This is a genomic window from Winogradskyella sp. (assembly GCF_016744625.1).
Lineage (GTDB): Bacteria > Bacteroidota > Bacteroidia > Flavobacteriales > Flavobacteriaceae > Winogradskyella.
Map to the genome: position 1 here is coordinate 1 of NZ_JADGDZ010000014.1, position 56,161 is coordinate 56,161.

Below are 56,161 nucleotides of genomic sequence, written 5' to 3' on the forward strand. Positions count from 1 at the left end.
TAATACGTGTACATAAGACACTATTTTTCTTTAAGCAACTTATCAAAATAATTTATAGTATAACCAAGTCCCTCTCTAAGATTAACCTTTGGAGTCCAACCACCTAATTCTTTATTTGCCAAACTTATATCTGGCTGACGTTGCATTGGATCGTCTTGTGGCAATGGCAGAAATGTTATTTTTGATTTAGAATCTGTTAAGTCAATAACTTCTTTAGCTAGTTCTAACATTGTAAATTCTATTGGGTTTCCAATATTTACCGGACCAACAAACCCATCTCTGCTATTCATCATACGATGCGTACCTTCAACTAAATCATCAACATACTGAAAGCTTCTCGTTTGTGTACCTTTTCCAAAAATTGTTATAGGATCTCCTTTTAAAGCTTGAACAATAAAGTTTGACACTACACGACCATCTTGTGGATGCATCTTAGGTCCATAAGTATTAAAAATTCGAATAATCTTTATGTTGACTTGGTTTTGATTATGGTAATCCATAAATAATGTCTCAGCACAACGTTTGCCTTCATCATAACAAGATCGTAAACCGATTGGATTAACATTTCCCCAATAACTCTCAGTCTGAGGGTGTACAGTTGGGTCACCATAAACTTCACTTGTAGAAGCCTGTAATATCTTAGCTCCAACACGTTTAGCCAAGCCTAACATGTTAATAGCTCCCATTACAGATGTTTTCACAGTTTTAATAGGGTTGTATTGATAGTGAACCGGTGAAGCTGGGCAAGCTAAATTATATATTTCATCGACCTCTACCATATAAGGATTGGTAATATCATGACGTACTAACTCAAAATAATGATGATCCATTAAGTGCTCTATATTCCGCTTTGCTCCAGTAAAGTAATTATCTAAACAAATAACTTCATTTCCTTCCTTAAGTAAACGTTCGCACAAATGCGAGCCTACAAATCCGGCGCCACCTGTTATCAATATTCTTTTCATCTATTAATAAATTTTATTAATGCATAAAAATAAGACTATTATTTAATAGTCCTTAGTATCCTGCAAATTTAAAATTCAACATTTGCTTCATGAGTTTGTACAACTCAGGAAACTGAGATTTAAACTCTAAAGGAGTCTCAATAAAATTCTCAAGTAGTACAGCAAAAAATTCAAAATGATTAGTATAAGCATAAGCTCTAAAATATTTAGAGGCAATTAAATCTTTCCTTACTGCTTCATTATTTTGCAAGTAATTGGTTAATCCATCAAATCCATTACTAAATATTAAACTGCTCACATCATCATTAATAAAAGCATTTAAATGAATAGCATGTCCGAATTCATGAATTCCAAGATTAAGATTATCATCCCCTATTTTATAACCATGTTTAAAATCTTCCCATGAGAATACGATAGCTTTTAATTTTGGGTTTGTTTCACCCTTATGATATGTTTCATTGATTTGAGAATAATAGACTTTTGGGTAAATAATTATTGTTTCAACTATATTAAGGTGATAATTTCTAAAACCAAAAGTTAGCATCACTGAAGTTGACGCTATTAAAGTTTTCATTTCGTCAGTCGGAACAATACCTTCTCTACCAACAAACGATTTGGTCTTAATAAACGTTGCGACTCTATGCCGAAACACACTTTGTTCTACATTATTCAGCTTAGAATAAAACGAAAACTCATTTTTTAAAATATGAAACTGTTTTTCAGAAAGTTGATTTGAAAATAAAATAGCATTTAAGAAAAACGGAGTTTTAGACTTTATAACATACTGTCGCTCGAAAAAAATAAAAAGTCGACTTAAAATTATAACTACTAGACCAGTACATATTATGATTACAAAAACCAGTTTTAAAGTAGGATTCATTGCTGGTGCTTCAGTTTCTTGAAGGTAGATTAAGATCATGGCTAAATATAGAAAAGAAATTGAAAATCTGGTTCAAAAAAACTAGATTCAATTTTACGTTTTTTAGTTACTCAAGTATTTTAACCTCTCAAGTCTAATGTTTTGTTACTTTTTTTAATTCCCTTCTAATACCACTAATCAACTCCTCTTTTCTCACTATGTTGTCATTACGTTTTACAGCTGATAAAGCACAATATCGCAATACATTAATAATTGTCTCACCAGTTAGCTCATAATCGCTAGCTATTTTCTTAAGATCAACATCTTCCTCCAGATTACAAACTCCAGAAAAAGCATTGTTCCATAATTGATAGCGCTCATTTGAACTTGGCATTCTAAAATGTATCATAGATTGAAAACGTCTCGTAAAAGCTTCATCTATATTTGCTTTAAAGTTAGAAGCGAGTATTACAACACCTGAAAAACCCTCTATCCGCTGCAACAGATATGACGTTTGTTGATTAGCGTATCTGTCATTTGATGAATTTACAGCTGTTCGTTTTCCAAATAACGCATCGGCTTCATCAAAAAACAAGATCCAGCCTTTATGTTCTGCTATATCAAATACTTTAGCAAGATTTTTTTCTGTTTCCCTTATATATTTCGATACAATCATAGACAAATCTACTCTATAAACATCTCGGTTAGACACTTTACCTAAAAGTGTAGCTGTTAACATTTTACCGGTTCCTGGTGATCCATAAAAAAGTGCACGATATCCTGGCTTAATCATTTTACTCAAACCCCATTCTCCCATAAGAGTTTCATTATACGACAACCATAAGTTAATTTCTTCAATACCACGCATTGTAACTTCATTAAGAACTAGATCTTCCCAACTTAACTTGGTCGTTATTTTTTCTGCAGGAAAGTCCATTGTATACTCTATTTTTATTTCTTCACCTGTTAAAAAATAATGCAACCACGAAGAACTTATACTTAACATACCATTTAGATATGGAATATGAGATTCAGTATCAGATAACTGAAGTACTTGTTTTTTAATTAGCAATCCATATTTACCAATAACATTTTGTAATGCTTCTCTATATTCAGGATTGTTTGCGGTAATCAAAAATGCTAAAGTTTGTCCTGTTGGTAAAAACCCACTATGATTTTTATCGATAACACCTCCGAACTCTGTAAAACCTCTATCATATAATTGATTTTTTCCGAAGAATGCATCTAAAGCTTGAGGCATTAAATGAGGAGCTATAGCAAGTGCCAATGCTAAACGGTCAAATTCATTCAGGTTCCACTCTTTAACAGACTTAGCATATGCATTTTCTACATCTGTTAAATCTGGCATTGGAATATCCTGCCAATGCCTGTCGCTTCCTTCGTGTAAAAGATAACTACTAATGACTTGATTTATGACTTCATTAAGCCAACTAATTTCATCTGTTAATGTCGTTATTGCATATTTAGTTTTCATAGTTTGTTATTTGACAATCCTTTGCTTCATTAAGTGGCTAATATTTTAATAAGGCCAATTAACATGTATTGGCTTTTTCATCCAAGGAAATTTTATTATCGAAAATGCCCAAGGACACTGATTAATTAACATATCATAAGACTTTTTCTCAACTGTTAGTCTCCATTTATCATCCTCTTCTACTAATATACCATCTCTAATAAGCCAATTTCCTCTAAAGCCATCTATGGAACTACTACCCAGAGAAGACCAGTGAGTAATTATCGCCTGAAGCATTTCTGAAACAAGTTTTTCTTCTGACTCTAACATATCTATTCCATCTAGAACAGGATCCTTTGGATCTAAACCACAAAGTATTTTATTTAAGGATAGTTGTGTCTCGTCTGACTGACTATTTTTAGTTGCTACATATTGCAAATAACGTGTTGCCAATTGCTGATTTATAGTATTTGTAAATTGATTTTCATTTGTTAATTGTAACTGTTCAAAAAGAGCTTGAAAGTAGGGACTAATTAATACGAGTCCTGCATTATTAATGAATAAACTATCGGTCACCATTGCATCCATAGGTTTTGTTTTTTGACTATTCGTAGCTATTGAACGTAATATCTGCTTTGTCAATTCATCCTTGACTTTAATTGTTAAATCATTGTCTATCGATTCCATTGAAATAGAACCGATATCAATCTCAATTTTTTCTATATACCATGTCTCTCCTCCAGTATCTATTGTATCTAAAACCTCGCTCAATATTTGCGGCAAGTTTAATTGAGACCAAATACTGATACCTTCTTGAAATTTGGAAACCAAAGATTTCTCATTACAACTGGTATCCCATACGACTTTATAGACACAATGTTTCTCTTCCATAAATACTACTTAATCAAACGACTTAAAAATATATTCTAGGTTTTAAATTTTCATCCACCGATTAATACTGTAGGCGAACCCAAAACTATTTCACCACCATGAGCTGTTTGGTCTCCCATTCTGGCAGCTGGTTTACCACCAATCATTACAGTAGTCGAACCCATCACAATAGTATCTGGTGGACCAACACAAACAAGTTGATCTCCCACTGTCGCTGCAGGTAATTTATCTATCAATACGGTTGGTTCACCTGGTCCTATAATTGGTCCTCCTAAATGGGGAATAGGAACAACTGCTGGAGTCTCCATTGGGCATTCGTGAAAATCGGTTAATCTTGCTGCTGCTGGCATACGTCTTTAGTTTATCATTACCATTGCTCCTTTGAGCGTTAATTCCCCACCTCCTTGAACACTAGCGGAAGCACTTCCTTCTGCTGAAAATTGCACATCTGCAGATTGTTTAATATTCATTCCATTAATGTTCACATCACCTGCACTAGATTCAATAGCAACACCTTGATTACCTTTTATAGTTACACTCTGATCTGCTTCAATAGTAATATCTTTTGAACTCTTCATAACAATACCAGTATCTGACATAACGATACTATTACTGTTTTCATCTTTAATAGTTATGCGTTTCTCTTTATCATTAAATACAGCTGTATTTTTCCCTGGTGTTACTATTGTAAAAATCTTATTTTCATCATCGAAAGTGATTTGAATTCCAGATTTTGACACAATGGCTTTAGTCGTATTGTTTTCATTAGGATCTAGTCCTTCAAAAGGCTTCAATTTTGAATTGCTATAAAGACTTCCTAAAATTATAGGAAATCTTGGGTCTTCATTTAAAAATCCAACAATTACCTCATCACCAACTTCTGGCAAGAAAAAGGCGCCTGCATTATTAGATGCATAAAAACTACCATGCCTTGCCCACAATCCCTCTCCTGTTGTATCAAACAATGGAATATCTACTAAAATACGATATTGACTATCTGGATCTTCATAGCTCTTTTTTACAGTAGCTGTAAATAATCCGTTAACGCCAGGTAAAAGACCTGACGCAGGTGGCGCGATAACATCTGATGTTTCTGTAAACCATTTTGAAGACAACCCGAATTCTATTAGAGTAAGCCAATTACCAGCAGACATCGTATGCGTTACACCAGAAACAAAATGATTACCATTAAAGCGCTTTCCTAATCCATTTAAGGTTATAAATTGTCCTGGATAAACTTTACCAGTGCCTTGGCATGTAACTTCACCACAAAATTTTGAAAGTTCACTTTTTAGGATTTGTGCTTTGCTCCAACCTCTAAGGTTTTCTTCATTAAGTGATGCAGCGGTTTGCAATGTATAATCCTTAAGATCAACAACTCCAGAAAGTTTTTTTGAAGATAGATTACCTGCTCCTGTGTACTCGGTTGTGGCAGAACCAGATACTATATTCTGTGATTTATAATCCCATGAGTTTGCATTTACGTTAGCTAACTGATTAGTAGAATTTAGATTTCCATTAAACTGAATAACATCTTCTCCGTAAGTTAGACTTAACACAGAAGTCTTATCGTCTAAAGGATTTATAATAGCTATTTTGCCATTATTATTTGTAATTAATAATCCATTAGCTTCAGAACGCGACAAAATAAAGTCCCAATCAGTGGCATAATATTGCACCATTTGCGGCCATATATCTGTTGTTGCTTTAACACTTTTGTTTATTTTAGAATAACTACCTAGAATAGAATTGATAATCTCACTATCTTTTTTTTGAGAGAAGGTTGAACTTTTTCTACCAATAGTTGTTTTAATGGCCTCATCTCTACAAAGAATTTCTAGCATAGAGCCTTCACCTGGGTTTATACTTATGTTTTGACTGATGATAATACCTTTAAAAACTTCTTTATTATTTGAGTCATAACCTGCGTCTATCGAAATTTCGTTTCCAGGGACAAAAGTATCTGATGAACTTACTTCAAAGTCACTTTTACTCGCGTCACCATCCAATATCTCTATACAAGCTGAAGAAATTCTATTAGTAGCAAAAGTCACTTCAAAAGACTTTATTTGAGTAGTGTCAGAAATAGCTTTTCCATTTACCTTAACTGTGAATGTCGTTAATGAACTAAGAGGTGTTTTCATATATGTTAATGTATTATAATTGATTTATTTGAATAAAGACATGCATATTAATCTTTAATATTACCTTCTATATTTCTTTTGAATTTCTTTCTTAATTATTTTTCGACATTCCTCCATAATTTGATTTCTCATTTGATTTAAGTCTTCATGATTAACTATTTTTGAATCCTCATTATTTTGACTTTCTAATTCTGTTTTAATAACTACTTCTCTAATTTCTACTGGCATATTATACTATTTTAAAATAATCATAAGTTAATTCTAATGTTTCAATGAGAATTTCATTATCTGCTGTGTTTAAAGGTGAAATCTCCCATTTTACTGGCCAAGTATTTACAAAACTCCAATTCTTTACAGCAAGTCCATCTTCATTGAGTAAACTCAATAAAACCGTTTGTGTAACTATAGCTGTAGACAGATCCCCTGTCAAAGTAGATTCACACCATACTGAAAGCGGAGAATCGAAAGATGTAATCCCTCTTTTAAGTACAAGGTTTTGATATTTTGCACCAGAAGGAACACGGTGTTTAAACCGATTTTCTCCACCTTCTGCAATTTCTTCCATTTCCATTTCTAAAGAGAGGCCAGATACTTCTTTAAATGAAGTATCTATGTGCCCTGATACTAATGGGAAAGACAATCTAAAATGAAAACCTACAAAAGGATAATTACTCATATTTTAACCATTAGCTATTGTTAATCCTTCATGTACTAATTCTAGTGTTTCTACCGCGACTTCGTTTCCATCACTCTTCATATCTGTTCCAGTAATTTTAGTTGGCCATGCATTTGTTAATGTCCATGTCATTGTTGGAGCTCCAGTTTCGTCTAACAATTTAATAACAACTGTTTCTCTTTTAATAGTATTCATTTTTATTGCATCATACCATTTCCAGAAATTATTGTCGTTGACAAAGATTCCTTTTCTCAAGGTTACATTACCGAATTTTGCAATACCAGGCATTTTTATTGTACTAAATGTTTTGCTATCTCCATGTCTATATTCTATTACTTCTGTTTCAGTATCTAAACCCGATACTTCTTGAAAAGAAACTGTATTATCTTGCGACCCTATGCTTACCGAAAAATAGAATTTTGGTAAGGGCCATACTGCATCTTGCGCTTCTCCTGCCATAATTTTTATATTTTAGATTTCATTTTTTTATTATGCTTTTTGCATTTCTTGTTGAAAGTTGATTTCAATAAATTCTGCAGGATGAGATACTGCTACTTTTACTGAAACATTCATTTTACCCTCATGAATATCCTCTGGTGTCATTGTACTTCCTAAACCCACTGAAACAGAAAATGCATCAGTAGGTTTGGGTCCAACTAATCCTCCTTGATTCCATAAACCAACAAGAAAATTACTAATCATGCTCTTTACTGAAACCCAAGTGCTAGAATCATTCGGAGCGAAAACATATGCTCTTGCAGCTTCTTTTATAGATTGCTCAATATAAATTAATGTCCTTCTTACATTTATATATCTCCAATCATTAGAATTTCCATCAAGTGTTCTGGCTCCCCAAACTAAGACACCTCTACCTGTAAAAGATCTTATAGCGCATATTGATTTACCGTCTAATGGCACATTTAAATCTTCTTGAGCTCTCGTATCGATTTTAATTGATGGAGAAATAACACCTTGAATACCTACATTAGCAGGTGCGACCCATACACCTTCGTTGTTATCTACACTATTATAAATACCTGCCATTGCAGAACTAGGAGGTATTAAATTAATTTTTTCTAATAAATGATCTAACATTATTTTATACGATTTACTTAAATTTTTAAGTACTGAATCTGCATTATCTTTAATTGATTCTTCTACTGTATTATTTACATTGAATAAAGCTTCAATATTCGGTTTTATGGGATTATCTGAAAGGGAATCATCATTAGAATTAATAACTTCAGGAAACTCTTTATTGAGCATCGTTATAACGGTATCATAACTTTTTTCTGAAATATTTAAATATGACACATCAGACAGTTGATTTACTGAGGTATTTAACCAAGGGTAATATGCCACAGCATAACTATTAAACTTAGCTAATTTAGGTTCTACATTATTTCTAAACCCTTCAACACTCGTTTCACCAACAATAGGCTCATTATAACCACCAGGAATGTCTAATATAGCAACTCTATTCGCTAATTTGCCACAATGATTAATCATTTCACTTTGTAACTTATAGCTTAATGCATATTTAGTTTTTAAGTCTGTCCCTAGGGTATTAATTAATTCTACAGCATCAGGAATTACTATAATAGTTGGTTCCGCCTCCTTTTCTAGAACCGTTAGAGCATTTTCAAAAGGCGTGGTAGAATTTAAACTCTGTAATGTGTAATCATAGCTACCAGTAGAAACTATATAACACGATCCACCTCCGTTTTCATAGAAAAAACGAATAGCACTAAATAAGCGATAATTTACCGTAGCATTTGTAATAGCAAAATCTATTCCATTCGCTGAGAAATCTTTATCTGGCTTTACAGCGTTCTCAGGTACATCTGATATATTTATAACCTCAAACTGAACCTGTGGTGGATGGCTTCCAAATATTGATCTGAACTCAGCAAAAGAGTCTACTCTCACTGGTTGATTTACTAGGTTTTTACCATTATAACTGATATTATCTGTATATCCTATAAATGCTGGAATAGCAGTTGGAACCGGAACAATGGCATTTCCAAAAGCATCTAATTCTTGAATATATACTCCTGGTGTTTTCATTGTAGTTACTGACATTCTTTTTATTCTTTAAAAATTACACATAAACTATAGTTTGAGAATATTTTACATTCTCATTCCCATGTTTCTTAATCATTATCTGAGATGGTTCAGGTGTAGGCATTTTTATATCTAACTCCAATAAATCATCCGAAAATTCGTTTAGATACCGCATCGTTAGTAATGGACTTTCTCTTGCTCTTTGATAAATTTTTTCAACTTTTGTCGAAGTGAATATATAAGCTTCTTCATTGCCAATATTTTCATTTTTAGGGCCCAAATATTGCTTACCGTTGCTATCTTCAATATTTAAGCTATCAACTGTTATTTTTTTATCTTTAGAAACTACAATTGCATATTGCCAATAGGCTGATTCTGCAATAAAGTTAACTTTGAATAATGGCCTGTTTTTAGTTCTTAAAAACTCTAAAATAGATTCCATCTTTAAATGTAAAATACCATAACAATTATTCTTAATTCTTTCAGAAGTACCTATGAATGTCTTTAATAATTCTCCATCAATCCATAGCTCATAAACACCTGTTTCAAAAACACTTATATTAACAGAAAGACTTACTTGATTATTTTGAGACATTTGATTAAAAATAACTTCCCCTTTACTATTCTTTATGACCACATTAACCTGAGTTCCTTCTCTGATATTTACTTGAAAAAATAAAGGTTGAACAGTCAAATAGGTATCAATTGACAGATCTTGTTCATCATCTACTACTAAAGCGTTTGTGAGGTAAAGCAAATTACTTTCTTCATTATTTGAAGGTGTATCCGTGTAGCTGTTAAAATTTAAATCTGTATTAACTAATTGAAAATAAAGATCATCAACCATCTGAAGTTCTTCCCAACTGTTAGTTGATAACTGACTACCTACATATCCACTATACTGGTTTTCCTTTTTATTTATTAGAATATTATGATTTTTCATTACCGTTTGTGTAAATTTCATTGGTAATAATTCAAAAACGGAACATATTTCCTTATCAAAGTATTCATGCAATATTTTTAATACAAACCAGTTCTGAAAATCCATAACTATTGTTTTTTAGCATTTCCATCTAAGCCTTTTATTGCTGGTGTTCTTTCTTTAATTCCCCTTTCTTGTATTCCTACCATACGCACTTTATAAACAATAGATGGAACATAATTGGCACCAATACCGTTCCAGATATGATTTAACTCAGTTACTGGTACATTATATATTTCCATTGTAAGCTTTTCTATAGGTGCCTCCATGCTAGGATACTTTTCTCTTGTAAAATATGAAGTCGAATTAAACAAACTTATTATTGATGAGAGTATTTTAGAAGCCTCAATATAATTCTCAGAACTGTAATTAGCCGAGACAAGTAAGTATAAATTGAGAACCATAGGTTGCGCTATTTTAATCATGCTATTCCCATCTCTAGTAATATGATTTACTTGTGCTTTTACTGTAGACTCTCGCTCAATATTGATAATTGAAATGACAATTTTATTATCTATATCAGAATTTAAACCTCCTCTAATACTAACAAGACTACTAGCAACTACAACTTCTGTATCCTGACTAAAGCCATACAGCATGGTCATTTCCTGATTTAAGTAACTTGTTAAAAATGTAAGTGTCTTAGAGATCATTTTCTATTATTTTTATTTATTAATTATGTTTTGATAATGCTAAGCAGAATTCTTAAAAACAAATTTTGAAGGTAAATATTTCACTTAATTATAAACGCGAAAAGTCAGGACAGTATATTTTAATATGCTATCTAACTATTAAATCATTTAATTCGTTTTGCCAACAGAATTAAACACACTAGTAATAAGGGGGAAATTAAATGTACAAAATTATTTATAACTCTAACTTTTAATTACTTAAAAAATGAGTATTAGGATTGGATTTGAAAAACTTAAAATAAAAATCCCACAGCACCTATACTGTGGGATAATGAATTTAATTTATGTTAGTGACCTCGAGAGGATTCGAACCTCCAACCCTCAGAGCCGAAATCTGATATTCTATCCAGTTGAACTACGAGGCCATTTATCATGAGACCTTTCGACTACGCTCAAGGTGACATTAATTTAAATTTTAAAATTTAGCTTAAGACAACTTAGCTTTAACTATAGACGAAATTGTTTTTCCATCTGCCTGTCCAGCCAACTCTTTAGAAACTATTCCCATAACTTTACCCATATCTTTCATACCTTCTGCTCCAACTTGATCTATAGTCATTACTACAACCTTTTCAATCTCTTCTTCGCTTAGAGCTTCTGGTAAAAACTGACTAATTACTTCTGCTTGACCAATCTCTGGTAATGCTAGATCTTTACGATCTTGTTCTAAGAATATAGCAGCACTATCCTTACGTTGCTTCACCATTTTAGATAAGATTTTTATCTCTTCTTCTTCTGTAAGTTCTTCTTTAAAACCTGATGCAGTTTGGGCTAATAATATTTCTGACTTTACTGCTCTTAATGCTGCCAACGCTAATTGATCTTTTGCTTTCATTGCTGCTTTCATAGCAGTCATTACATCATCTTGTAAACTCATAATTATCTTAATTTATTGAAATACGAAGATACTAAAAAGTTTGCCATAGGTCATTGAAAGTAACTGAGGAAAACACAAAGTTATTGTTACAAAAAACCCAAAAAGTTGGAGATGCTTTTTGGGCTATGACTTCAGTGAGTTAACACAAAACTTAAATTTGCTATTAATCTACGTTATCGTGTAAAAACGAATTATTGCTTCGTAATTGTACATCGTCGTTATCATCTGTACCAACAGATAGTCGCGAAGCGCTGGTTTCAGAAGAATGCTGAGCATCCTCTAAATTAACACCTTGTCTTTTGTAAGCAGGTTCTTTTTCGATTTCATCTATTTTGGCATTATTAAATTTATAGTTGAAATCTTTCATTTTTCTTCTACGCTCATCTGCGCGTGCTATTAGCAATTCTGAAATTGGACTATTCATTGGGTCAATCTCTTCCGGAATAGCTTGTTCAATTTCTTCAACTGGTAGTACTTTCTTCTCAAAGACTATTTCTTCTTTGACCTCAGTCGCCTCTGTTTTTGTATTTATCGAAGATTCAAAAGTTTCAAAATCATCAAGCGCATATCGCTTCTCACCGTCTTCATTAACTTCAGTAACTGAAATAATCTCAATAGGTTCATTAACATCCATATCCTTAACCTCTTCATCTAAACTAAAGAACATTTTTTCTTCTTGAGACTCTGGTTCTTCAACTTGTTCAGGCTCTTTATTAGATAATGGTAAATCAAAAGTTAATGTGATTTGCTCCTCTTGCTCAACTTCAATTGTTTCAGCTTTGTTTTCTATAGGTGTAATAACAAATTCTTCTGGTTGTACTTCAACCTGGGACTTAGTATCTAATACTTCATCATAAACGACATTCATATTACGTAAAAGCTCTGTAGTTGGAATCAAATCCATACTAGAACTAGTTTCAAGTTTTGCTTCAATTTCAACCTCATCTTCATCAACTAACGTATGACGCACAATTGGAGTTTCCTTTACTTCTTCTAATACAATATCTGGTGTAATAATTGCTGGTTCTCTTTCTTGTGTACTAATCTCTTCTTCAGTTGTTTCACCTAAAGCATGAATCACTTTCTTAGTTTCTGTATTAGAAATTTCATTCTGCTGATCGATATCAAATCCTGTAGCAATAATGGTTACTGCAATGGATTCTTGTAACGATTCATCTTCACCAACACCCATAATTATGTTAGCACCATGACCTGCTTCATTTTGTATATGATCGTTAATCTCACCTATTTCATCAATAGTAATCTCTTGCGAACCAGAAACGATAAGCAATAGTACGTTCTTAGCTCCTGTAATTTTATTATCGTTTAACAATGGTGAATCTAAAGCTTTCATAATAGCTTCTTGTGCTCTAGTCTGACCCGAAGCTTCTGCTGATCCCATTATCGCTGTTCCACTATTACTTAACACCGTTTTTGCATCACGTAAATCAATGTTTTGTGTATAGTGATGTGTTATTACTTCTGCAATACCTCTCGAAGCTGTAGATAGAACTTCATCTGCTTTAGAAAAACCTGCTTTAAAGCCAAGGTTGCCATAAACTTCACGTAACTTATTATTATTTATAACAACTAAAGAATCTACATGCTGACGCAGTTTTTCAATACCACGTTGTGCTTGTTCGTTACGCATTTTACCTTCAAACTGAAAAGGCATAGTAACAATACCAACTGTAAGAATATCTAGTTCCTTGGACATTTTTGCAATGACTGGTGCTGCACCAGTACCTGTACCACCACCCATTCCTGCGGTAATAAATACCATTTTAGTATTGGTGTCTAACATTCTACGGATATCTTCTAAACTCTCTACAGCTGCTTGTTCACCAACATCTGGATTTGCACCTGCGCCTAACCCTTCGGTTAAAGCGACACCCAACTGAATTTTGTTAGGAACACCACTATTTTGAAGCGCCTGAGCATCGGTGTTACAAATCACAAAATCCACACCTTTGATACCTTGTTGAAACATGTGATTAATGGCATTGCTACCACCTCCTCCAACACCTATAACTTTTATAACGTTAGATTGATGTTTAGGTAAATCAAATGAGATATTTCCAAATTCGTTGCTATTACTCATATTAATTGTGATTAAGGGATTTTATATATTTTAAATTTTTTCTTTTTATTCTATGACCAAATCGAGATTTGTCCTACTCTGCGTTATCTAAAAATTCTTTAACACGCTCTGTCAACTTGTCTAAAAATGAACGACGTTCTGCTTTTGGTTCTTCTACGACCACTTCATTTTCAGCATCCATTGATTGCTCTGCTTCTAAAACCGTATCTAATTCTTCTTCAACTTCTTCTGCTCTCTTACGATCTTGACGCTTTAAGCCATCCATTACTAATCCAACTGCTGTCGCAAATAATGGACTTGCAATATCTTCATCACTATCACCAGCTAAATGCTCATTAGGATAACCGATTCTTGTATCCATACCAGTGATATATTCTACCAACTGTTTTAAATGCTTTAATTGACTTCCACCACCTGTTAAAACAATGCCTGCAATAAGTTTTTTCTTTTGCTCTTCGTGACCGTAATTCTTTATTTCTACATACACTTGTTCAACAATCTCAACAACTCTAGCATGGATTATTTTAGACAAGTTTTTTAGTGTGATCTCTTTAGGTTCTCTACCTCTTAATCCAGGAATAGAAACAATTTCATTATCCTTGTTTTCGCCTGGCCAAGCAGAACCGAATTTCATTTTTAAAAGTTCCGCTTGCTTTTCGATGATAGAGCAACCTTCTTTTATATCTTCAGTAATGACGTTTCCACCAAATGGAATAACAGCTGTATGTCTTATAATACCATCCTTAAAAACTGCTAAATCTGTTGTTCCACCACCTATATCAATTAAAGCTACTCCTGCTTCTTTCTCCTCTCTGCTCAATACTGCATTTGCAGAAGCCAAAGGCTCTAGCGTAATACCTTCAAGTTGCAAACCAGAACTCTTTACACATCGTCCAATATTTCTAATGGATGATACTTGACCAACTACGACATGAAAATTAGCTTCAAGTCTTCCACCATACATACCAATAGGTTCTTTAATTTCAGCTTGACCATCGACTTTAAATTCTTGAGGTAATACATGAATAATCTCTTCACCAGGAAGCATTACCAATTTATGTACTTGGTTAATTAAACGATCTATATCATTTTCATCAATTACCAATTCAGAATTATCTCTTGTGATGTAATCGCTATGTTGTAAACTACGTATATGCTGACCTGCAATACCTACAGTAACTTCTTCAATTCTTTCCGAAGCTGCTGCTTCTGCTTCTTGCACAGCCTGCTGAATAGACTGAATCGTTTGAGTAATATTATTTACCACACCACGATGCACTCCCATACTTTTGGATTTACCCACACCAAGAATTTCAACTTTACCGTACTCGTTCTTGCGACCAATCATGGCCACAATTTTTGTGGTTCCTATATCTAAACCTACCGAAATGTTATGATTTTCCATAGTTTACTTTTTGGTGCATATCACTTGTTTATCAAATTTTAGATTAACCACTTTATAGCTGTCTAAAATTTTATCTTTCATCGCTTTTTGATAAAAGACTTTGAAATTATTTATTTTCTTTTCGAGATTATTTAACGTTCCTAAATGAACTGTAAAATCACTCTTTCTAATTTTAAAATCAATGGTTGCATTGTCATTTTGACGAATCTCAATAACATGCTTTCTTAAGAATTCATCTTCATCAACAGTCTTTGCAAATTGAAAAACTGTTTCGAGCTTATTTTTCTTAATATTTCCAGTAACGAGCGGAACTCTTGCAGAATAATTCGAAGACAAAGGCATAAAAGAACCTTCATCATCGATATAATATGATGCATTTGTATTGACTCTTGCAATAGGTCGTTTTTGTTCGATTTCTGCGGAAAGCTCACCGTTTATTGACATAAACACTTCTGCTTTCTTTATCATTGGATTAGAATTCAGGGCAGTTTCTAATTCATTCAAATCTATAATATCTTTAGGTTGCTCCGTAACTGGTCTTTGATTTTGTATTAACAATTTACTAACAGTCGCATCTGTAATAAATAACTTGTTTTCTCCCAAGAATTTTATGTTAGATTCTGCAACTTTTCTCGCCTCATTTCTTTGATTTGAAAACGCAAACAAACCACCGACAATAATCAGTAATCCTATGATTTTTATATAGTTATAGTTAATTCGCAATACTAAACGCTTCTTTTATATATTTTACCTCTTCCCCAATATCACCAGCTCCAATAGTTAACACCACTTCTGCATCGGATTTTTCAATTTCAGTTATCAATTCTGATCTTTGAATTAACTTTTTATTTGAATTTTCAATTTTATTTAGTAGCCATTTAGAAGTCACTCCTTCTATTGGTAATTCTCTAGCAGGATAAATATCTAACAGTAATAATTCATCGAATTGTGAAAGGCTCTCTGCAAAACCATCTACAAAATCTCTTGTTCTCGTAAACAAGTGTGGTTGAAAAACTGCCAATACCTTTTTGTTAGGATACATTTCTCTAACAGCTTGATGTACCGCATTAATTTCCTCAGGATGATGCGCATAATCATCTATAAACACAAAATCATCCGTTTTAATTTGATAGGTAAATCTGCGCTTTACACCTTTATAAGATGCTAAACCCTTAGCGAGCTGATGGTGAGGGAGTCCGTATTCTACAGACATCGCCAAGGCTATTATTGCATTCGACAGATTGTGTCTACCAGGTAGGTTAAATTTGAAATCTTTATATAATCCGTTAGGTGTTTGTACATCGAACACATAACTGCCATTTTCTATTTTTACATTTTGTGCACTATAGTCAGAATCGTCTTCAATGCCATAAGTAATTCCATCTAGTGGCAAACCATTTCTCACAAATAGTTTCCCACTAGGTTTAATACATTCTGAAAAATCTTTGAAAGTTTTCACCAATTCATCAGCATCTCCATAAATATCTAAATGATCTGCATCCATTGAAGTTATGCAAGCAAAATCTGGTGATAAGGTTAGGAATGAACGATCAAATTCATCGGCTTCCACAACGGTTACTTCTGTTCCGTTTAGAATTAAATTGGAATTATAATTTTCGCTGATTCCACCTAAAAATGCGGTCATAGGAACGTTGCATTCGTTAAGCAAATGCCCGAGAATACTAGTCGTCGTCGTTTTACCATGAGTTCCTGCTACTGCAAGACAAGTCGTTTGCCTTGTAACTTCACCTAAAACAGCAGAACGCTTTAAAACTTGAAAATCATTACTTATGAAGTATGATAATTCAGAATGACTTTTCGGAATCGCAGGTGTGTAAACAATTAAAGTTGATTCAGAATTTAAATACTTTGAATCGATTTCAGAAACAGTATCATTAAAGTGGATTGTAACACCTATCTCTTGCAAAGCCTTAGTTATCTCTGTTGGTGTTTTATCATAACCCGCAACTTGCTTACCATTAGCCACAAAATAACGCGCCAAAGCACTCATACCAATACCTCCAATACCAATAAAATAGACGTTATGTATAGTGTTTAAATTCATTTAACTAATAATTTTTCAACTTCATCTACAATGTCATTTGTAGCGTTAACAAGTGCCAGAGCTTCAATATTTTTACTTAAACCTGTTCTTTTCTCTTCGTTTGATATTAAATCTGAAAATTGATTCTGAAAGCCTGATTCTAAATCTTTCTCTCTAATTAGAATTGCTGCATTTTTATCTGCAACTGCTTTTGCATTTTTAGTTTGATGATCCTCTGCTACGTTTGGCGAAGGAATGAATATCACAGGTTTACCAACAATACACAACTCTGATACTGAAATTGCACCAGCTCTAGAAATAATAACATCTGCTGCTGCATAAGCCATATCCATTTCATTTAAAAACGCATGGACTTGTACATTTTTCAACTTATTATATTTCTTATACTCATTATAATAAAGCTTACCACATTGCCAAATAAGCTGTACATTTTGACCTTGAAAAAAGTCAATATTAGTTTCGATTAATTGATTAATTCGTCTCGCTCCTAAACTTCCACCTAAAACCAGAAGTGTATGTTTACTATGAATTAAGGTAAAAGCATCCTTCCCTTCAATATGTTTACTTTTTACTTCTAATAAATCCTTACGGATTGGGTTGCCTGTTAATCTAATTTTTTCTTTTGGAAAGAATTTCTCTAAACCGTCATAAGCCACACAAATGGTATTAACTTTTTTACTCAGAAGTTTATTTGTAATTCCTGGATAAGAATTTTGTTCTTGAATAAGACTTGGTATCTTCCTTGACGTCGCCATTTGCAAAAGTGGCCCACTTGCAAATCCACCAGTACCAATTACTACATCTGGCTTAAACGTTTTAATGATTTTTTTAGACCTCAAAAGACTAGTCAATAACTTGAATGGAAACATTAAATTCTTTAAGGTCAATTTTCTTTGAATTCCTGAAATCCATAAGCCTTCAATCTTATAACCTGCTTGTGGCACTTTATCCATTTCCATTCTATCCGAAGCGCCAACAAACAAAAACTCGGCATCAGGATATCGCGACTTTAATTCGTCTGCAATAGCAACTGCAGGATATATATGCCCTCCTGTTCCTCCGCCTGATAATATAAATTTATAGTTGCTCATTAAATGGTTTCACTTAAAATATCTAATGGATTATCTGAATCGCTATCTTCATTATCTTTTAATTCTTCTCTTCTTGCACTGACGCTAAGAATTATTCCTATCGCTAAACAGGTCATCCAAATAGATGTTCCTCCACTACTAATTAGTGGCAAGGTTTGACCAGTCACAGGAAATAATTCTACAGCTACAGCCATATTGATTAGTGCTTGAAATACAATTGGCAAACCAACTCCCAATACTAATAATTTACCAAAAATGGTATCTGATTTTTGAGATACAATCACAATTCTGAATAATAACCAAGAATATAAAATCAATAAAAACACTCCTCCTAGTAATCCATATTCTTCTATAATAATCGCGAATATGAAATCTGATGACGATTGTGGTAAAAAATTCTTTTGCACACTTTTTCCTGGACCTAAACCCTTAACACCTCCTGAAGCTATTGCAATTTTAGCTTTTTCAATCTGGTAATCTGCTTCTGTATCTTCTCCATTAGAAAAGTTATTAATACGACTCATCCATGTATCCACACGATTAGGCATTGCTTCTGGAAAAGCTTTAGCAACAAGAACAAACAGCGTTAAAGCCATTATTCCTGTACCAATGATTACTAATAGATATTTTATTGGATAACCACCAATGAAAGCTAGCATCATAATCATAGTAAAAACAATAGCTGTAGTAGAGAAATTTGCAGGTAAAATAAGTACCAATATTAAAAATACTGGTGCCCAAAGTGGTAAGATGGTTTCTTTAAAAGAAATGGTTTTATCCTTTGTTTTTGACAGGTATCTTGCTACATAAACCATCAATACAACAGCAGCTAATGTTGAAGTCTGAAAAGACATATTTACTATTGGAATCTGAATCCAACGACTGGCATTTGCTCCATCTATAGTAGTACCTTGAAGCATGGTTACTAACAACAATACAAATACAATCGGAACCATAATCATGGATAAACCTCTAAAATATTTATATGGCACTTTATGAATACCATACATAATGGCAAACCCTAAAAATAGATGCATAAAATGTTTTACAAAAAATGAGAATGTATTACTAGAACCAACAGCGAGATTACTAGCAGCACTATAAACAGGTAAAAAGGAAAATATAGCCAATAGCGTAGCTATTGCCCATATAGCACGATCTCCTTTTATTTGTGTAAACACGTTTTGCATTCTTAACCTAATAACTTTTTATAGATGAGTCCCTAATTCATCTTTATATAATCTATACTATAAATTACGTACAGCATTTTTAAATTGACGTCCGCGATCTTCATAATTCTCGAATAAATCGAAACTTGCGCAAGCAGGCGACAATAATACATTCTCACCAGCATCTGCTACTTTGTATGCAATCTTTACTGCCTCACTCATGTACTGTGTTTCAATAATAACATCAACCATATTTCCAAAGGCTTCGAATAATTTCTCATTATCAACACCTAAGCAAATTATTGCCTTAACTTTTTCATTTATAAAAGGAAATAACTCTTTATAATCATTACCTTTATCTACTCCACCTACTATCCAAACCGTTGGTGCATCCATACTTTCTAAAGCAAAATACGTTGCATTAACATTGGTAGCCTTAGAATCATTGATATACTGAACTTTGTTGATTTTAAGCACGTGTTCTAGACGATGCTCAACTCCTTGAAAATTTTCTAAGCTCTCACGAATAGTCTGCTTTCTAATTTTGAGCAAATGAGCCACAGTAGAGGCTGCCATTGCATTCTTAATGTTGTGCTTACCTTCTAATGTTATATTTTCTGTTGGCATAATTATTTGATTATTATCTATTGTTATTATTATCTTATTATTGTCTAAATAGGCACCTTGTTCTATGACTTTAGTCAATGAAAAAGGCAATCCTTTTGATTGAATCGAATGGTTTTTCAAGCATTCTTCAATTACTTCATCATCACCATCGTAGATGAAATAATCGTCAGCCGTTTGATTTTCTACAACTCTAAATTTTGAAGCAATATAATTTTCAAACTTATAGTCATAGCGATCTAAATGATCTGGCGTGATGTTGGTTAAAATCGCAACCTTTGGTTTAAAATCATGAATATCATCTAACTGAAAACTACTGACCTCAAGCACGTAGTTATCGTGATTTTTTTCAAGAATTTGTTTCGCAAAACTATCTCCGATATTACCAGCTAAACCAACATCTAATTCTTGCTTTAGCAAATGATGGGTTAACGTTGCAGTAGTCGTTTTACCATTACTACCAGTTATAGCCACTAAAGTTGCTTCAGTATATACTGAAGCAAATTCAATTTCTGAAACCACTTTAATTCCCATTTCGCGAATTTGTTTTACCAAAGCCACTTTATCTGGAATACCAGGACTTTTCATAATGATATCTGCATTCAGAATTTTTGATTCTGTATGTTGTTCATCTTCAAATTCAATCTTATTATTTAAAAGAACGTCTTTATACTTTTCTTTAATCTTTCCCTTATCGGAAACAAATACGTCGTATCCCTTTTCTTTTCCTAAAAGCGCAGTTCCTACTCCACTTTCTCCACCTCCAAGAATGACTAATCGTTTCATTATCTAATCTTCAATGTCACAATAGAAATGATGGCTAGTAAAATGCCAACAATCCAAAAGCGTGTTACAATCTTACTTTCGTGATATCCAGATTTCTGATAGTGATGATGCAAAGGAGACATTTTAAAAATTCGTCGTCCTTCACCAAACTTTTTCCTAGTGTATTTGAAATAGCTAACCTGCAACATCACAGATAGATTTTCCGCTAAAAAAACACCGCATAAAATTGGTATCAACCATTCCTTTCTAACTGCAATTGCTATCACTGCTATAATTCCGCCAATGGTTAAACTCCCTGTATCACCCATAAACACTTGTGCTGGATACGCGTTATACCATAAAAAACCTACTAACGCACCAACAAATGCAGCAATATATATTGTAATTTCCTCTACATGAGGTATATACATAATGTCTAGATATTGTGAGAAAATGATATTACCAGAGACCCAAGCAAAGATGCCTAATGTCAGTACTACAATTGCCGAAGTTCCTGCAGCCAAACCATCTATTCCGTCTGTAAGATTTGCGCCATTAGAAACCGCTGTGACTATAATTATTGTTACAAGAATAAAAATGATCCAAGCATACTTCTCTAAATTTGGGCTAATCCATGTAATTAAATCTGAATAATCAAACTCATTATTTTTCACAAAAGGAATCGTAGTCTTAGTAGACTTCTTTGCTATATCAAACAGTTGTGCTTCAGGTAAATTTGGGTTTTCAGCTAACAAAATTTTTTGTTCTTGAAGTGGCAACTCTTCTTTTATCGTTACGTCATTATGAAAATACAACGTAGCACCAACAATGATTCCTAATCCAACTTGACCAAGTACTTTGAATTTTCCTTTTAAGCCTTCTTTATCATTTTTGAATTTTTTAATATAGTCATCAATAAATCCGATAACTCCCATCCAAAGTGTTGTGATAATAAGAAGTATGATATAAATGTTTTCGAGCTTAGCTAATAGTAAAACTGGAATTAGCGTGGCTAGAATAATGATGATTCCACCCATAGTTGGCGTACCAGCTTTCTCAACTTGACCTTCTAATCCTAAATCACGAATCGTTTCTCCAACTTGCTGTTTTTGTAAAAACCTGATGATCCTTTTACCAAAAATGGTAGAAATTAACAATGACAAAATGATTGCTACAGCAGCTCTAAAGGTTAAAAAACCAAAAAGAGATGCTCCAGGCAATTGGAATTGTTGTTCTAAATATTCAAATAAATAATACAGCATCTACTTTTGTAATTGTTTTAAAAATTCTTGTACAGTTTTATAATCATCAAAATCAAAACGTTCTCCTTTAATCTCTTGATAGTTTTCATGTCCTTTTCCTGCAATTAGAATAATATCTTTTGCATCTGCCATTTGACAAGCCGTTTTAATTGCTTGTTTTCTATCTGTTATCGATAAGGTCTTTTTGAAATTTTGAGGTTCAACCCCTTTTTCCATATCCTCGATTATAGTTTCTGGCACTTCGCTACGAGGATTATCACTAGTAAAAATCACTTTAGTACTTAAAGCAGAAGCGATATGAGCCATTTTAGGGCGCTTCATTTTATCTCTATCTCCACCACAACCAACAACTGTAATGAGTTCTTCATTCTTAGTCCTTATACTATTAATGGTTTCTAACACATTTTTTAATGCATCTGGTGTATGTGCATAATCAACAATAGCAGTGATTTTTTCATCTGAAATGAAATATTGAAAACGTCCCGAAACGTTTTCGAGTTCACTAATTAATCTTAAGATTTCATCTTTTTCTAAGCCTAACAATTCAGCCGTTCCATAGATTGCCAAAATGTTGTATGCGTTAAAACTCCCAATTAATCGCGTCCATAATTCATTATCATTCAACTTTAGCAGCAAACCACTAAATTCATTTTCTAGAATCTGAGCTCTATAATCAGCATAGTTTTTTAAAGCATAGGTGTACTTTTTGGCTTGTGTATTTTGAAACATCACCAAACCATTTTTGTCATCCATATTAGACAATGCAAAAGCATCTTTTGGTAATTGATCAAAAAACACTTTTTTAACATCTCTATATTCTGCAAACGTGTCGTGGTAATCTAAATGATCATGAGACAAGTTTGTAAAAATTCCTCCTGTGAATTTTAAACCTTCTGTTCTGCTTTGATGAATACCATGTGAACTCACCTCCATAAAACAGAACTCAACTCCCTCAGCATTCATTTGCTTTAAATACCTATTGATAGTTAATGAATCTGGTGTTGTATGTGTCGCTTTATAGGTCTTATTATCAACCATTATCTTAACTGTAGACAACAAGCCAACCTTATATCCTGCTTTTTTAAAAAGCTGATACAACAAACTTGTTACAGTTGTTTTTCCATTAGTTCCAGTAACTCCGACAAGTCTTAAATTCTCGGAAGGATGCTCATAATAATTAGCAGCCATATAAGCCAAAGCCTGATTAGAATTAGCAACTTCTATATAGGTAATACCATCTTCAAGAACCTCTGGAAGCACTTCACAAACTATTGCGGTTGCTCCATCTTCTATAACTTTTTCTATGTATTTATGACCATCTGTAATGCTTCCAGAAATTGCTACAAAAACGTCGTTGGTTTTAATTTGACGCGAATCGAATTCAATTTTATTTACAGCAATACTTGTGCTACCAACCACAGCATTAATTGTAACCTTATACAATATGTCTTTTAAGATCATCATGAAGCCTCTAAGACAATTGTTTGGTTAGGTTGTAATTTCTGATGCTTATCTACAGATTGCTTTTTTATAGTACCATTTCCATTTAATTTTACTTTTACATTAACCTGAAGATTCTCAAGTAAAGCAATAGCATCCATTGCTGGCATACCAACAACACTTGGCATTAATTCTTTGTATTTACGAGCATTCTCGTAATAACTTTCAAAATCTTGATCCACTAAATTGTTATTAAAGTCGAGTGTCTTAACCTCATCAATAATTGGTGTATCTGTGTATATTTTTTGAGCAATACGTTTAAACACAGGACCAGTAACATCAGCGCCATAATAACCAACTTTTGTACTTGGCTTATGAATAACTACTATACAAGAATATTTAGGGTTTTCAGCAGGAAAATACCCAGCAAAAGAAGAAATATATTTCCTATCTTTATTCCATTCTTCTCTATTAGCATAATCAGTTCTAGCAGTTCCTGTTTTTCCTGCCATAGAAAATGTTTCAGAATACATTTTTTTTCCGGTACCTCGAACTACAATATTCTTTAAGATATCTCTGATTTGAGCTAAAGTTTTATCTGAACATATTTCATCTACCAGTACTTCTTTTTCGAAAACTTCAATATCCTTATCGAAGGATTTCACAGATTTAATGAAGCGTGGCTTTATCAACTCACCATCATTCGCAATAGCATTATAAAAAGCCAAAGTTTGCAATGGCGTTATAGTAAGATTGTAACCATAAGCCATTGATGGCAATGCATTTTTACTCCAATTAGATTTACCAGGCTCTGGAATATCTGGCATACCCTCGCCTACTATTGGAATATCTAATGAATCATTTAGCTTCCATCTCTTAATGTGATCAATAAATTTTTTAGGGTTTTTAGAATAATGGTCATCGACTATAGTAGCCAAACCAATATTGGAAGACACTTCTAAAGTTCGCGCAGCTGAAATTTTACCATAACCGCCATGGTGCGAATCACTAATCGTTCGCCCATAGAAATATTTAATTCCATTCTTAGTATCAATGACAGTTGATGTATCAATCACTTTATCTTCTAAAGCAGCCATCATTGCCATAACCTTAAAAGTAGAACCTGGCTCATGAGATTCGTAAACTGCATAATTTCGCTTTTCGTAATACGTCCCTTTTGAAGTTTTTGCTAAGTTGGCAATAGCTTTAACTTCCCCAGTTTTTACATCCATTACCACCACACAACCATGTTCAGCTTCATATTTTTCGAGCTGCCCTAAAAGTGAATGATGCGCTATATCTTGAATATTAACATCAATTGTAGTGTAAACATCATAACCATCTTTTGGCTCTACTTGATCGAAATCCGCAATAGGTTTCCATTGTCCATTACCAATTTTCTGCTTTAATCGTTTACCCTTAACGCCTCTTAAATAATCCTCACCAAACGCACCATCAATACCTGCACGCGTCACTGTACCATCTTCATCAAAACGCTCATAACCTATGGACCTAGAAGCTATTTCTCCCATAGGATGCTCTCGTCTTGTTGTTTGCTCAACAATAAGCCCACCTTTAATCGCGCCAAGATTCAATAATGGAAAATTACGCACTCGGATATAATCTGAATAGCTAATATTTCTAGCTAATAAAAAATATCTATTTTTATTTTTACGCGCCTTTCTAATTACGTTTTTGTAATATGAAGCTGACTTCCCTCTGTAAACCGAAAGTGAATCTGCCAAAGCTCCAATGTAATCCTCAAAAACACTATTCTTTGCCTGAATAGCATCTATTCTGATGTCATATTTAGGAATAGAAGTAGCTAAAAGACTACCATCTGCAGAATATACATTACCACGATTTGGTTCAATCTCAAAATCTTTAACTGTTCTTTTTTCTGCAAGTTCCCTGTATTGATCTCCTTGAATAAATTGAATGCTACACAACTTAAAGACCACAGCCAAGGCAAAGACAAACATGCAGCCTGCCACGAAGTACAATCTGTTTAATATGTTGGTTTCTGTTGTTGCCACAGCCTAATTTTGTGATTTTACCTTAATTTTCGTTGGTGGAATTTCAGAAATCTGAATTCCTTTTTCTGCTACTTTATTTATAATGGATGACTCCATTTTTAATCGCATTAATTTTGAACGTCCATCTACAAATGCAGATCTCAACTCTTTAACCTCATTAGTGAGTTTTGCGATTTCATGTACTTTTTTATCAGCGCTATGCGAACTCGCAATCATTACTATCGCTAGTCCTGAAATAACAATAATCATGCGCCAGTTTTTAAACGAATCATCACTGATTAGAAACTTACCACGTAATATGCTGTAGATATTTTTCTTCATGCTACTTTCTGCGAAGGCAGGAATCTCTTTTTATAACTTCTCAGCAACTCGAAGTTTTGCACTTCGGGCTCTATTGTTCACTTTTATTTCAGAATGCGTAGGAACTATCAATCCTCCCACTTTTTTTAATGGCACTTCAAAGTTTCCAAACACATCCCGTTCTGGTTCACCTTCAAACAACCCATTTCTTATAAAACGTTTTACCAATCGATCTTCTAAAGAGTGGTATGAAATAAAACTTAATCTTCCTGCTTTTTTTAAAATTCCAGGTGTCTGAATAAGCAGTTCTTTTAAAACTTCAATTTCTTGGTTTACTTCAATCCTAATGGCTTGATAGATTTGTGCTAAAACTTTATTTTCTCTTTGGTGATTTAAGAACTGCTTTAAAACCGCCTTTAATTGTTCGCTCGTTTTAATTTCAGCATTCTTCCTCTCCTCAACAATTACCCTTGCCATTGCAGGTGCATTTCTTAATTCACCATACTGAAATAAAACTGCCCTTAGCTGCTCTTCGTCATAATTATTAACCACTTCATAAGCAGAAAGCTTGTTATCTTGATTCATTCGCATATCCAAATTAGCTTCGAAACGCGTAGAAAACCCACGTTCAGCAACATCAAATTGATGCGAAGAAACTCCGAAGTCAGCTAAAACACCATCGACCTCCTTTACTCCATAAAATCTTAAGAACCTTTTCATAAATCGAAAATTCTCATTAATGAGAACAAACCGATCATCTTCAATTGTATTTGCTAATGCATCCTTATCTTGATCGAAAGCATATAGTTTTCCGTCCGCTCCTAGCCTAGACAAAATCTCTCGACTATGACCTCCACCACCAAATGTGACATCTACATAAACACCGTCAGGTTTTATATCTAAACCATCAACCGTTTCCTTTAGTAAAACTGCATTATGATATTCCATCGACATCATCCTCTTGTCCCATTACTTCTTCTGCTAAATCTGCAAAATCTAAAGCAGCATCATCAATAGCTTGTTCGTATTTATCTTTATCCCAGACTTCAATAATATTAACAGCAGAAGCCAATACCACTTGCTTTGAAATACCTGAAAAACTGATTAAATCTTTTGGAATTAATAATCGACCTGCATTATCGACTTCAACAATTTTTACACCAGCCGTAAAACGTCTAATGAAATCATTGTTCTTCTTCTTGAAACGATTAAGCTTGTTTACTTTTTGCATCATCTTGTTCCATTCTGCCATAGAATACAACTCCAAACATGGCTGAAAGACAGCACGCTTCAGTACAAAACCATCTTGTAAAGCACCAGCCAACTGTTTCTTTAAAACAGCCGGAATCATTAGCCTTCCTTTGGCATCAGCTTTACACTCATATGTTCCTATAAATGAATTCAACGTATCTATTTTCTCACTTAAACGATTAAGATTCAAATATATTGAAAAAAAAACCACATCTTACCACATCCTCCCACATTTGTTGATAAGTTTTGTATTCAATATATTTGAATCTTATAAAAACTCAATAAAATCGATATTCAGAATTGAATTTAAAAGTGGGAATTATTAACAGAATTAAAAAAATAAGAATCGATATAACAGCATTGAAAAATGATAGATATATTTATATTCAAAAGGATTTAGTTATATTTGTTTTTAACACTAAAGCACCAACTTGTAGATGGCACACCTTTTAAAAAAAGAAAAGGATTATAAATATATTGAAGTAGGAGAAGGGACACCAATTATTGTGCTACATGGATTAATGGGTGGACTCAGTAATTTTGATGATGTTACTAATTTCTTTAGCTCAAATGGCTACAAAGTTATTATACCAGAACTGCCGATTTACACAATGTCTTTGCTAAAGACTAATGTTAAAAGTTTTGCTAATTACCTGAAAGCTTTCATTGAATTTAAAGGCTTAGATGATGTTATTTTATTAGGTAATTCTTTAGGTGGACACATAGGCTTATATCACACAAAATTATATCCTAAAAAAGTTAAGGCGCTTATCATTACAGGAAGTTCTGGGCTTTATGAAAGTGCTATGGGAGGCGGTTACACCAAGCGTAGTGATTATGAAGTCATAAAAAAGAAAGCACAAGATGTTTTCTATGATCCAGCTGTTGCCACTAAGGAAATTGTAGACGAAGTTTATGAAACAGTAAATGACAGAAATAAGCTTATTAAAACTTTAGCAATTGCCAAAAGCGCTATTAGACATAACATGGCTAAAGACTTGCCAAAAATGCAAACTCCAACTTGTATTATTTGGGGAAAAAATGACAATGTAACACCACCTGAAGTTGCAACGGAATTTGATGAATTATTACCTGACTCTGACTTATTTTGGATTGACAAATGTGGTCATGCTGCTATGATGGAACATCCCGAAGAGTTTAATAAAATTTTAAATGCTTGGCTGAAAAATCGTGAGCTATAGAATTTAAAAATAAAGATTTCTTAAAGTATCCTATTGTTTAATTAAATGTGATTTCCGTTTTTCGGAAACTAAAGATGAAAATAAAATCAGCTGAATTTGTTGTTAGCAATTCTGAAGTAGAAAAATGTCCTAAGAATAACCTACCAGAATATGCCTTTATTGGAAGAAGTAATGTTGGCAAGTCTTCATTAATTAATATGCTAACTGACAGAAAGAGTCTAGCAAAAACTTCTGGAAGACCTGGAAAAACGCAATTAATTAATCACTTTATCATTAATGATACTTGGTACTTGGTCGATTTACCAGGTTATGGATATGCTCGAGTCTCAAAATCCTCTAAAAAGAAATTTCAGAAATTTATTACAAACTATTTTGAGCAACGTCAGCAGTTAGTTTCTGCATTTGTTTTGGTGGACATTAGACATAAACCTCAACCTATTGATTTAGAGTTTATGCAATACCTTGGGGAAAGTGGTATTCCATTTGCCATCATTTTCACCAAAGCAGACAAGTTAAAACCTAAAGCAATAGAAAACTATGTTGAAGACTATTGCGAAGGGTTATTACAAACTTGGGAAGAATTACCTCCTTACTTTGTGACATCTTCAAGCAAGAAAATAGGACAAGAAGACGTTTTAAATTTTATTGGAAGTACAAATGATGAGATTGAGCAATTAAGAGCAGAATAAACAACTTAAGTTTTCACATCCAAAGCATCCCTCAAAGCATTACCTACTAACATAAATGCCATAACCAAAAGCATAATACAAAGTCCAGGTATTAAAGCTAAATATGGCTTCCCTAGAATGATATAATTGTAGTGATCTTTAATCATCGCTCCCCAACTTGCCATTGGTGGCTGTGCTCCTATTCCTAAAAAACTTAAACCACTTTCAATTAAAATAGCTGCAGCAAAATTGGCTGCAGAAATAACAATTAAAGGTCCAAATATGTTTGGTAAAATATGTTTTAAAATGATTCTATAGTCGTTATAACCTAAAGCTCTTGCTGCAGTAACATATTGCATTTCTTTAGCACTAATAATTTGTCCACGTACTACTCTAGCAACTTCAACCCACATCGTTAAACCTACTGCAATAAAAACTTGCCAAAACCCTTTTCCTAACGCTAACGTAATTGCTATGACTAGTAGTAAGGTAGGAATTGACCATGTAATATTAATTATCCACATGATAAACGCATCGATTTTACCACCATAATAACCCGCTAAACTTCCCATTAGCAATCCAACTATTAAGGATATAAAAACGGCTACAAAACCAATGAAAAATGAAATACGTGAGCCTATTAAAATTCGACTTAAATAATCTCTACCATATTTATCTGTTCCAAAAAGAAAGCCTCTATTATCTATATAAGTTTCATAATCTTTATTTGGAAATTGCTTTAATTCAACTTGTTTTTTCAAACCTTGTAAACCATCCGAAGCGTATTCAACATAATTTAAAACACCTCCTTTTACTTCGTATGATTGAATAGGAATTTCCGTATCCGTATTTTCTTGTCCGAAGAATAGTTTAGAAAAGAAATTGTGTTCAGATTCAATTTCTGATGGGATTGTTAACATTTGCACTTCAAATCCAGGAGATTGAGAATGAATAGATAAATGCATCTGATTTGCATTTTTTGAAGCATCTGGCGCAAATAAATAAGCGAATACTGAGATTAAACCAATACATCCAATAATAGCTAAACTGAAAACGCCCCAAAAGCTCTTTTTAAACTTTTGAAGCGCTAAACTTGTTAGTGAATTATTTGTTTCTGTCATTTGAATTGAATCAAAATGATTTTACTAAAGCATCTCGACTTCGCTCGATGTGACAGTTAAATCTGTTACTATTAATTCTTAACGTTTGCTACTTTATTTTTAATAGCATAAGTCATCTTTAAATCGTTAAGCACATTTAGTGCTTCTTCAATGTAAACATCTTTTGCTAAAGCCACGTGCCAACGCTTACGTTTTTCTTTAAGTACAGAATCTTTTTTCATTAAATCTACTTCGTACTGTAAAGAATTGAACGTTAAATTTGTATTGTATTGAGAAAGTTTTTCAAAACGCTTTGCCTCTTCTTCATTAAGCTCCATTTCTTTTTTATAATCACTATAATTTAATGAATATATCTCGCGATCTCTTATTTTCTTTACCCATTTTGCATTTGCATCAATTAGTTTTAATTGCTCATTTGCTGCCATTCGGGCTTTACTTTTACTAATCGTAGTATCGTAATCGAAGTAATTACCCCAAAGTTCATAATCTACTGCATCAATTTTATCCCATGGTAATGGATTTTCTTGATCTTTCTCTCCTATATCAATATAACTGTAACGATCTGGAACCACAACATCACTCTTCACTCCTTCTAATTGAGTAGAACCACCATTGATTCTGTAGAATTTCTGTGTCGTGAATTTTAAGGCTCCCATATCTCCTTTAGAATTATTACGAACCATTCGGTTTAAATCTAATACATTCTGTACTGTTCCTTTTCCATAAGTTTGTTTACTTCCAATAACAATTGCGCGCTTATAATCTTGCATAGCAGCCGCTAAAATCTCTGAAGCAGAAGCCGATAATTCATTTACCATAATTACTAATGGTCCATCCCAAACAATTCCCTTATCTCTATCTTTTAAAACCTCTTTAGGTTCACCTGTTGTTTTTACTTGTACAACTGGTCCTTCTTCTATAAATAAACCAGCAATATCAACAACAGTTTGTAAAGAGCCTCCACCATTATTTCTTAAATCTAAGACTAGTCCTTGAATACCCTCTTCCTTAAGGCGAATGATTTCTTGCTTAATATCTGAAGCAGCATTTCGTTTATCATAATCTTCAAAGTTGATATAAAACTTAGGTAAATTAATGACTCCAAACTTTTTATCATCTTTAATTACAGTAGATGATTTTGCATAAGTCTCTTCTAACTCAACAATATCACGAGTTATTTCAATATCCTGAACCGTACCATCTACTTTTTTGAGTGTTAATGTTACCATAGTCCCTTTTGGGCCTTTTATAAATTTAATAGCATCATCTAGACGCATACCAACAATATTTACAGGCTTTTCTTCATCCTCTTGTTTCACCTTAAGGATTTGGTCACCAACTTCGAGTTCGTTTTGTCTCCATGCTGGTCCACCACTGATTATTTCGTTAACCATAATGGCATCCATTTTCTTTTGAAGTCTTGCACCAATGCCTTCAAAATTCCCTGACATTGCCACATCAAATCTGTCTTTATCTTCTGGTGCAAAGTAAAACGTATGCGGATCAAATTCTTCAACAATAGCATTAATAAAAACCGCAAACCAGTCTTTGCGTTGTCTGTCTTCAATAAAATCGTAAAGCTCATCTAATGAACGTTTCGTTACTTCCCTAGATTCTTTTTCAACTTCTTTTATAGACTTTTTATCAGAACTTTTAGGTTTCTCATTTTCAGCAGAAAACACACTTTCTGGAAGATCATTTGCTTCCAAATCCGCATCACGTTGTGCTAAAGCATCATCATAATTTGCAATAGTTGAAAACTTAAGTTGTTGCCTCCAACGCTCTTTCATTTCGCGCTTACTTTTCACATAAGTCAACTTTTCATAATCAGAAGAATACTCTTCAGCTTTAGAAAAATCGAAAGGCTTTTCTAAAATTTCAGTGTACATTTTCTTAGAATCTTCTATACGCTCTAAAAGGCGTTGGTGTGTCATATTGAAAAACGACAGGTCATAAACTTTAATTTGGTCGTCCAATTGACTTTTATAAACTTCAAATTCTTTAATATCCGAAGCATAAAAATAACGCTTAAATGGATCTAATTGATTTAAATAATCTTCAAATACATTAGCTGAAAAGTCATCATTTATATCTTGTGGATTATAATGACCTTGGTCCAAAACATAGGTAATCAACTGAATTAACAGCTTATCTTTATCTGGATCGTCAAATGTTTTACTGGTGAAACTACATGAGGCAAATGCTATTAACAATGCAAGTAGTAAGAACTTATAATTCCCTCTCATTTTTTCTTTTTTATAGATTTGTTCGGTAAAAATGTGTTCGCCATTCATCTGAATTCTTCAATCTAAGAATTTCCTATGGCTCGGTTCATTTTCTTTTTGTTTAATTCTTATTAAGTAGGTTTTCAATATTTCACTAAAATAGAAGAAAAAACCGTGCCATAAAAAATCAGAACTACTAATTTTTTGTTAAAGGTTATATTACCAAGAAATCGTAAGCTTTTTAGTACTTTTACAGCATATTAATCGTATTTATTAAATGTCTGCACGTCCTTTAATTTTAGTTACCAATGATGATGGAATTACCGCTCCAGGTATAAGAACCCTAATTTCTGTAATGAACACCATTGGAGATGTTGTTGTGGTTGCTCCCGATAGTCCACAAAGTGCTATGGGACATGCCATTACAATTAATTCTACTTTACATTTAGAAAAAGTTACTATAGATGGAAATCAACCTGAATATAGTTGTTCAGGCACTCCAGCAGATTGTGTGAAATTAGCCGTTAATGAAATTTTAGACCGTCGACCAGATATTTGCGTATCTGGCATTAATCATGGCTCTAATTCATCAATTAATGTCATTTATTCAGGAACCATGAGTGCTGCTCTTGAAGCAGGTATAGAAGGGATTCCTGCAATTGGATTTTCACTTTTAGATTATAATTGGAATGCTAATTTTGAGCATTGTAAGTCGTTTATTGAAATTATTACTAGACAAGTTTTAGAGCATGGTTTGTCAGATGGCGTGGTATTGAATGTTAATTTACCTAATCTTGAAGAAAAGGCTATTAAAGGGATAAAAGTATGCAGGCAAGCTCGTGCCAACTGGAAAGAGGAATTTGATAAGCGTACTAACCCAATGGGGCGTGATTATTATTGGCTCACTGGCAAATTTGTAAATATGGATAATGGAGAAGATACTGACGAATGGGCTTTAGAGAATGGCTATGTATCTGTTGTACCAGTGCAATTTGATTTAACAGCTCATCATGCTATACAAAATTTAAATACCTGGAAATTAAAATAATACACGTTTCACTAAATAAAGATTCCGTTTTTTAGGAAAATAGTTACTGAAATAAATTCAGCATAAAATGAAAAAAGAAATTTTAATAGGATTTATAGTTGGCATTATAGCAGCTGGTTTTGGATTGATTTTAGCTATTCAGTTTTTTGGAAAATCTGATGACTGGGGAATTGTTCTTAGGCGAGCTATTGCCGAAGATTTTCTAACCAAACTAATGAGTATTGGTGCACTTCTCAATTTAGGAGCTTTTTTCCTTTTCTTAAAGAAAAAGCAAGATCATAGAGCTAAAGGCGTTTTAATTGCTACAATTTTAATACTGATTTCTACGATGGTAATTAAATTTATGAATTAAATGAAACATCCAATCCTAAAATTTAATTTTGAAAGCTTAATCATTTTAGATGTTTCTTGTGACAATTTAAAAGCAATAAAATAAACACATGAAATACTACATCATTGCTGGCGAAGCTTCGGGAGATTTACATGGTTCTAACCTAATGAAAGCCTTATTAAAACAAGATAATAAAGCTGATATTAGATTTTGGGGAGGAGACTTAATGCAGTCTGTTGGTGGTGAATTGGTGGTGCATTATAAAGAGCGTCAATTTATGGGTTTTGCTGAAGTTATTTTTAACCTCAGAAAAGTATTAGGACAGATAAAATTCTGTAAAACAGATATTGAGAAATTTCAACCAGACGCAATTATTTTTATTGATAATTCTGGTTTTAATCTTCGCATAGCCAAATGGGCTAAAATCAAAAAAATTAAAACTCATTATTACATTTCTCCTCAAGTTTGGGCATCGAGAGCTGGTCGTGTTGAAAAAATAAAACACGATGTTGATGCCATGTATGTTATTCTTCCGTTTGAAAAGGAATTCTATAAAAAATACGGATATAATGTTCATTTTGTAGGACATCCATTAATTGATGCCATTGCAGATAGGCCTCAGGTTGATGAAAACTCATTTAGAAAACAACATAAACTCAGTAACAAACCAATCATTGCCCTATTACCTGGAAGTCGAAAACAAGAGATTACTAAAATGCTTAGTGTGATGTTGAGTTTAGTTAATGATTTTGAAAATTATCAATTTGTTATTGCTGGAGCTCCAAGTCAAGATTTTGATTTCTACAAGAGTTTTATTAAGCAAGATAATGTACATTTTATCTCCAATAAAACGTATGATCTTTTAAGCATATCCAATGCAGCCTTAGTTACTTCTGGCACTGCAACCTTAGAAACTGCATTGTTTAAAGTACCTCAGGTCGTTTGCTATAAAGCCAATGCAATTTCATACCAAATTGCGAAACGAATTATTACTTTAAAATATATTTCGCTCGTGAATTTAATAATGGATCGTGAAGTGGTAACAGAACTGATTCAAGGAGATTTTAATAAAAAACGTTTAAAAAAAGAATTAACAGCTATTTTAGAATCCGAAAATAGAGAGCAATTGTTTTTAGATTATTACGAATTAGAACAAAAGCTTGGAGGAAGTGGTGCTAGTGATAATACAGCTGCGTTAATTTTTAATGCGGTTAAAAATTAAATCTATAGCCCATTGGGAAAACACGAATACCCAAAATAAAATGAAGCAGGCCTTAAAGTTTCAACAAACTCATATAGTGGCATTATTACAATTACTAAAGCAAGCATAAATAAAACAACTTTAGACCTAAAACCAATAGTTCTAGACTCAACTGTAATGCTCTCAAAATTCAATGAGTAATGACTTAAGTCAGTTTCTATTTCTTCATTCTCAAATAAATAATTGGAATTACCCTTTTGAAACTTCAATTTGTTTTTAGCCCAACTAAAAAGAAATACTATAGCAGTTATAGCAACAATACAGGTTACTATAAAATCATCTAAATCTGAATAAAATACTATTACTTTCACGATTCTATAAATTTATAAAAAAGTCATCATATTTTTTTATTATTTTAGACATTAAAGCAAATACATCTACTAAAACTAATAATGAAACGATTTTTACCCTTCTTCCTATTAATAGTACTTGCTAGTAGCTGTAAATCAAAGAAATCATATTCTAGTAAAAAAAGACAAACGCATACTGTAACAGTAAACACGACTGCAAAGCCTTCTGAAGAAGCCAAAAACATTGTAAAATACGCCAAAACATTTGATGGCACACGCTACAAATATGGAGGAACTACAAAACGTGGTATGGATTGCTCTGGTTTAATTTACACTAGCTTTAAGAAACACAACATCAATATACCAAGAACAACATCTGACTTAAAAAATGCAGGCTCTTGGATAGATATAAAAGAAGTGAATGTTGGTGATTTAGTGTTTTTTGCTACTAAGAAAAATAGCAGACGTGTTAACCATGTTGGTATCGTTACCAATGTACGAACAGGAAATGTAGAGTTTATCCACGCGTCTAGTAGCAGAGGTGTTATGGTATCTTCTTTAGCTGAACGCTATTGGTATTTTGCTTTTGTGCAAGCACGACGTGTGCTTTAATCTTTTTCTTATCTTAGTAGCTCATAATCATGAAGTTACTAAATTTTACCATCATAAAACTGACCATTTGTTTGGTTATTGGAATCGTAATAGCACATTTTGCTAATACAGATTTTCAAACGGTTTTATATATAACTATTAGCTTAATTGTTATACTTGGCTTCTTTTGGTTATTTCTAAGAAAAAAAATAGACCATTTACCTGTGTTTGGGTTACTAACCTACTTGTGTTTGATTGGCATAGGAATGATTTCTTATTCAATTCAAGATGAGAAACTTCAATCTTATCACTATACAAACCTTAATATCTCTAAAGATTTTAATTCTATAACTTTCAAAATTAAAGAGCGTCTAAAACCCGACAATTACAATGAAAAATATATTGTTTCTATAAACTCAGTTAATACTAAAAAGGCCTCAGGCAAATTGTTAATCAATATTAGACGAGACAGCTTAAGCAAAGTTCTTTCTGTTGATGATGTACTGGTAACTTCTTCGCAATTAAAAGACATTCAGAAACCTATAAATCCACATCAATTTGATTACAATAAGTATTTAAAATTAAAACAGGTTTATCATCAACTCTATTTAAAACAAGATGAGTTATTACTCCTTTCTGATTCAAAAACTACTATCTATGGCTTTGCTGATAAATTAAGAACAACTATTAATACAAAACTCATAGAAGCTGGATTTAAAAACGAAGCGCTTAGCATTATGAATGCACTATTGCTTGGTCAACGACAAACCATTGATAAAACTATCTATAATAATTACGTGAATTCTGGAACGATTCATATTTTAGCCGTTTCAGGATTACATGTTGGTATTATATTATGGATTCTTAATTTTATATTTAAACCACTACTCTATCTTAAAAATGGCAATTATCTTAGAATGGTAATTTTAGTAACTACTCTATGGTCTTTTGCTGTTATTGCGGGTTTGTCTCCTTCTGTGACTAGAGCAGTCACTATGTTTAGCATTATTAGTATTGCAATGCATTTAAAACGGTCTACTAATATTTATAACACTTTAATCATTTCAGCATTTATAATTCTGCTTTTTAAACCCACATTTTTGTTTGAAGTTGGTTTTCAGATGAGTTATTTAGCTGTTTTGGGTATTGTAAGTGTTCAGCCAATTATATATAGATTATGGAAACCCAAATTTCTAGTTACAGATAAATTATGGCAAATCTTTACAGTGACTTTAGCCGCACAAGCCGGAGTTGTTCCCATAAGCTTATTCTATTTTCATCAGTTTCCTGGCTTGTTCTTTATTTCTAATATTGTTGTGATTCCTTTTCTAGGCTTAATCTTAGGTTTCGGATTATTAGTTATTGCGTTAGCGCTTTTGAATATGCTTCCTGATTTTATAGTAGTTGCCTATAGTTTTATTATTGATAGTTTAAATGACTTTATAGCTTGGGTCGCTCAGTTTGAAGGTTTTCTATTTCGAGATATTCCTTATACCATACTTCAAGTGATTTGTTCTTATCTAATTATTGCTGCTTTGGTTCAGGTTTATAAATTCAGGAATTTCAAATGGGTTGCTTTGAGTTTAATTGCGATTCTTTGTTTTCAAAGCATTTCTTTTTTCAACGCCTATAAAGTACAGGGTGATGCTTTTATTGTTTTTAATAAAAGTAGATATTCTATGATTGGGCAAAAACATAATGAAGAATTACTAGTGCATCATAATTTGGATTCGTTAAAACGAAAAACAGATAATGTTATAACCAATTATAAAGTTGGTGAATCTATTGAGAATATTGAAATGGATAGTCTTCAATCTATTTATCAATTTAACGACAAGAACATTTTAGTAATAGATAGCTTAGGAGTTTATAAAGGACTTTCATTTCAACCTAACTATATTCTATTAAGAAACTCACCAAAACTTAATCTTAATAGAGTTATTGACAGTCTAAAACCTGAACTAATTATTGCAGATGCAAGTAATTACAAGTCATATGCGAAACGTTGGAAAATAACATGCGAGCATAAAAAAATCCCTTTCCATTATACTTATGAAAAGGGAGCTTTTATTATAGATTAAAATTTTCACTCTTTAAACTCGGCCTTAAAGGATTTGTAGTATTCGTTAAACTTTTCTTGAGTATCCATGTTTTTATGATCATCATTTTTAAACAACTTTAAATACAACTCTAATTGTTGCGGTTTTAAGTAACCAGTAACAGGCGTAATAAAATTAGCTTCTTCATCAAAAAACACCATGGTTGGATATGCTCTTACTTTAAGATATCTCGAAAACTCATGTGCACTATTTCTTCGATTTACTTTCGTTGCATCGTAATTTGGGTTTCCGAAGGTTTTATCTTTGTAAGTCACAGATTCATTGCCTTCACCATTAAATTTAACAGCATAGAAATGTTCATTAACATAATTTGCTACATCTTCATTCTGAAATGTATTCTTGTCTAACATTTTACAAGGTCCGCACCAATTGGTATATACGTCCATTATAATCTTTTTAGGTGCTGTTTTCTGAAGCTCAATAGCTTCTTCTATAGTCACCCAATTAATTTTTCCTGATGCCTCGTTAGTCATTGGCTTAAATGAGGCCAATAATACTACTAACACTAAATATCCTAATTTCCTCATGACTGATTTGTTGCAAAAGTTGTTCCGAACTTACAAAAAATGCTCCTTAAAAAGGAGCATTTTATAATATTTTAACGGTTTTTGGTTAACGCACTCCGTGCATTAATCGTTTTAATAATGGATTTAATAAAATTGATATAAGACCTACTCCAATTGGAATTAAAGTAAATATTAAGAAAAAGGTACCCATTGAATATTGCTCAGAAATTTTATCAATCATTCCTCCCATTGTTCCAGCAGCCTTTTGACCTACAGCAATAGCCAGATACCAAACACCAAACATAAAGCCAATCATACGAGCAGGAACCAATTTACTCAAATAGGATAAACCTACTGGAGAAAGGCATAACTCACCCATGGTGTGAAATAAGTATGCTAATATTAAAAATATCATACTTACTGAAGCTGTTTTTGCACCTGGAGGAATATCTGATGCTCCGTAAGATAATATCGCAAATCCCAATCCTAAAAGAATGAGGCCTAAACCATATTTCATAGCAGCACTCGGATTATATTTACTTTCCCACCATTTTGAAAATAATGGAGCGAGAGTAATAATAAAGAATGAATTAAGAATACCAAACCAAGTCGCTTCGATTTCATTTCCTTGTTCAGAAAATTTATTAAATAATCTAAATAGTACTAAATACCATATCCCAACAAAAGCTAAAGCAAGAACAATATTTGACAATCCGATTTTTGAGAATGTTTTTTTCGATAATAAAATTAACACCCAAGTAATAATAATTAAAGGTACCGTAGTTAAAATTGCATCTACAACTTTAAATATCATTGCCGAATCACCTACCAAGGTTCTATCGGTATAATCTCTTGCAAATAAAGTCATAGATCCTAATGACTGTTCAAAAAATGCGAAGAAAAATACTGTGAAAAGACCAAAAATTGAAACTGCTATAATTCTATCCCTTACAATAGGAATATATCTAGAAATTCTAGTTACTAAAAGAATTAAAAACAGCACTAATGCCGTTAAAACAATTACATCTGACCCATTCAAACCGCCAATTGTAAATGGAGCTAAACTTGTTCCTCCAATTTTTTCTAAAGGATCATTAAATAGATAAAGCAAACCACCTACAGAAGATAAAACAATTAAGATTTTATCAAACATCGTAAACGGATTCAACTTCGCATCAGCTAAAGCTTCTTCTTGTTCCGCAGGACTTTCTTCATTTATATTTTGAGGCAATTCTACTTCGTGTACTTTAGATGGTTTTGCTCCAATACTTCCAAAAAGGTCTTTTGCTAACCAAAATTGAAGCATTCCTAAAAACATGAATATTCCAGCTAATCCAAAGCCCCAAGACCATCCAAAGTTTTCTGCTAAATAACCACATAGCATCATACCAAAAAATGCTCCTGCATTAACTCCCATATAAAATATGGTATAAGCTCCATCCTTTTTAGACTCTTTACCTTTATACATTTCAGAAATTATGGAAGTAATATTTGGCTTAAAAAAACCTGTACCGATAACCAAAAGTGCTAGACCTATATAAAATGTCATAGTGGTTTCTAACGCCATAGAAGCATGACCTAAGGTCATAATTAAACAACCTACTACCACTGCAACACGATAACCTGTGATTTTATCAGCTATCCAACCACCAACAATAGGTGTTAAGTAGAGTAAAGACGCATAAGTTCCGATAAGTGCTAAAGCATGTTCTCGAGGCCAATCCCAACCTGGATTATCACTCGCAAATGGTGCCGTTAAAAAAAGCACTAATAAAATACGCATTCCGTAGAACGAGAAACGCTCCCACATTTCAGTAAAAAACAGCACAAATAGTCCTGCTGGATGTCCAATGACTTTGTCTTTAAATAGATTTTCGATATCTGTATTCATAAAAGAGAGTTTAGTTAAAAGGGAAACCCTTACATAAATTAATTTGCAAGGGTTTTTATATAAAGTTTATTAATCGTCTGCTAATTCGAAACCTTCAGCTTCTTCATGTTTTAAGTCCCTTTCCTGGTCTTCAACACCATGAGTAAGACGCTTTAACGGTTTTAATATTGCTATAAATAATCCACCTATGATTACAGTAAATATTACAATTCCTGTAAATATCGTTTTTTCACCATAATCTGTTGCTGATTCACCAACAATACCTGCTACTTTATTACCTAATCCTGTTGCTGCAAAATAAACACCCATCATTAACGACGCATATTTTACTGGAGCTAATTTTGTAATAAATGATAGTGCCACAGGAGAAATACATAATTCACCAATTGTATGGAACAAATAAGCTAAGACTAACCAAATCATACTAGATGTTCCTGATTTTTCAAATTCCATTGCCGCAAATACCATGAACAAAAATCCAAAGCCCATGATAATAATACCTAAAGCCATTTTGAATAATGATGAAGCTTCTTTTCCTTTTAATTTACGCGATGCCCAATAACCTGCAACTGCTGTTGCAAAAAGTATAATAAATCCGGCATTTAAACTTTGAAACATTACCGTTGGTATTTCCCAACCAAATAACACTCTATCAGTATTAGTTTCGGTATATAAATTCATTAAGCCACCAGCTTGTTCAAATGCTCCCCAAAAAATAATTACCATTATAAATGACAATAGTAGTACAAGGAAACGATCTTTATAAGCCTGAGAATCTAGTTCTTTATATATCATCATTAATAATGCAGCAATAGCTGTTAAAAACAAAAATAACAGACCATAACCCCAATCTAGATAATACCAGCCAATACCAGAAAGTAATGCCAGTATTACGGTAAAAGTAAGTTGCGTTGGAGAACTAAATAGTTTTGAATATAATTTTCCATAAGAAATTTCATTCGGGTCGTCTTTAGCTTCAACTAAATTACCAACATGTGTTAAATACTTCTGACCATAGATATAATTAATTAACCCAAGTACCATCACAATACCTGCTAATCCAAAACCTGCATGCCAACCCCATTCTGCGACCACCAATCCAACAACCATCGTTGCTAAAAGTGACCCAAGGTTTATACCTATATAAAAAATACTAAACCCTTTATCTCTTCTTATATCTCCATCTTTATAAAGACCTCCAACCATAGTAGAAATATTTGGCTTCAATAAACCAACACCTAGTATAACTAAACCAAGCCCTGTATAAAATGCCCAAATATCGGTCAGTACCAATACTCCATGACCTAAACATAAAATAATAGCGCCTACCAAAACGGCTTTCTTTTGACCAATCAATTTATCCGCTATCATTCCGCCAGGAATTGACATTACGTACACAAGCATTGTGTACCAACCATAAAGAGCGAGTGCTTCTTTACTTGTCCAGCCTAATCCTGCTCCTCTGTCATCTCCAATTGTAGCCGTTGTCATATACAACACTAATAAAGCTCGCATTCCATAATAAGAAAAGCGTTCCCACATTTCCGTAAGAAAAAGTATATAAAGACCAATTGGTTGCCCAAAAAGTTCTTTTTGATATTCTGGTTTAATTGCTGTTGACATAAAATCTATTTTAGTTAGTTAGTTAGTTAGTTAGTTAGTTCGTTAGTGTTAGTTTAGCCTTTAATTTTAGATGGCTCCTTTTCTTTTTTATCATTCTTTTTCAGCTTATCGCCTAAAGTTTTATTGATAAAGTTGGTCATCTTTTTATATAAATGGAGCCTAGTGTTTCCTCCATAGATACCATGATTTTTATCTGGATACACCATCCATTCAAACTGCTTATCTGCTTGAATTAATGCTTCTACCATACGCATGGTATTCTGTAAATGTACATTATCATCACCAGACCCATGAATTAATAAGAAGTCTCCTTCCAATTTATCAACGTGGTTTATTGGAGAATTCTCATCATAACCACTTGAATTTTCTTGTGGAGTTGTCATATAACGCTCTGTATAAATAGTGTCGTAAAACCTCCAACTTGTAACTGGTGCAACGGCAATCGCCATTTTAAAAACATCGTTACCCTTAAACAACGCATTACTACTCATAAAACCTCCATAACTCCAACCCCAAATCCCTATTCTGGTTTTATCAATGTATGGTAAAGCTCCTAGCTTTTTAGCCGCTTCTATTTGATCTTCTAACTCGTATTTACCTAATTCATTTTGAGTTACTTTCTTAAAATCAGCGCCTTTAAATCCGGTTCCTCTACCATCTACACAAGCTACAATATAACCTTGTTGTGCTAACATTTGGTACCAATAATCATTTGTACCATTCCAACGGTTTGCGACTTGTTGTGAACCTGGACCAGAGTATTGATACATAAACAATGGATATTCTTTACCAGCATCAAAATTTGCTGGCTTAATCATCCACATGTTTAAGTCATTACCATTAACATTTATTGTACTAAATTCTTTTTTAGAAGTAATGTAAGTTCCTACCTTTTGAGCTAACTTATCATTATCCTTAATGCTTTTAACAACTGCACCAGACTTAGAGCTATTAAGCGTATACTCTTGAGGAGTTGTTGCACTAGAATGCGTATTAATAAAATAAGTAAAATCAGCACTAAACGATGCGTTATTAGTTCCATCTGTTTTTGTCAATCGCTTTTTGTTCTTTCCATTCAATTTAATAGAATAGACATCTCTATTAATAGAACCGTTTTCAACAGATTGATAATAAATAGCATTCTCTTTTTTATTAAATCCATAATAGTTAGTGACTTCCCAATTTCCATTTGTCACTTGATTAATTAACTTTCCATCCTTAGCATAATGATAAATATGATTGTAACCATCCTTCTCACTCGTCCAAATAAAACTATTGTCTTTTAGAAAAGTAAGGTTGAATGTTACATCAATATAAGCCTTGTCTTTTTCCGCTAAAACCAAGCTAGAAGACTTACTTTTAGTATTTATCATCCATAAATCTAATTCATCTTGATGACGATTCATATACTGAACACTCAATACATTAGCATCTTTAGTCCATTCTAATCTTGGAATATAAAAGTCTTCGTAAGCTTTATCTACTTTAAGTTGTTGAAGCTTTTTAGAATTTATATCATATAAATGTAATGACACATTAGAATTTGCTTCACCCGCTTTTGGGTATTTAAAAACCTGCTGCGTTTGGTATAAGTCTGATCCAAAAACATCCATTGAAAATTCAGGCACTTCAGCCTCATCAAAACGAATAAAAGCAATTTGATTGCTATCTGCATTCCAGTCAAAAGCTCTTACAAAACTAAATTCTTCTTCATATACCCAATCCGTAATGCCATTAATGATTTTATTCTTTATACCATCAGAAGTAATTTGCTCAACCAACCCAGAAACTAAATCCTTTACATAAAGATTGTTACCAAAACCATAAGCGATTTTTGTTCCGTCTGGAGATAATGTAGGTTCTTGAACCAAATCATCAGAAACTTTAGTTACTTTTTTTGAAGCGATATCATAGATATAAAATTCACCTAAAGTAGATCGTCTAAAAACAGGTTTAGAGTTCGTTGTTAAGATTACCTTAGATTCATCATCACTAAAGCTATAATCAAAAAAACCTTGAATCTCTGAAATATCTGCAGAAGAGACCAAGGTTTTTACTTTTTCTAAAGTTTTATAATCGTAAATATCGATTGTTGCTGTTCTATTTTGTCTATCGAAATTTAAAACTGAATACTGTTTACCATTCTTCATAGAATGCAATGCTTGCATGCCTTCAGTTCTAAATGAACCACTCCAAATACCTTCGAGTGAAATTTGTTTGTCTTGACAATAAATTAATGAGGTTGTTAAAAATCCTACAATTGCAAACAAGCGTCTTAATTTCATAAAATTCATTTTTCAATATAGCAATGCCAAGTTTACTAAAAATTATGCAAAAAAGAGGCATTATTAACAGTAAATCGGCAATTAATGGTAGTTAGTGCGCACATTTTATGCCAATCCTAAGTATCTTTGTGCTTTAAATTTAAAACAAATATGCCAAACGCTATTTCTGGCTTTTCTAAGCTTACAAAATCTGAAAAGATTGAGTGGCTTTTAGACACCTATTTTACTGATAAAGAAGCAGCACGAACACTGGTAAAACAGTATTGGAATACTGATCAAAAACTTCAGAAATTACACGATGAGTTCATAGAAAATACAATTACAAATTACTACCTACCTCTTGGTATCGCACCTAACTTTCTGATTAACAACACACTCTACACAATTCCAATGACTATAGAAGAAAGTTCTGTAGTTGCTGCTGCCAGCAAAGCAGCCAAATTTTGGTATGACAGAGGTGGATTTAAAGCAGAAGTTATCTCAACCCAGAAAATTGGTCAAGTACACTTTGTTTATAAAGGTGATTTTAAAAAACTTGAAAACTTCTTTGAAACCGTAAAACCAAAATTAATTTTGGCGACTTCCGATATCACTAAAAACATGAAACGTCGAGGAGGTGGTATTTTAGATATTGAATTACGAAACAAGTCTAACGATTTAGACAATTATTATCAATTGCATGCCACGTTTGAAACATTGAATGCAATGGGAGCAAATTTCATAAACTCTTGTTTAGAGCAATTTGCAACAATTTTTAAGGCGGAAGCAAGCATAAATTTAGATGATGATTTAAATATAGTGATGAGTATTCTCTCTAACTATGTTCCAAATTGTTTGGTGAGGGCAGAAGTATCATGTCCAATTTCTGATCTAAAAAGTAAAGACATTTCAGATCCTGAGATTTTTGCACAGAAATTTAAACAAGCCGTTAATATTGCAGAAGTGGAACCTTTTAGAGCAGTTACTCACAATAAAGGTATTATGAATGGCATTGATGCTGTTGTATTAGCCACAGGAAATGATTTTAGAGCTGTTGAAGCTGGAGTACATGCATATGCATCTCGAAACGGAAAATATTCAAGTTTAACACATTGCTCTATTGAAAACGGTGTCTTTAAATTTTGGATAGAACTACCTTTAGCTCTTGGTACTGTTGGTGGCTTAACAAGTTTACACCCTTTAGTAAAGTTTTCTTTAGAAATGCTCGAAAAGCCAACTGCAAAAGATTTAATGCAGATAGTTGCCGTAGCTGGTTTAGCTCAAAATTTTGGAGCGTTAAAATCGCTAACTACAACTGGCATACAAGAAGGTCACATGAAAATGCACTTAATGAACATTTTGAATCAGTTTGAAGCAACAGTAGAAGAGAAAACCCAAATAGTAGAACATTTTAAAACTAACATAGTGACGCATAGTGCAGTTGTTGAAGCTATAGAAAATCTTAGAAAATAAATTTGAAAACTTTTAGAAGCAACGGTAAATTATTACTCACGGGAGAATATGTAGTATTAGACAGAGCAAAGGCATTGGCAGTTCCCACTAAATATGGGCAAAGCTTAACTGTTGAAGAAAATAAAACAAAAAACATCATTTGGAAAAGCTTTAATGAATTGGATGAGGCTTGGTTTGAGGATGAGTTCTCGGTAAATGATAGTGCTATTAGACTTAGATTAAAAGCTAAAAACTATACTGATATTTCAAAACGGTTAATTCAAATCTTAAAAGCTACATATAATCTAAACCCAGAATTCTTAAATTCTAAACAAGGCTATACTATTACAACACATCAAGATTTTAATAGACTTTGGGGTTTGGGCACCTCATCTACGCTAATCAATAATATCGCTAATTGGGCACAAATTGACGCATATAAGCTACTAGAGAAAACATTTAAAGGTAGTGGTTATGATATTGCCTGTGCACAAAACAATACGCCTATAACGTATCAATTGAGATATAGACAAAAGCCATTAGTTGAAACTATTGTATTTGATCCAAAGTTTAAATCTCACCTTTACTTTGTTTATCTTAATCAGAAGCAAAATAGTAGAGATGGTATTACCTCTTACAGAAAGAAGGCTAAGATTGGTACTGAAATAATTGAGGAGATTAATGCAATTACTGATGCTATCATCGCTTGTGAATCACTTATAGAATTTGAAAAACTTATAAATTCGCACGAAGCTATTATTTCAAAACTCATTGACCAAAAACCTATAAAAACTAAACTTTTTAAGGACTTTAAAGGCAGTGTAAAAAGCTTAGGTGCTTGGGGAGGAGATTTTGTTTTAGCGACCTCAGAGGAGGATCCAACTACTTATTTTAACTCAAAAGGTTTTGATACTGTGATTCCTTATTCGGAAATGGTCCTTTAATGATACTTAAAGATGCTGAAACTAGTTCAGCATGACAAATCATATATTAAACACAAAAAAGGCTTTACATTTCTGTAAAGCCTTTCTCTAAATATTATTATTAAAGCCGATTAGTAAACCGTCTTTGCTCTGTTATCCTCGATATCAGCTGCTTTCTCTAATGCTTGATATACTTTGTTTTGTACTGCATTTCTACGTTCAGTACTTAACCTATTCATAATTGCAGAGTAGTTATCTAACTTGGTTGCTTCATTTATTTTTGTCACTTCAACAACATAAACACCTTTTTCTCCATCAATAAGCTTAGATGTTGCACCTTCTGCTAATCCAAATGCTGCTCCTACTACTTTTGGCTCGACACCAGCTCCAGATAACGTTGTATTTTTCAAAGTTACAGCAGCTGCAGTTCTTGCACTCTGACCTTGATTCTTAGAAATCTCATCTATAGTCGTAGCTTTAATTTTATCACGAATCATCTTCGCTTTCTTTTCTTTTCTTATTTCTGGTATTGCAGTTATAGAAGCATCTTCAACATTCATTAAACCCTTTTCCTTTTTCTCAACTACTTTTGCTACAATAAATCCGAAATTAGAAATTGGGAAATTTTTAAACTCACCTACATCTGTATCATCTTCGAATGCCCAACGCACAACTTCTCTTTGGCTTCCCAAACCAGGAATGTTCTCGTCTAATTCTTTAAATGTAATTGGCTTCACAGTTAATTTACTCTCTTTAGCTAATTCATTAAAATCAGCACCTTTAGCAGCAATTTCGAACTTAGACATTTTATTAAATACATCACTAAGTGTTTGTTCAGATGGTTCAATTTTATCTGCAATTGTTGCTACCTGAATCGTTTTACTGAAACTCTTTTGTTCTAGTATCTCAATAACGTGATATCCAAAAGATGTTCCAACAACATCTACATCACCTCTTTTATTATCAAAAGAAAAGGCTTTAAATTCTGATGCCATACCAGCATTATAAGCAAACTCTAGTTCACCGTCTTTTTCGTTACTTACTTTATCAGATGATAATTCTAATAAATCCATAAACCTAGTACCACTTTTAATTTTAGCTAAAATACTATCTGCTGTTACCTTTGCTTCCTCTAGAGTTCTAGTGACAGATGCATCTGCTCTTTGTCCACCAGCATAAGGAATTAAGATATGACGAACTTTTACAGAATCAGCCATTTGCTTTGTAGCAATAACTTTAGATAAATTAAAAAACTCACCTTCTTTGTAAGGACCATAATAATCACCAACATTCAACTTAATCAAAGTATCCTTAGCTGTAGCAGGTAATTGTGCTGCCCTCCAAAATGTATTGTCGTATTTTATATCTGAATAAGAATTTACAAACTCAGCAATATCTGTTACTGTATCAAAACCAGGTATGGTATCCGAATTCTTACTACTTTCATTGTACTCGATTTTATCGCTCTTTAAAGCTAATAAATCGGCTTTAATTTTATCTTCATCTGCTTTAGAGGCTACTTCCTTAAATTCTACATAAACAACTTCTCTAGATGCATCTGCTTTAAACTTATCTTCATGGGCTTTCATATAAGCATTTATATCGCTTTTTGTCACCTCAACTAAGCTATCTGCGATACTTGTATAAGGAACTTGCACATAACGCATATCTAAAGTCTTAGCATCACCTAAGTAATCATCCTCAGCTTCAGCTATAGTTGTACCAACACCAGCTTTAATCATATTGTAATATGTCTGTTGCACAGCATTTGCAGCAATAGTCTGCTCATTGTTTGTCCAACTATCATAATTAACTAAAAAATTACCAAGAGGAGCCGTTTCACCTTTTAAATCTTTTAAATTCCCAATGAACGCATTTAAACGGTTGACATCAAAAGTGCCATTTTCATCTTGAAATTCTGGATATGAAGAAAAACTAGTTTTTAACAAATCTCTCATTTCATCTTTCTCAACAGATAATCCTAACTCGTCAAACTCTGATTGTAAAACAATTTTACGTAGTTCTTGATTGTAAATCGCATTCATAGACTGTGTAGAAGTTTGTCTTCCACCAGATCTATCTTGATAGTTTTTAACCTTTTGTTGAAAATCTGTACGATTGATATCTTTTCCATTAATGGTTGCAACAACATCTTGAGCGCTACCTATTAAGGCATCAGAATTCTTGAATAGATCGCCAATTACGAATGAAAATAATGCTAATGCTATTACTAATATTAGTATAAGCGAGCGTTGTCTAATTTTATTTAAAACTGCCATAGTCTTTTTGTATAGTCTTTTATTTGGTATAAATAAGTCTGCGAAAATAGTATTTTCTAGTAAATAATAAAAGGAGAAGTACAGTTTTTATAAGTGTTGGAGGCTTAATTCAAAATTTAAGTTAAATGTCTATATGTAACTTAACTTCATAACATAGAAATACGAAGAATATTTAAGATTCTGAAACACGTTCAGAATGATAAATAAAAACTATTTTTTATACCAATTATCACACTTTTCAATTAATCGACTTCTAGTATTTTTAAAAGAACGACATCTATTTTTGTTGATGACACCTCTTGTATTGTAAATCTAAAATTATCTATTTGTACATCTTCATTTTCTTGAGGAATTTCTTCGGTTGCATTAACAATTAGACCTCCTAAGGTTTCATAATTCTCATTCTCAGGAAGGTTTAATTTATACGTTTCATTTATGTAATCGACTTCTAATCTTGCTGAGAACTTATAGTTATTATGATCAATTTCTTCTTCAATCATTTCAATAGTATCGTGTTCGTCTTCAATTTCACCAAATAATTCTTCAATAATATCTTCAACAGTCATAATACCAGAAGTCCCTCCATATTCGTCAATAACTACAGACATACTGCGACGCTTTTTGATTAAAATATTAAGCACATCTTTAATAAGAATTGTTTCTGGCACAAAACCAACAGGAATAATAATTGATTTTATAGTCTTAGGTTTTTTAAATAATTCAAAAGCATGTACATAACCCAAAATGTCATCAATATTATTTTTGTAAACAATAATTTTGGTTCGACCCGTTTCAATAAATAGTTGGCTTAAGTTCTCTATAGATTCTGAAATATCAACAGCAGTTATCTCAGTTCTTGGCACCATAACTTCACGTGCTTTAACTTCTGAAAACTCAAGAGCATTTTGAAAAATTTGAATCTCACTATCAACATCTTCATGATCTTCAACCGACTCCATTTGTTCACTGATATAATTACCAAGTTCAACTTTAGTCATAGCTAAGGCCGCGTCTTCACCAGATGCTTTAAAGACATATTTTAAAACGGCGTCAGAAATCCAAAGGATAAAATCCGAAACCCAAGAAAATATAAGGTAAAATATATAGGTTGGAAATGCCAATACCTTCAATAAGGTGTTTGCATAAATTTGAAAAAATACTTTTGGTAAAAACTCTGCCGTAAATAGTATCACTAAGGTCGAAATTACAGTTTGGGTTAGCAATTGTAAATCTATAAACAAATAGCTCAACGTTGTACTACCTGAAGGTAACATAGACTGAAACCAGCGCACCAAAACATCACCCATTTTAAATCCATAAATTACTAGTGCTATATTATTACCAATAAGCATGGTCGCAATATACTTCGATGGCTTTGCGGTAAGTTTGCCTAGGATTTTACCTAAGAAATCACCTTGCTTCTTCTCTAACTCAATATGAATTTTATTCGAAGAGACATAAGCAATTTCCATACCTGAGAAAAAGGCAGAAAGTATAAGTGTACTTATAATGATGACTATATCAACAGTCATAAATTACTATTTGTTATGGTCTTCAAACTTTTTACTGAAACGCTTTCTAAAGAAAAACATAAATAGAGCCAAAGCCACAAACACTAACGACATGTATGATCTGCTTCTGTCAATTGACCAGTTAGTAATAGCATCCCATAAAAAAAGCGCTGCGAATATAATATATGCGTATTGAAAAATCTTAAGTAGTTTCATGTTTAATATCTAATAATTAAACAAAGGTAGTCAATTATCGAGTTCAAAATCTCCACCCATTTCTAACATCTGAAAGTTTTTAAAATCTTTATCAGAATCGAAACCGTTTCCTTTAGTAAAACCAGTGGTTCTTTTAAAGTAAAATGGATAATTAGTAAATACCCATTCTAACTTTTCGTTATAATAAAGTTGTTCTGTAAACAAGGTGTCTTTGCTATGAGTTGCTATTACTACATTACCTCTTAGGTCTATAACATCCGTTTCTGTATAGAAAATAGCGTATTCAGAAGTTATGGTTGTTTTGTTGTTGTCATCATCGTAAACTTTCAGTTCTATACCATCTGGAAATTCTGAAAATGCAAAATCTCTATTAGAATAGTCTAGCATTTTTGGACTTAGAAGATTAGCCAGAAGTTTTACAATAGAATCCTGAAGTTCTGTATATTTTAAATCAATATTTTCTGCCTCACCAATTGGTTGGTTTTGTAAGACACCTACTTTTTGCACTTCTCCAAAATCATTTTTACACGAAAAAAACAAAGTCACAGCAATTGCTGTGACTAAGTTTTTTATAATATGTAAATAATGTTTTGTCATTAAATATTTGGAACAGTTACCGAACGCCCTATCCAGCATCCAATTTTTATTACTGTACCAGAACAACTGCAGTTAAATATATCTGCTTTAGATGGCGCACTAGATCTGTAACTTGCAGCTGTTTTAGCAGCAGCAGATTTTAAACGACCATCTACTCTACCTGCTCTTTCTGCAGTATTAGCGGCTAACCAAAACACGGCTCTTTTATTAAAGTTAGAATCACCACATCTATTAGCACTCTTTGCATACATAGCAGCAATTGCTAAGTAAGGAGAACCATCTGAAGGATTAAGTTTTAAAGCTTCAGAATAATACTGTCTTGCTTTACCATAGCTACCTTTAGCTTTAAGCTCTTGAGCCAACTTCTTATAAAGTTTTGCCTTTTTTAAAGGATCTGTTTCTAATTGTACTGTTTGGTCAAAATACTTTTGCTCGCCAGTAAGTAAGTACAAGTAAAAAGATGTATTAGCTGTAGGTTCTATATTATTCTTTTGCTCTACTAATTTTAAGAATAAAGGATCCTCTTTACAACCTTTAGCATACATTCTATTCATTGCACGTTGTAACCAAACTCCGTTGTTCTTGTTTTCTTCAAAATCTCTTTGATATAATGGCACTAAAACTTCACAAGTAGCTCTTTTACCTAATTTCTGATCCATACTAGGTAATATCTTAGTCTCAAAAGCATTAATATAAGACTCATAACTAGATTTTCGTTGTATTTCTTTTTTAGTTAAGGTCTCGCCAGCCTCTTCCTTAGCAGCAAGTTTATTTAACTTTATTGTATTGCCTGAAATTATACCTTCAATAATTTCATTAACATCGTCATACTTATCAAACATGGCTTGAGCAGGTTTCTTCTTAGCATCAAACAAATCGACAATAAGTGAAAAATACGTGTAAAGTCCTTTAGCACTAGTAAAGTTTTTTACATCTTTTACATAAGCTTCATCAAACATGTTATAGACTTCATCATCAGTCTTGTTTAATTCTTTTTTATATTTATATGCTAAATTAGCCTTATCTGCTAAAATTTCGCCTAAATCATATTTAGATGCAAAGTGCTCTCTACTCTGATCGTATAACAACATTAAATCATTAATATGAGCTATTTGATCTGCACCTGTTGTGTTTTTTATTTTGTGTAATAAAATCTTTTCTCCATGTGCATAAATAGCTCTATTGAATCTTGGGCATTTGTTACGCACAATTTTCCATGGTCCATATGCATCATCGTATTTTTTGCTCTTAACGTAGCTATCAAAAATTGATAGATTGTTCATACATTCTTCATCTTGCTGAGCAAAACCTATGTTGAAACTCACAAAAAGTGCCAGTAGCAGTATAGTAATTCTCGTCTTCATCTTGTTAATATTTGTGTTAGTTATACTTCTTTTGTCTAAACCATCTAGAGTTTAAAGATAAACTTACATTGAAGTTCATAAAATTCTCTTGGATTAAGTTTTGTTTAGTTGTTCCTCGTTGTCCAAATTCAAACCCAAAATTAGCATTTGAAAATAAGCTTCGACTTCCAACTGGTAAACCTAGACCAAAAGATATGCCAAACTCCTTGATTGATTGATCTTTTATTACTAAACCTGTATTTGCAAAGTTAAAACCGGCTCTGTAAACCACACGTTTAAAATAACCTGAGAAGGCATTATAATCAGGAATAAAAAAACCTCCAACAGAAAACTGTGATACATTCTCAAAGGTAGAAATTTCATTATTAAAAACAGGATTAGAAAAATTACTTGTCTTCTCAAGCGTATACTCTGCACCTACAAACCAAGATTTTGGATCACCTAAACCAGCACCAAATGATAAACGTGATGGTAATGTTAACTTTGTATTCTTAAGATTTTGAGCTTCTAAATCTGCATCTATAGTGTTCACTACGCCTAATAAATCGAAAGTACTTCCGTCTAAAACAACTGTTGAAAATGACCTTATATTTTCAGAATTTAATTTACTTTCTGGAGCATATGTCGCTGTAGCAGAAAGCTCTAACTTATCAGAAATCATAGTCTTATATGCTAAACCAAAATTTAGGTTTAACCCTCTCAAGTCTGATCTATTAAATTCTCTAGTCTGGTACTGAATAACATCACCTTCAGGAGTATATGCTACCTCAATAGCAGTATTCTGAATATTTCCAAAATTATAATTAAAATCTACTCCAAAACTCAATTTCTCCGAAATTTGATATCCAAAACCTGCGAATACTTTATTAACACCTCCTTCTCCTTCGTAACGATTTACCAACTCATCATTATCATTAAAATCATTGAGTCTGTAACCTACAGAAGTATAAGGTAATAAACCAAATCCAAAACCAAACTTCCCTATTGGTACTGATAAAGCCAAATAATCGAAGGTAGAACTGTTAGTTCTAGCCTCATCAGAATTACCTTTTAACTTAACATCAGACATTGTACCTGCAACAGTAAACTTAACTGGTCTACTTTCATTATCAAAAGGAAAAGTCTCTACATTTTTACCCACATAAGCAGCAGGATTTCTTAGATTTACATGAATACTATCTAAGTAAACACTTATTCCTCCCATGCTTCGATTTTCTACAGTACCTTTAAACTTAAGACTTCCTATACCATAAAATGAATATGGAGATGCCGTTCCTGTTTGTGCATATACAGAAGAACTAATAATTGTAATACAAATTACAATGAGTCGTTTTATCATTATTTTGAGTTATAATCTAGAATAAAATTCAAACCTTCTAATAGAAAATTTGAATTCGCAAATATGCCATTTTTTAATTGGTTTGACAAAAATTTGACATCTCCTCCTGTTAAAATAACTGTTAAATCTGGGTATTCAAGCAGATATTGGTCAATAACACCATCAATTTCTTTAATAACACCAAATACAACACCAGAATGAATCGATGATTCTGTAGAGTCTCCAATAATTGTTTTTGGTTGGTTTGTTTCTAATAACGGAAGATTTGCTGTCAAATTATTTAAGGTTTTATAGCGTAATCTAATTCCTGGAGAAATTGCGCCTCCTAAATAATGATTTTGATTGGTTATAAAATCATAAGTAATGCAAGTACCAGCATCAATAATCAATACATTTTTGTCTGGAAATTGATTAACAGAAGCACTAACCAAAGCAATACGATCCACACCAAGCGTCTTAGGTGTTTTATAAAGATTCTTAAAAGGTAATTTTGTTTTAGAACTTAACTCTAATACTTTTAAATCGTCTTCAATAATTTCTATTTGCTTTTTAGACAAACCTCCTACAGAAGAAATAATCGCAGATTTTAACTTCGGAAACTCTTTTTTAAGCGATTTATATTCCTTTTTAAATTCTAAAAGTTTAAAACTAGTTTTGTGAATTAAGTCCGCATTTTTATAAATGGCAAGCTTAACATACGTATTTCCTACATCTACTATAAGATTCATAAACTTTATTTAGTATTACAAATTTATAAAATCAAATTTTACAACTTTCTTTTTGTGAATAATAAAAATGCATATATATTTGCACCCGCTTAATTAAGCAATTGGTGCCTTAGCTCAGTTGGTAGAGCAAAGGACTGAAAATCCTTGTGTCCCTGGTTCGATTCCTGGAGGCACCACCACCAAAAAGCCTTAAACATTTGAAAACAAATGATATAAGGCTTTTTTTGGTTTTTAAAAGGGACAACATTAGGGACAAAAAAAGATTTATTTGTTCTTTCATAATCAACTCTTTGCCCTAGTTTAATTTGAATAGTCATAAATTTTTTAAAGGTAATCCCCTTTATTGTTCCTCCATATAATCTTGCCATTTTACTAGAATATACTTTCCGACGTTATGTTCCTTCTTTTTTAAGAATCCATATTCATAAACAAAAAGATAGACATCGTCTTTTTTGCTTTTCCAATAGTGAGTGAAAAATTTAGGATTAAAGCCTTCTGACTCTAAGGCACTAGTCCGCACGGTCACCTTGCCTCCTTTATTGTATTCTTTCAATATTTTTCGATTAAGCTTGAGTTGATTATCAACCTTGTCATAAAATCGCTCTGGTTGCTCTTTGGCCTGTTTGTATTGATATGCACTTTTACACTGAGGGTCACAAAACTTCTTATCGGTTCTACCCCCTAATTCCTTCTGACAATACAAACATTTTTTATAAAATCTCATCATTTTTAAATTAAGCGTATTTTATACGTATTCTATTCGAATAAAACACGATTAAATCATTTACATCCATTAAATTGCATAAAATACTACTTTATGGAAAAAGGAAGGAGTGTTACTTTAAAGCATCTTTTAATTAAAGATAAAAGATATATCGGCTTACAATTCAATACAGACAAAGTCATTCAGGCACTTATTAAAGAGTTGCCTAACGTAAGATGGAGTAATGAATTTAATATGGCTTAGGTTTTAAACTCAAATGAAAACCTTAATGAAATATTCAATATTTTTAGTGGCGCTGTTTGGGTGAATTGTAATTACTTTTTTGATAAAAAACCAATAAATGATAATATTAAGCCCATGGATATAACTTGGTTTAGACAAAGATCTCTACCAGAAAATTTTCGCCACTGTCCTACTTCGTACTTAGATAAGTTACAATTAAAAAAATACGCTAATAATACTGTGAAATCTTATATTCTTGCCTTTGAAACATTCATAAACTATCACAAAGCCAAGGAATTAATACAAATCAATAAAAATGATGTTAGAAACTATATTCTCAAATTAATTCAAGAAAATAAATCTGATTCTTATATAAATATAGCTATCAACAGTATTAAATTTTATTACGAATCTGTACTAGGCATGCCAAATCGATTTTATCAAATAGAAAGATCTAGAAAGGCAAAAAAAAATACCAAAAGTACTTTCAAAAGAAGATGTTTTAAAAGATATTACAAATACAAATAATATA

The 56,161-nt window shown here is 32.7% G+C and carries 52 protein-coding genes and 2 tRNA genes; 12 read left to right on the forward strand and 42 right to left on the reverse strand.

From position 1 onward, the window contains the following. Positions 1 to 20: 20 nt before the first annotated feature. The 27 genes from QZZ53_RS05010 to mraZ form a co-directional block, all read right to left on the reverse strand. On the reverse strand, positions 21 to 965 hold the full coding sequence (locus tag QZZ53_RS05010; RefSeq protein WP_296382160.1) for a UDP-glucuronic acid decarboxylase family protein: 945 nt from the start codon (positions 963 to 965) through the stop codon (positions 21 to 23). A gap of 52 nt (positions 966 to 1,017) precedes the next feature. Continuing rightward, entirely contained in the window at positions 1,018 to 1,884 is an 867-nt protein-coding gene (locus QZZ53_RS05015; RefSeq protein WP_296382162.1) for a zinc-dependent peptidase, read from the reverse strand. Between the two features lie 94 nt (positions 1,885 to 1,978). Next, on the reverse strand, positions 1,979 to 3,319 hold the full coding sequence (locus QZZ53_RS05020) for an ATP-binding protein (RefSeq protein ID WP_296382165.1): 1,341 nt from the start codon (positions 3,317 to 3,319) through the stop codon (positions 1,979 to 1,981). Positions 3,320 to 3,364: 45 nt separating this feature from the next. Next, positions 3,365 to 4,189, reverse strand: a complete 825-nt coding sequence (locus tag QZZ53_RS05025) for a contractile injection system tape measure protein (RefSeq protein ID WP_296382166.1) — start codon at positions 4,187 to 4,189, stop codon at positions 3,365 to 3,367. A gap of 50 nt (positions 4,190 to 4,239) precedes the next feature. Continuing rightward, positions 4,240 to 4,539, reverse strand: coding sequence for a PAAR domain-containing protein (locus tag QZZ53_RS05030; protein WP_296382168.1), 300 nt, complete (start codon positions 4,537 to 4,539; stop codon positions 4,240 to 4,242). Positions 4,540 to 4,545: 6 nt separating this feature from the next. After that, on the reverse strand, positions 4,546 to 6,333 hold the full coding sequence (gene vgrG / locus QZZ53_RS05035; protein WP_296382170.1) for a type VI secretion system tip protein VgrG: 1,788 nt from the start codon (positions 6,331 to 6,333) through the stop codon (positions 4,546 to 4,548). A gap of 60 nt (positions 6,334 to 6,393) precedes the next feature. Beyond that, positions 6,394 to 6,561 carry a DUF5908 family protein gene (locus QZZ53_RS05040; protein ID WP_296382172.1) on the reverse strand — a complete coding sequence of 56 codons (168 nt, stop codon included), beginning with the start codon at positions 6,559 to 6,561 and terminating at the stop codon, positions 6,394 to 6,396. Position 6,562: 1 nt separating this feature from the next. Beyond that, positions 6,563 to 7,009 carry a phage tail protein gene (locus QZZ53_RS05045; protein ID WP_296382174.1) on the reverse strand — a complete coding sequence of 149 codons (447 nt, stop codon included), beginning with the start codon at positions 7,007 to 7,009 and terminating at the stop codon, positions 6,563 to 6,565. 3 nt (positions 7,010 to 7,012) lie between these two features. After that, complete coding sequence (locus QZZ53_RS05050) at positions 7,013 to 7,468, reverse strand: phage tail protein (RefSeq protein WP_296382177.1); 456 nt, start codon at positions 7,466 to 7,468, stop codon at positions 7,013 to 7,015. Between the two features lie 30 nt (positions 7,469 to 7,498). After that, the gene (locus QZZ53_RS05055) at positions 7,499 to 9,091 is read right to left on the reverse strand and encodes a phage tail sheath C-terminal domain-containing protein (RefSeq protein ID WP_296382181.1); all 1,593 of its coding nucleotides are present in this window, start codon (positions 9,089 to 9,091) and stop codon (positions 7,499 to 7,501) included. Between the two features lie 19 nt (positions 9,092 to 9,110). Beyond that, a complete protein-coding gene (locus QZZ53_RS05060) occupies positions 9,111 to 10,121 on the reverse strand; it encodes a hypothetical protein (RefSeq protein WP_296382183.1) in 1,011 nt (336 codons plus the stop codon). Positions 10,122 to 10,123: 2 nt separating this feature from the next. Further along, a complete protein-coding gene (locus QZZ53_RS05065; protein WP_296382185.1) occupies positions 10,124 to 10,708 on the reverse strand; it encodes a DUF4255 domain-containing protein in 585 nt (194 codons plus the stop codon). A 330-nt stretch (positions 10,709 to 11,038) separates the two neighbouring features. Then, positions 11,039 to 11,112, reverse strand: a tRNA-Arg gene (locus QZZ53_RS05070). A 62-nt stretch (positions 11,113 to 11,174) separates the two neighbouring features. Next, positions 11,175 to 11,624, reverse strand: coding sequence for a GatB/YqeY domain-containing protein (locus QZZ53_RS05075; RefSeq protein WP_296382187.1), 450 nt, complete (start codon positions 11,622 to 11,624; stop codon positions 11,175 to 11,177). Between the two features lie 163 nt (positions 11,625 to 11,787). Beyond that, on the reverse strand, positions 11,788 to 13,725 hold the full coding sequence (gene ftsZ, locus QZZ53_RS05080; protein ID WP_296382189.1) for a cell division protein FtsZ: 1,938 nt from the start codon (positions 13,723 to 13,725) through the stop codon (positions 11,788 to 11,790). 73 nt (positions 13,726 to 13,798) lie between these two features. Next, positions 13,799 to 15,130, reverse strand: coding sequence for a cell division protein FtsA (gene ftsA, locus QZZ53_RS05085; RefSeq protein ID WP_296382191.1), 1,332 nt, complete (start codon positions 15,128 to 15,130; stop codon positions 13,799 to 13,801). A gap of 3 nt (positions 15,131 to 15,133) precedes the next feature. Further along, complete coding sequence (locus tag QZZ53_RS05090; RefSeq protein ID WP_296382192.1) at positions 15,134 to 15,853, reverse strand: cell division protein FtsQ/DivIB; 720 nt, start codon at positions 15,851 to 15,853, stop codon at positions 15,134 to 15,136. Further along, positions 15,843 to 17,195, reverse strand: a complete 1,353-nt coding sequence (murC, locus tag QZZ53_RS05095) for a UDP-N-acetylmuramate--L-alanine ligase (RefSeq protein WP_296382194.1) — start codon at positions 17,193 to 17,195, stop codon at positions 15,843 to 15,845. Before murC ends, QZZ53_RS05090 begins: the two co-directional genes overlap by 11 nt. After that, complete coding sequence (gene murG, locus QZZ53_RS05100; protein ID WP_296382196.1) at positions 17,192 to 18,286, reverse strand: undecaprenyldiphospho-muramoylpentapeptide beta-N-acetylglucosaminyltransferase; 1,095 nt, start codon at positions 18,284 to 18,286, stop codon at positions 17,192 to 17,194. Before murG ends, murC begins: the two co-directional genes overlap by 4 nt. Beyond that, positions 18,286 to 19,476, reverse strand: a complete 1,191-nt coding sequence (locus tag QZZ53_RS05105) for an FtsW/RodA/SpoVE family cell cycle protein (RefSeq protein WP_296382198.1) — start codon at positions 19,474 to 19,476, stop codon at positions 18,286 to 18,288. The genes murG and QZZ53_RS05105 overlap by 1 nt, the downstream gene beginning before the upstream one ends. A 57-nt stretch (positions 19,477 to 19,533) precedes the next feature. Further along, positions 19,534 to 20,865, reverse strand: a complete 1,332-nt coding sequence (gene murD / locus QZZ53_RS05110) for a UDP-N-acetylmuramoyl-L-alanine--D-glutamate ligase (protein WP_296382200.1) — start codon at positions 20,863 to 20,865, stop codon at positions 19,534 to 19,536. Next, the gene (gene mraY, locus QZZ53_RS05115) at positions 20,865 to 22,106 is read right to left on the reverse strand and encodes a phospho-N-acetylmuramoyl-pentapeptide-transferase (RefSeq protein WP_296382202.1); all 1,242 of its coding nucleotides are present in this window, start codon (positions 22,104 to 22,106) and stop codon (positions 20,865 to 20,867) included. The genes murD and mraY overlap by 1 nt, the downstream gene beginning before the upstream one ends. Then, positions 22,107 to 23,570: a UDP-N-acetylmuramoyl-L-alanyl-D-glutamate--2,6-diaminopimelate ligase gene (locus QZZ53_RS05120; protein ID WP_296382204.1), complete on the reverse strand. Its 1,464-nt coding sequence runs from the start codon at positions 23,568 to 23,570 to the stop codon at positions 22,107 to 22,109. It lies immediately after the preceding gene. Further along, on the reverse strand, positions 23,567 to 25,528 hold the full coding sequence (locus QZZ53_RS05125) for a penicillin-binding protein (protein WP_296382262.1): 1,962 nt from the start codon (positions 25,526 to 25,528) through the stop codon (positions 23,567 to 23,569). Before QZZ53_RS05125 ends, QZZ53_RS05120 begins: the two co-directional genes overlap by 4 nt. A 57-nt stretch (positions 25,529 to 25,585) precedes the next feature. Further along, positions 25,586 to 25,903: an FtsL-like putative cell division protein gene (locus QZZ53_RS05130; RefSeq protein WP_296382206.1), complete on the reverse strand. Its 318-nt coding sequence runs from the start codon at positions 25,901 to 25,903 to the stop codon at positions 25,586 to 25,588. A 30-nt stretch (positions 25,904 to 25,933) separates the two neighbouring features. Further along, positions 25,934 to 26,830 (reverse strand): 16S rRNA (cytosine(1402)-N(4))-methyltransferase RsmH, encoded by an 897-nt coding sequence (gene rsmH, locus QZZ53_RS05135; RefSeq protein ID WP_296382209.1) that lies wholly within the window; start codon positions 26,828 to 26,830, stop codon positions 25,934 to 25,936. Beyond that, on the reverse strand, positions 26,817 to 27,287 hold the full coding sequence (mraZ, locus tag QZZ53_RS05140) for a division/cell wall cluster transcriptional repressor MraZ (protein WP_296382211.1): 471 nt from the start codon (positions 27,285 to 27,287) through the stop codon (positions 26,817 to 26,819). Before mraZ ends, rsmH begins: the two co-directional genes overlap by 14 nt. A gap of 283 nt (positions 27,288 to 27,570) precedes the next feature. Here mraZ and QZZ53_RS05145 point away from each other — a divergent pair, with 283 nt between their 5' ends. Together QZZ53_RS05145 and yihA are read left to right on the forward strand one after the other, a co-directional pair. Beyond that, positions 27,571 to 28,335, forward strand: a complete 765-nt coding sequence (locus tag QZZ53_RS05145; RefSeq protein ID WP_296382214.1) for an alpha/beta hydrolase — start codon at positions 27,571 to 27,573, stop codon at positions 28,333 to 28,335. Positions 28,336 to 28,409: 74 nt separating this feature from the next. Next, positions 28,410 to 29,024: a ribosome biogenesis GTP-binding protein YihA/YsxC gene (gene yihA, locus QZZ53_RS05150; RefSeq protein ID WP_296382216.1), complete on the forward strand. Its 615-nt coding sequence runs from the start codon at positions 28,410 to 28,412 to the stop codon at positions 29,022 to 29,024. Between the two features lie 5 nt (positions 29,025 to 29,029). Here the strand turns inward: yihA and QZZ53_RS05155 are convergent, their stop codons facing one another. Together QZZ53_RS05155 and QZZ53_RS05160 are read right to left on the reverse strand one after the other, a co-directional pair. Beyond that, positions 29,030 to 30,124, reverse strand: a complete 1,095-nt coding sequence (locus tag QZZ53_RS05155; protein WP_296382218.1) for an ABC transporter permease — start codon at positions 30,122 to 30,124, stop codon at positions 29,030 to 29,032. 71 nt (positions 30,125 to 30,195) lie between these two features. Beyond that, positions 30,196 to 32,370: a carboxy terminal-processing peptidase gene (locus QZZ53_RS05160; protein ID WP_296382220.1), complete on the reverse strand. Its 2,175-nt coding sequence runs from the start codon at positions 32,368 to 32,370 to the stop codon at positions 30,196 to 30,198. A 256-nt stretch (positions 32,371 to 32,626) separates the two neighbouring features. Here QZZ53_RS05160 and surE point away from each other — a divergent pair, with 256 nt between their 5' ends. The 3 genes from surE (at position 32,627) to lpxB (ending at position 34,950) form a co-directional block, all read left to right on the forward strand. After that, positions 32,627 to 33,397, forward strand: coding sequence for a 5'/3'-nucleotidase SurE (gene surE / locus QZZ53_RS05165; RefSeq protein ID WP_296382222.1), 771 nt, complete (start codon positions 32,627 to 32,629; stop codon positions 33,395 to 33,397). 67 nt (positions 33,398 to 33,464) lie between these two features. Then, complete coding sequence (locus QZZ53_RS05170) at positions 33,465 to 33,749, forward strand: hypothetical protein (RefSeq protein WP_296382223.1); 285 nt, start codon at positions 33,465 to 33,467, stop codon at positions 33,747 to 33,749. 88 nt (positions 33,750 to 33,837) lie between these two features. After that, positions 33,838 to 34,950 carry a lipid-A-disaccharide synthase gene (gene lpxB / locus QZZ53_RS05175; protein WP_296382226.1) on the forward strand — a complete coding sequence of 371 codons (1,113 nt, stop codon included), beginning with the start codon at positions 33,838 to 33,840 and terminating at the stop codon, positions 34,948 to 34,950. Between the two features lie 2 nt (positions 34,951 to 34,952). Here lpxB and QZZ53_RS05180 read toward each other — a convergent pair whose 3' ends face one another. Continuing rightward, positions 34,953 to 35,300, reverse strand: a complete 348-nt coding sequence (locus QZZ53_RS05180) for a hypothetical protein (RefSeq protein ID WP_296382229.1) — start codon at positions 35,298 to 35,300, stop codon at positions 34,953 to 34,955. 81 nt (positions 35,301 to 35,381) lie between these two features. Between QZZ53_RS05180 and QZZ53_RS05185 the strand changes: the two genes are divergently transcribed. Both QZZ53_RS05185 and QZZ53_RS05190 read left to right on the forward strand, forming a co-directional pair. Further along, positions 35,382 to 35,891 (forward strand): C40 family peptidase, encoded by a 510-nt coding sequence (locus QZZ53_RS05185; RefSeq protein ID WP_296382231.1) that lies wholly within the window; start codon positions 35,382 to 35,384, stop codon positions 35,889 to 35,891. 29 nt (positions 35,892 to 35,920) lie between these two features. Continuing rightward, a complete protein-coding gene (locus QZZ53_RS05190; protein WP_296382233.1) occupies positions 35,921 to 37,951 on the forward strand; it encodes a ComEC/Rec2 family competence protein in 2,031 nt (676 codons plus the stop codon). A gap of 5 nt (positions 37,952 to 37,956) precedes the next feature. Here QZZ53_RS05190 and QZZ53_RS05195 read toward each other — a convergent pair whose 3' ends face one another. From QZZ53_RS05195 to QZZ53_RS05210, 4 genes are all read right to left on the reverse strand, one after another. Continuing rightward, positions 37,957 to 38,517: a thioredoxin fold domain-containing protein gene (locus tag QZZ53_RS05195; protein WP_296382235.1), complete on the reverse strand. Its 561-nt coding sequence runs from the start codon at positions 38,515 to 38,517 to the stop codon at positions 37,957 to 37,959. Between the two features lie 85 nt (positions 38,518 to 38,602). Continuing rightward, positions 38,603 to 40,387, reverse strand: coding sequence for a peptide MFS transporter (locus tag QZZ53_RS05200; RefSeq protein WP_296382237.1), 1,785 nt, complete (start codon positions 40,385 to 40,387; stop codon positions 38,603 to 38,605). A 69-nt stretch (positions 40,388 to 40,456) separates the two neighbouring features. After that, on the reverse strand, positions 40,457 to 42,010 hold the full coding sequence (locus QZZ53_RS05205) for a peptide MFS transporter (protein WP_296382239.1): 1,554 nt from the start codon (positions 42,008 to 42,010) through the stop codon (positions 40,457 to 40,459). A 53-nt stretch (positions 42,011 to 42,063) separates the two neighbouring features. Further along, complete coding sequence (locus QZZ53_RS05210; RefSeq protein WP_296382241.1) at positions 42,064 to 44,295, reverse strand: S9 family peptidase; 2,232 nt, start codon at positions 44,293 to 44,295, stop codon at positions 42,064 to 42,066. 150 nt (positions 44,296 to 44,445) lie between these two features. Here QZZ53_RS05210 and QZZ53_RS05215 point away from each other — a divergent pair, with 150 nt between their 5' ends. Together QZZ53_RS05215 and QZZ53_RS05220 are read left to right on the forward strand one after the other, a co-directional pair. After that, positions 44,446 to 45,747, forward strand: a complete 1,302-nt coding sequence (locus tag QZZ53_RS05215) for a hydroxymethylglutaryl-CoA reductase, degradative (protein ID WP_296382243.1) — start codon at positions 44,446 to 44,448, stop codon at positions 45,745 to 45,747. Between the two features lie 2 nt (positions 45,748 to 45,749). After that, positions 45,750 to 46,670, forward strand: a complete 921-nt coding sequence (locus tag QZZ53_RS05220) for a GYDIA family GHMP kinase (RefSeq protein WP_296382245.1) — start codon at positions 45,750 to 45,752, stop codon at positions 46,668 to 46,670. Positions 46,671 to 46,780: 110 nt separating this feature from the next. Here the strand turns inward: QZZ53_RS05220 and QZZ53_RS05225 are convergent, their stop codons facing one another. From QZZ53_RS05225 to QZZ53_RS05255, 7 genes are all read right to left on the reverse strand, one after another. Continuing rightward, positions 46,781 to 48,928, reverse strand: a complete 2,148-nt coding sequence (locus QZZ53_RS05225; RefSeq protein ID WP_296382247.1) for a peptidylprolyl isomerase — start codon at positions 48,926 to 48,928, stop codon at positions 46,781 to 46,783. A 242-nt stretch (positions 48,929 to 49,170) separates the two neighbouring features. Further along, on the reverse strand, positions 49,171 to 50,460 hold the full coding sequence (locus tag QZZ53_RS05230; protein WP_296382249.1) for a hemolysin family protein: 1,290 nt from the start codon (positions 50,458 to 50,460) through the stop codon (positions 49,171 to 49,173). Positions 50,461 to 50,466: 6 nt separating this feature from the next. Continuing rightward, the gene (locus tag QZZ53_RS05235) at positions 50,467 to 50,655 is read right to left on the reverse strand and encodes a hypothetical protein (protein ID WP_296382252.1); all 189 of its coding nucleotides are present in this window, start codon (positions 50,653 to 50,655) and stop codon (positions 50,467 to 50,469) included. Between the two features lie 30 nt (positions 50,656 to 50,685). Continuing rightward, positions 50,686 to 51,252 carry an LPS export ABC transporter periplasmic protein LptC gene (lptC, locus tag QZZ53_RS05240; protein WP_296382253.1) on the reverse strand — a complete coding sequence of 189 codons (567 nt, stop codon included), beginning with the start codon at positions 51,250 to 51,252 and terminating at the stop codon, positions 50,686 to 50,688. Next, positions 51,252 to 52,616, reverse strand: a complete 1,365-nt coding sequence (locus QZZ53_RS05245; protein WP_296382255.1) for a hypothetical protein — start codon at positions 52,614 to 52,616, stop codon at positions 51,252 to 51,254. The genes lptC and QZZ53_RS05245 overlap by 1 nt, the downstream gene beginning before the upstream one ends. Positions 52,617 to 52,632: 16 nt before the next feature. Further along, entirely contained in the window at positions 52,633 to 53,955 is a 1,323-nt protein-coding gene (locus tag QZZ53_RS05250) for a hypothetical protein (protein WP_296382257.1), read from the reverse strand. Next, positions 53,955 to 54,683, reverse strand: coding sequence for a type III pantothenate kinase (locus QZZ53_RS05255; RefSeq protein WP_296382259.1), 729 nt, complete (start codon positions 54,681 to 54,683; stop codon positions 53,955 to 53,957). Before QZZ53_RS05255 ends, QZZ53_RS05250 begins: the two co-directional genes overlap by 1 nt. Before the next feature lie 103 nt (positions 54,684 to 54,786). On the opposite strand from QZZ53_RS05255, the gene QZZ53_RS05260 reads away from it, so the two are divergent. Next, a tRNA-Phe gene (locus tag QZZ53_RS05260) sits at positions 54,787 to 54,862 on the forward strand. A 161-nt stretch (positions 54,863 to 55,023) separates the two neighbouring features. On the opposite strand, the gene QZZ53_RS05265 is transcribed toward QZZ53_RS05260, so the two are convergent. Next, a complete protein-coding gene (locus tag QZZ53_RS05265) occupies positions 55,024 to 55,410 on the reverse strand; it encodes a hypothetical protein (RefSeq protein WP_365940343.1) in 387 nt (128 codons plus the stop codon). A 90-nt stretch (positions 55,411 to 55,500) separates the two neighbouring features. Here QZZ53_RS05265 and QZZ53_RS05270 point away from each other — a divergent pair, with 90 nt between their 5' ends. Together QZZ53_RS05270 and QZZ53_RS17120 are read left to right on the forward strand one after the other, a co-directional pair. Next, entirely contained in the window at positions 55,501 to 55,650 is a 150-nt protein-coding gene (locus QZZ53_RS05270; protein ID WP_296382261.1) for a hypothetical protein, read from the forward strand. A gap of 114 nt (positions 55,651 to 55,764) precedes the next feature. Next, positions 55,765 to 56,157 (forward strand): phage integrase N-terminal SAM-like domain-containing protein, encoded by a 393-nt coding sequence (locus QZZ53_RS17120; RefSeq protein ID WP_365940345.1) that lies wholly within the window; start codon positions 55,765 to 55,767, stop codon positions 56,155 to 56,157. Positions 56,158 to 56,161: the final 4 nt, after the last annotated feature.

Bases quoted from the DNA above. Each gene is read 5' to 3' on its own strand.
- QZZ53_RS05105 (WP_296382198.1), bottom strand. From the start codon at position 19,476: ATGCAAAACGTGTTTACACAAATAAAAGGAGATCGTGCTATATGGGCA.
- QZZ53_RS05195 (WP_296382235.1), bottom strand. From the start codon at position 38,517: ATGAGGAAATTAGGATATTTAGTGTTAGTAGTATTATTGGCCTCATTT.
- QZZ53_RS05015 (WP_296382162.1), bottom strand. From the start codon at position 1,884: ATGATCTTAATCTACCTTCAAGAAACTGAAGCACCAGCAATGAATCCT.
- QZZ53_RS05055 (WP_296382181.1), bottom strand. From the start codon at position 9,091: ATGTCAGTAACTACAATGAAAACACCAGGAGTATATATTCAAGAATTA.
- QZZ53_RS05270 (WP_296382261.1), top strand. From the start codon at position 55,501: ATGGAAAAAGGAAGGAGTGTTACTTTAAAGCATCTTTTAATTAAAGAT.
- QZZ53_RS05190 (WP_296382233.1), top strand. From the start codon at position 35,921: ATGAAGTTACTAAATTTTACCATCATAAAACTGACCATTTGTTTGGTT.
- QZZ53_RS05050 (WP_296382177.1), bottom strand. From the start codon at position 7,468: ATGGCAGGAGAAGCGCAAGATGCAGTATGGCCCTTACCAAAATTCTAT.
- mraY (WP_296382202.1), bottom strand. From the start codon at position 22,106: ATGCTGTATTATTTATTTGAATATTTAGAACAACAATTCCAATTGCCT.
- QZZ53_RS05065 (WP_296382185.1), bottom strand. From the start codon at position 10,708: ATGATCTCTAAGACACTTACATTTTTAACAAGTTACTTAAATCAGGAA.
- vgrG (WP_296382170.1), bottom strand. From the start codon at position 6,333: ATGAAAACACCTCTTAGTTCATTAACGACATTCACAGTTAAGGTAAAT.
- QZZ53_RS05155 (WP_296382218.1), bottom strand. From the start codon at position 30,124: ATGACAGAAACAAATAATTCACTAACAAGTTTAGCGCTTCAAAAGTTT.
- QZZ53_RS05145 (WP_296382214.1), top strand. From the start codon at position 27,571: ATGGCACACCTTTTAAAAAAAGAAAAGGATTATAAATATATTGAAGTA.
- rsmH (WP_296382209.1), bottom strand. From the start codon at position 26,830: ATGGAATATCATAATGCAGTTTTACTAAAGGAAACGGTTGATGGTTTA.
- QZZ53_RS05200 (WP_296382237.1), bottom strand. From the start codon at position 40,387: ATGAATACAGATATCGAAAATCTATTTAAAGACAAAGTCATTGGACAT.
- QZZ53_RS05130 (WP_296382206.1), bottom strand. From the start codon at position 25,903: ATGAAGAAAAATATCTACAGCATATTACGTGGTAAGTTTCTAATCAGT.
- QZZ53_RS05025 (WP_296382166.1), bottom strand. From the start codon at position 4,189: ATGGAAGAGAAACATTGTGTCTATAAAGTCGTATGGGATACCAGTTGT.
- QZZ53_RS05040 (WP_296382172.1), bottom strand. From the start codon at position 6,561: ATGCCAGTAGAAATTAGAGAAGTAGTTATTAAAACAGAATTAGAAAGT.
- murC (WP_296382194.1), bottom strand. From the start codon at position 17,195: ATGAATTTAAACACTATACATAACGTCTATTTTATTGGTATTGGAGGT.
- QZZ53_RS05225 (WP_296382247.1), bottom strand. From the start codon at position 48,928: ATGGCAGTTTTAAATAAAATTAGACAACGCTCGCTTATACTAATATTA.
- QZZ53_RS05075 (WP_296382187.1), bottom strand. From the start codon at position 11,624: ATGAGTTTACAAGATGATGTAATGACTGCTATGAAAGCAGCAATGAAA.
- murG (WP_296382196.1), bottom strand. From the start codon at position 18,286: ATGAGCAACTATAAATTTATATTATCAGGCGGAGGAACAGGAGGGCAT.
- QZZ53_RS05250 (WP_296382257.1), bottom strand. From the start codon at position 53,955: ATGATAAAACGACTCATTGTAATTTGTATTACAATTATTAGTTCTTCT.
- murD (WP_296382200.1), bottom strand. From the start codon at position 20,865: ATGAAACGATTAGTCATTCTTGGAGGTGGAGAAAGTGGAGTAGGAACT.
- QZZ53_RS05230 (WP_296382249.1), bottom strand. From the start codon at position 50,460: ATGACTGTTGATATAGTCATCATTATAAGTACACTTATACTTTCTGCC.
- lpxB (WP_296382226.1), top strand. From the start codon at position 33,838: ATGAAATACTACATCATTGCTGGCGAAGCTTCGGGAGATTTACATGGT.
- QZZ53_RS05060 (WP_296382183.1), bottom strand. From the start codon at position 10,121: ATGGATTTTCAGAACTGGTTTGTATTAAAAATATTGCATGAATACTTT.
- QZZ53_RS05235 (WP_296382252.1), bottom strand. From the start codon at position 50,655: ATGAAACTACTTAAGATTTTTCAATACGCATATATTATATTCGCAGCG.
- QZZ53_RS05255 (WP_296382259.1), bottom strand. From the start codon at position 54,683: ATGAATCTTATAGTAGATGTAGGAAATACGTATGTTAAGCTTGCCATT.
- QZZ53_RS05125 (WP_296382262.1), bottom strand. From the start codon at position 25,528: ATGTTTGTCTTTGCCTTGGCTGTGGTCTTTAAGTTGTGTAGCATTCAA.
- QZZ53_RS05010 (WP_296382160.1), bottom strand. From the start codon at position 965: ATGAAAAGAATATTGATAACAGGTGGCGCCGGATTTGTAGGCTCGCAT.
- surE (WP_296382222.1), top strand. From the start codon at position 32,627: ATGTCTGCACGTCCTTTAATTTTAGTTACCAATGATGATGGAATTACC.
- QZZ53_RS05215 (WP_296382243.1), top strand. From the start codon at position 44,446: ATGCCAAACGCTATTTCTGGCTTTTCTAAGCTTACAAAATCTGAAAAG.
- QZZ53_RS05245 (WP_296382255.1), bottom strand. From the start codon at position 52,616: ATGAAGACGAGAATTACTATACTGCTACTGGCACTTTTTGTGAGTTTC.
- ftsZ (WP_296382189.1), bottom strand. From the start codon at position 13,725: ATGAGTAATAGCAACGAATTTGGAAATATCTCATTTGATTTACCTAAA.
- QZZ53_RS05170 (WP_296382223.1), top strand. From the start codon at position 33,465: ATGAAAAAAGAAATTTTAATAGGATTTATAGTTGGCATTATAGCAGCT.
- QZZ53_RS05185 (WP_296382231.1), top strand. From the start codon at position 35,382: ATGAAACGATTTTTACCCTTCTTCCTATTAATAGTACTTGCTAGTAGC.
- ftsA (WP_296382191.1), bottom strand. From the start codon at position 15,130: ATGGAAAATCATAACATTTCGGTAGGTTTAGATATAGGAACCACAAAA.
- lptC (WP_296382253.1), bottom strand. From the start codon at position 51,252: ATGACAAAACATTATTTACATATTATAAAAAACTTAGTCACAGCAATT.
- yihA (WP_296382216.1), top strand. From the start codon at position 28,410: ATGAAAATAAAATCAGCTGAATTTGTTGTTAGCAATTCTGAAGTAGAA.
- QZZ53_RS05210 (WP_296382241.1), bottom strand. From the start codon at position 44,295: ATGAAATTAAGACGCTTGTTTGCAATTGTAGGATTTTTAACAACCTCA.
- QZZ53_RS05160 (WP_296382220.1), bottom strand. From the start codon at position 32,370: ATGAGAGGGAATTATAAGTTCTTACTACTTGCATTGTTAATAGCATTT.
- QZZ53_RS05205 (WP_296382239.1), bottom strand. From the start codon at position 42,010: ATGTCAACAGCAATTAAACCAGAATATCAAAAAGAACTTTTTGGGCAA.
- QZZ53_RS17120 (WP_365940345.1), top strand. From the start codon at position 55,765: ATGGATATAACTTGGTTTAGACAAAGATCTCTACCAGAAAATTTTCGC.
- QZZ53_RS05120 (WP_296382204.1), bottom strand. From the start codon at position 23,570: ATGATGATCTTAAAAGACATATTGTATAAGGTTACAATTAATGCTGTG.
- QZZ53_RS05265 (WP_365940343.1), bottom strand. From the start codon at position 55,410: ATGATGAGATTTTATAAAAAATGTTTGTATTGTCAGAAGGAATTAGGG.
- QZZ53_RS05030 (WP_296382168.1), bottom strand. From the start codon at position 4,539: ATGCCAGCAGCAGCAAGATTAACCGATTTTCACGAATGCCCAATGGAG.
- QZZ53_RS05045 (WP_296382174.1), bottom strand. From the start codon at position 7,009: ATGAGTAATTATCCTTTTGTAGGTTTTCATTTTAGATTGTCTTTCCCA.
- QZZ53_RS05020 (WP_296382165.1), bottom strand. From the start codon at position 3,319: ATGAAAACTAAATATGCAATAACGACATTAACAGATGAAATTAGTTGG.